At 72.8% G+C, this 55,497-nt stretch carries 54 protein-coding genes, 1 pseudogene and 1 riboswitch; of the genes and pseudogenes, 23 read left to right on the top strand and 32 right to left on the bottom strand.

Going from position 1 to position 55,497, the window contains the following annotated elements:
- Positions 1–172: 172 nt before the first annotated feature.
- From ACQKM2_RS32605 to ACQKM2_RS32580, 6 genes and pseudogenes are all read right to left on the bottom strand, one after another.
- Positions 173–1,237 carry a BMP family lipoprotein gene (locus ACQKM2_RS32605; RefSeq protein WP_427716187.1) on the bottom strand — a complete coding sequence of 355 codons (1,065 nt, stop codon included), beginning with the start codon at positions 1,235–1,237 and terminating at the stop codon, positions 173–175.
- A gap of 218 nt (positions 1,238–1,455) precedes the next feature.
- A complete protein-coding gene (locus ACQKM2_RS32600) occupies positions 1,456–2,712 on the bottom strand; it encodes an amidohydrolase (RefSeq protein ID WP_427716205.1) in 1,257 nt (418 codons plus the stop codon).
- 137 nt (positions 2,713–2,849) lie between these two features.
- Positions 2,850–3,989, bottom strand: coding sequence for a hypothetical protein (locus ACQKM2_RS32595; protein ID WP_427716185.1), 1,140 nt, complete (start codon positions 3,987–3,989; stop codon positions 2,850–2,852).
- A 41-nt stretch (positions 3,990–4,030) separates the two neighbouring features.
- The gene (locus ACQKM2_RS32590) at positions 4,031–4,951 is read right to left on the bottom strand and encodes an N-acetylneuraminate synthase family protein (RefSeq protein ID WP_427716202.1); all 921 of its coding nucleotides are present in this window, start codon (positions 4,949–4,951) and stop codon (positions 4,031–4,033) included.
- Between the two features lie 399 nt (positions 4,952–5,350).
- Positions 5,351–5,695, bottom strand: a pseudogene (locus ACQKM2_RS32585) (cytidylyltransferase domain-containing protein); the annotation flags it as partial.
- Positions 5,696–5,706: 11 nt separating this feature from the next.
- Entirely contained in the window at positions 5,707–7,161 is a 1,455-nt protein-coding gene (locus ACQKM2_RS32580) for a DUF6716 putative glycosyltransferase (RefSeq protein ID WP_427716183.1), read from the bottom strand.
- Positions 7,162–7,316: 155 nt separating this feature from the next.
- Here ACQKM2_RS32580 and ACQKM2_RS32575 point away from each other — a divergent pair, with 155 nt between their 5' ends.
- Both ACQKM2_RS32575 and ACQKM2_RS32570 read left to right on the top strand, forming a co-directional pair.
- Complete coding sequence (locus tag ACQKM2_RS32575) at positions 7,317–8,312, top strand: glycosyltransferase family 2 protein (RefSeq protein ID WP_427716182.1); 996 nt, start codon at positions 7,317–7,319, stop codon at positions 8,310–8,312.
- A complete protein-coding gene (locus ACQKM2_RS32570) occupies positions 8,309–9,643 on the top strand; it encodes a polysialyltransferase family glycosyltransferase (RefSeq protein ID WP_427716180.1) in 1,335 nt (444 codons plus the stop codon). Before ACQKM2_RS32575 ends, ACQKM2_RS32570 begins: the two co-directional genes overlap by 4 nt.
- Before the next feature lie 58 nt (positions 9,644–9,701).
- Here the strand turns inward: ACQKM2_RS32570 and leuE are convergent, their stop codons facing one another.
- Positions 9,702–10,352 (bottom strand): leucine efflux protein LeuE, encoded by a 651-nt coding sequence (gene leuE / locus ACQKM2_RS32565; protein ID WP_427716179.1) that lies wholly within the window; start codon positions 10,350–10,352, stop codon positions 9,702–9,704.
- Between the two features lie 45 nt (positions 10,353–10,397).
- On the bottom strand, positions 10,398–11,993 hold the full coding sequence (locus ACQKM2_RS32560; RefSeq protein WP_427716177.1) for an acyl-CoA mutase large subunit family protein: 1,596 nt from the start codon (positions 11,991–11,993) through the stop codon (positions 10,398–10,400).
- Between the two features lie 170 nt (positions 11,994–12,163).
- On the opposite strand from ACQKM2_RS32560, the gene ACQKM2_RS32555 reads away from it, so the two are divergent.
- Positions 12,164–13,018 carry a L,D-transpeptidase family protein gene (locus ACQKM2_RS32555; RefSeq protein WP_427716175.1) on the top strand — a complete coding sequence of 285 codons (855 nt, stop codon included), beginning with the start codon at positions 12,164–12,166 and terminating at the stop codon, positions 13,016–13,018.
- A 244-nt stretch (positions 13,019–13,262) separates the two neighbouring features.
- Here the strand turns inward: ACQKM2_RS32555 and ACQKM2_RS32550 are convergent, their stop codons facing one another.
- Positions 13,263–14,306: a hypothetical protein gene (locus tag ACQKM2_RS32550; RefSeq protein ID WP_427716173.1), complete on the bottom strand. Its 1,044-nt coding sequence runs from the start codon at positions 14,304–14,306 to the stop codon at positions 13,263–13,265.
- Entirely contained in the window at positions 14,306–15,046 is a 741-nt protein-coding gene (locus tag ACQKM2_RS32545) for an RNA polymerase sigma factor (RefSeq protein WP_427716200.1), read from the bottom strand. The genes ACQKM2_RS32550 and ACQKM2_RS32545 overlap by 1 nt, the downstream gene beginning before the upstream one ends.
- Positions 15,047–15,375: 329 nt before the next feature.
- On the opposite strand from ACQKM2_RS32545, the gene ACQKM2_RS32540 reads away from it, so the two are divergent.
- The 10 genes from ACQKM2_RS32540 (at position 15,376) to ACQKM2_RS32495 (ending at position 24,613) form a co-directional block, all read left to right on the top strand.
- Positions 15,376–15,996: a 2-oxo-4-hydroxy-4-carboxy-5-ureidoimidazoline decarboxylase gene (locus tag ACQKM2_RS32540; protein ID WP_427716171.1), complete on the top strand. Its 621-nt coding sequence runs from the start codon at positions 15,376–15,378 to the stop codon at positions 15,994–15,996.
- A 152-nt stretch (positions 15,997–16,148) separates the two neighbouring features.
- Complete coding sequence (gene sdhC / locus ACQKM2_RS32535) at positions 16,149–16,529, top strand: succinate dehydrogenase, cytochrome b556 subunit (RefSeq protein ID WP_285345622.1); 381 nt, start codon at positions 16,149–16,151, stop codon at positions 16,527–16,529.
- Between the two features lie 5 nt (positions 16,530–16,534).
- Positions 16,535–17,017 (top strand): succinate dehydrogenase hydrophobic membrane anchor subunit, encoded by a 483-nt coding sequence (locus ACQKM2_RS32530; protein WP_007266037.1) that lies wholly within the window; start codon positions 16,535–16,537, stop codon positions 17,015–17,017.
- A 23-nt stretch (positions 17,018–17,040) separates the two neighbouring features.
- A complete protein-coding gene (gene sdhA / locus ACQKM2_RS32525; RefSeq protein ID WP_427716168.1) occupies positions 17,041–18,795 on the top strand; it encodes a succinate dehydrogenase flavoprotein subunit in 1,755 nt (584 codons plus the stop codon).
- A complete protein-coding gene (locus ACQKM2_RS32520; protein ID WP_125818876.1) occupies positions 18,795–19,553 on the top strand; it encodes a succinate dehydrogenase iron-sulfur subunit in 759 nt (252 codons plus the stop codon). Before sdhA ends, ACQKM2_RS32520 begins: the two co-directional genes overlap by 1 nt.
- Before the next feature lie 139 nt (positions 19,554–19,692).
- A complete protein-coding gene (locus ACQKM2_RS32515; RefSeq protein ID WP_427716166.1) occupies positions 19,693–20,805 on the top strand; it encodes a serine hydrolase domain-containing protein in 1,113 nt (370 codons plus the stop codon).
- A gap of 111 nt (positions 20,806–20,916) precedes the next feature.
- Positions 20,917–22,914, top strand: a complete 1,998-nt coding sequence (locus ACQKM2_RS32510; protein WP_427716164.1) for a bifunctional metallophosphatase/5'-nucleotidase — start codon at positions 20,917–20,919, stop codon at positions 22,912–22,914.
- 92 nt (positions 22,915–23,006) lie between these two features.
- Positions 23,007–23,426: a hypothetical protein gene (locus ACQKM2_RS32505; protein WP_427716162.1), complete on the top strand. Its 420-nt coding sequence runs from the start codon at positions 23,007–23,009 to the stop codon at positions 23,424–23,426.
- A 3-nt stretch (positions 23,427–23,429) separates the two neighbouring features.
- Entirely contained in the window at positions 23,430–23,867 is a 438-nt protein-coding gene (locus tag ACQKM2_RS32500) for a thiol-disulfide oxidoreductase DCC family protein (RefSeq protein ID WP_427716160.1), read from the top strand.
- A gap of 11 nt (positions 23,868–23,878) precedes the next feature.
- A complete protein-coding gene (locus tag ACQKM2_RS32495) occupies positions 23,879–24,613 on the top strand; it encodes a TetR/AcrR family transcriptional regulator (protein WP_427716158.1) in 735 nt (244 codons plus the stop codon).
- Between the two features lie 28 nt (positions 24,614–24,641).
- Here ACQKM2_RS32495 and ACQKM2_RS32490 read toward each other — a convergent pair whose 3' ends face one another.
- Complete coding sequence (locus ACQKM2_RS32490) at positions 24,642–25,883, bottom strand: MFS transporter (RefSeq protein ID WP_427716156.1); 1,242 nt, start codon at positions 25,881–25,883, stop codon at positions 24,642–24,644.
- Positions 25,884–25,992: 109 nt separating this feature from the next.
- Between ACQKM2_RS32490 and ACQKM2_RS32485 the strand changes: the two genes are divergently transcribed.
- Entirely contained in the window at positions 25,993–26,535 is a 543-nt protein-coding gene (locus ACQKM2_RS32485) for a MarR family winged helix-turn-helix transcriptional regulator (protein ID WP_427716153.1), read from the top strand.
- On the opposite strand, the gene ACQKM2_RS32480 is transcribed toward ACQKM2_RS32485, so the two are convergent.
- The 3 genes from ACQKM2_RS32480 to ACQKM2_RS32470 all read right to left on the bottom strand — a co-directional run bounded on the left by ACQKM2_RS32480 (position 26,522) and on the right by ACQKM2_RS32470 (position 29,886).
- A complete protein-coding gene (locus ACQKM2_RS32480) occupies positions 26,522–28,078 on the bottom strand; it encodes an ABC transporter substrate-binding protein (protein ID WP_427716150.1) in 1,557 nt (518 codons plus the stop codon). The two genes, ACQKM2_RS32485 and ACQKM2_RS32480, sit on opposite strands and share 14 nt — an antisense overlap.
- 123 nt (positions 28,079–28,201) lie before the next feature.
- Positions 28,202–29,647, bottom strand: coding sequence for a metallophosphoesterase (locus ACQKM2_RS32475; protein WP_427716147.1), 1,446 nt, complete (start codon positions 29,645–29,647; stop codon positions 28,202–28,204).
- A complete protein-coding gene (locus ACQKM2_RS32470) occupies positions 29,644–29,886 on the bottom strand; it encodes an SCO4848 family membrane protein (RefSeq protein ID WP_007266027.1) in 243 nt (80 codons plus the stop codon). Before ACQKM2_RS32470 ends, ACQKM2_RS32475 begins: the two co-directional genes overlap by 4 nt.
- A gap of 121 nt (positions 29,887–30,007) precedes the next feature.
- Here ACQKM2_RS32470 and ACQKM2_RS32465 point away from each other — a divergent pair, with 121 nt between their 5' ends.
- Positions 30,008–31,279, top strand: a complete 1,272-nt coding sequence (locus ACQKM2_RS32465; RefSeq protein ID WP_427716142.1) for a D-alanyl-D-alanine carboxypeptidase family protein — start codon at positions 30,008–30,010, stop codon at positions 31,277–31,279.
- Here the strand turns inward: ACQKM2_RS32465 and ACQKM2_RS32460 are convergent.
- The 4 genes from ACQKM2_RS32460 to glyA all read right to left on the bottom strand — a co-directional run bounded on the left by ACQKM2_RS32460 (position 31,276) and on the right by glyA (position 35,689).
- Positions 31,276–32,172, bottom strand: a complete 897-nt coding sequence (locus ACQKM2_RS32460) for a YihY/virulence factor BrkB family protein (RefSeq protein ID WP_427716139.1) — start codon at positions 32,170–32,172, stop codon at positions 31,276–31,278. The two genes, ACQKM2_RS32465 and ACQKM2_RS32460, sit on opposite strands and share 4 nt — an antisense overlap.
- 173 nt (positions 32,173–32,345) lie before the next feature.
- Positions 32,346–32,939: a 2'-5' RNA ligase family protein gene (locus tag ACQKM2_RS32455; protein WP_427716136.1), complete on the bottom strand. Its 594-nt coding sequence runs from the start codon at positions 32,937–32,939 to the stop codon at positions 32,346–32,348.
- Positions 32,940–33,022: 83 nt separating this feature from the next.
- A complete protein-coding gene (gene trpS, locus ACQKM2_RS32450) occupies positions 33,023–34,036 on the bottom strand; it encodes a tryptophan--tRNA ligase (RefSeq protein ID WP_362474921.1) in 1,014 nt (337 codons plus the stop codon).
- A gap of 384 nt (positions 34,037–34,420) precedes the next feature.
- Positions 34,421–35,689, bottom strand: coding sequence for a serine hydroxymethyltransferase (gene glyA, locus ACQKM2_RS32445; protein WP_427716132.1), 1,269 nt, complete (start codon positions 35,687–35,689; stop codon positions 34,421–34,423).
- A 35-nt stretch (positions 35,690–35,724) separates the two neighbouring features.
- Positions 35,725–35,815, bottom strand: a riboswitch (ZMP/ZTP riboswitch).
- Between the two features lie 117 nt (positions 35,816–35,932).
- Here glyA and rocD point away from each other — a divergent pair.
- Together rocD and ACQKM2_RS32435 are read left to right on the top strand one after the other, a co-directional pair.
- Complete coding sequence (gene rocD / locus ACQKM2_RS32440) at positions 35,933–37,138, top strand: ornithine--oxo-acid transaminase (protein WP_427716129.1); 1,206 nt, start codon at positions 35,933–35,935, stop codon at positions 37,136–37,138.
- Between the two features lie 152 nt (positions 37,139–37,290).
- Complete coding sequence (locus tag ACQKM2_RS32435; protein ID WP_427716126.1) at positions 37,291–37,881, top strand: hypothetical protein; 591 nt, start codon at positions 37,291–37,293, stop codon at positions 37,879–37,881.
- On the opposite strand, the gene ACQKM2_RS32430 is transcribed toward ACQKM2_RS32435, so the two are convergent.
- Both ACQKM2_RS32430 and ACQKM2_RS32425 read right to left on the bottom strand, forming a co-directional pair.
- Complete coding sequence (locus ACQKM2_RS32430) at positions 37,871–39,067, bottom strand: glutathionylspermidine synthase family protein (protein ID WP_427716124.1); 1,197 nt, start codon at positions 39,065–39,067, stop codon at positions 37,871–37,873. The genes ACQKM2_RS32435 and ACQKM2_RS32430 overlap by 11 nt on opposite strands.
- A gap of 6 nt (positions 39,068–39,073) precedes the next feature.
- The gene (locus ACQKM2_RS32425; RefSeq protein WP_427716121.1) at positions 39,074–39,376 is read right to left on the bottom strand and encodes a hypothetical protein; all 303 of its coding nucleotides are present in this window, start codon (positions 39,374–39,376) and stop codon (positions 39,074–39,076) included.
- 98 nt (positions 39,377–39,474) lie between these two features.
- Between ACQKM2_RS32425 and ACQKM2_RS32420 the strand changes: the two genes are divergently transcribed.
- Complete coding sequence (locus tag ACQKM2_RS32420; protein WP_427716198.1) at positions 39,475–40,293, top strand: hypothetical protein; 819 nt, start codon at positions 39,475–39,477, stop codon at positions 40,291–40,293.
- On the opposite strand, the gene ACQKM2_RS32415 is transcribed toward ACQKM2_RS32420, so the two are convergent.
- Together ACQKM2_RS32415 and ACQKM2_RS32410 are read right to left on the bottom strand one after the other, a co-directional pair.
- The gene (locus ACQKM2_RS32415; protein WP_427716120.1) at positions 40,290–40,484 is read right to left on the bottom strand and encodes a DUF397 domain-containing protein; all 195 of its coding nucleotides are present in this window, start codon (positions 40,482–40,484) and stop codon (positions 40,290–40,292) included. The two genes, ACQKM2_RS32420 and ACQKM2_RS32415, sit on opposite strands and share 4 nt — an antisense overlap.
- Positions 40,481–41,308, bottom strand: a complete 828-nt coding sequence (locus ACQKM2_RS32410) for a helix-turn-helix domain-containing protein (protein ID WP_427716118.1) — start codon at positions 41,306–41,308, stop codon at positions 40,481–40,483. Before ACQKM2_RS32410 ends, ACQKM2_RS32415 begins: the two co-directional genes overlap by 4 nt.
- Positions 41,309–41,416: 108 nt before the next feature.
- On the opposite strand from ACQKM2_RS32410, the gene ACQKM2_RS32405 reads away from it, so the two are divergent.
- On the top strand, positions 41,417–41,845 hold the full coding sequence (locus ACQKM2_RS32405) for an ATP-binding protein (protein WP_427716117.1): 429 nt from the start codon (positions 41,417–41,419) through the stop codon (positions 41,843–41,845).
- Here ACQKM2_RS32405 and ACQKM2_RS32400 read toward each other — a convergent pair.
- On the bottom strand, positions 41,826–43,241 hold the full coding sequence (locus ACQKM2_RS32400; RefSeq protein ID WP_427716114.1) for a PLP-dependent aminotransferase family protein: 1,416 nt from the start codon (positions 43,239–43,241) through the stop codon (positions 41,826–41,828). The genes ACQKM2_RS32405 and ACQKM2_RS32400 overlap by 20 nt on opposite strands.
- Before the next feature lie 46 nt (positions 43,242–43,287).
- Between ACQKM2_RS32400 and ACQKM2_RS32395 the strand changes: the two genes are divergently transcribed.
- The gene (locus ACQKM2_RS32395) at positions 43,288–43,818 is read left to right on the top strand and encodes a carboxymuconolactone decarboxylase family protein (RefSeq protein WP_427716112.1); all 531 of its coding nucleotides are present in this window, start codon (positions 43,288–43,290) and stop codon (positions 43,816–43,818) included.
- Here ACQKM2_RS32395 and ACQKM2_RS32390 read toward each other — a convergent pair whose 3' ends face one another.
- From ACQKM2_RS32390 to ACQKM2_RS32370, 5 genes are all read right to left on the bottom strand, one after another.
- Positions 43,819–44,712: a hypothetical protein gene (locus ACQKM2_RS32390; protein ID WP_427716109.1), complete on the bottom strand. Its 894-nt coding sequence runs from the start codon at positions 44,710–44,712 to the stop codon at positions 43,819–43,821.
- A gap of 3 nt (positions 44,713–44,715) precedes the next feature.
- Positions 44,716–45,093 carry a hypothetical protein gene (locus ACQKM2_RS32385; protein WP_427716108.1) on the bottom strand — a complete coding sequence of 126 codons (378 nt, stop codon included), beginning with the start codon at positions 45,091–45,093 and terminating at the stop codon, positions 44,716–44,718.
- Entirely contained in the window at positions 45,083–46,831 is a 1,749-nt protein-coding gene (locus tag ACQKM2_RS32380; RefSeq protein WP_427716107.1) for a hypothetical protein, read from the bottom strand. The genes ACQKM2_RS32385 and ACQKM2_RS32380 overlap by 11 nt, the downstream gene beginning before the upstream one ends.
- Positions 46,832–46,967: 136 nt before the next feature.
- On the bottom strand, positions 46,968–47,957 hold the full coding sequence (locus ACQKM2_RS32375) for a malate dehydrogenase (RefSeq protein ID WP_427716104.1): 990 nt from the start codon (positions 47,955–47,957) through the stop codon (positions 46,968–46,970).
- Positions 47,958–48,205: 248 nt separating this feature from the next.
- Entirely contained in the window at positions 48,206–48,820 is a 615-nt protein-coding gene (locus ACQKM2_RS32370; protein WP_427716102.1) for a short chain dehydrogenase, read from the bottom strand.
- 71 nt (positions 48,821–48,891) lie between these two features.
- Between ACQKM2_RS32370 and ACQKM2_RS32365 the strand changes: the two genes are divergently transcribed.
- Positions 48,892–49,785, top strand: coding sequence for a LysR substrate-binding domain-containing protein (locus ACQKM2_RS32365; RefSeq protein WP_427716101.1), 894 nt, complete (start codon positions 48,892–48,894; stop codon positions 49,783–49,785).
- Here the strand turns inward: ACQKM2_RS32365 and ACQKM2_RS32360 are convergent.
- Together ACQKM2_RS32360 and ACQKM2_RS32355 are read right to left on the bottom strand one after the other, a co-directional pair.
- Entirely contained in the window at positions 49,772–50,323 is a 552-nt protein-coding gene (locus tag ACQKM2_RS32360; protein ID WP_427716099.1) for a DUF3017 domain-containing protein, read from the bottom strand. The genes ACQKM2_RS32365 and ACQKM2_RS32360 overlap by 14 nt on opposite strands.
- Positions 50,324–50,330: 7 nt before the next feature.
- Positions 50,331–51,191 carry a bifunctional methylenetetrahydrofolate dehydrogenase/methenyltetrahydrofolate cyclohydrolase gene (locus ACQKM2_RS32355; protein ID WP_427716096.1) on the bottom strand — a complete coding sequence of 287 codons (861 nt, stop codon included), beginning with the start codon at positions 51,189–51,191 and terminating at the stop codon, positions 50,331–50,333.
- A 252-nt stretch (positions 51,192–51,443) separates the two neighbouring features.
- Between ACQKM2_RS32355 and ACQKM2_RS32350 the strand changes: the two genes are divergently transcribed.
- The gene (locus ACQKM2_RS32350; protein ID WP_285345646.1) at positions 51,444–52,196 is read left to right on the top strand and encodes an RDD family protein; all 753 of its coding nucleotides are present in this window, start codon (positions 51,444–51,446) and stop codon (positions 52,194–52,196) included.
- A gap of 98 nt (positions 52,197–52,294) precedes the next feature.
- On the opposite strand, the gene purH is transcribed toward ACQKM2_RS32350, so the two are convergent.
- Complete coding sequence (purH, locus tag ACQKM2_RS32345) at positions 52,295–53,872, bottom strand: bifunctional phosphoribosylaminoimidazolecarboxamide formyltransferase/IMP cyclohydrolase (protein WP_427716094.1); 1,578 nt, start codon at positions 53,870–53,872, stop codon at positions 52,295–52,297.
- On the bottom strand, positions 53,869–54,492 hold the full coding sequence (purN, locus tag ACQKM2_RS32340; protein WP_427716092.1) for a phosphoribosylglycinamide formyltransferase: 624 nt from the start codon (positions 54,490–54,492) through the stop codon (positions 53,869–53,871). The genes purH and purN overlap by 4 nt, the downstream gene beginning before the upstream one ends.
- Positions 54,493–54,740: 248 nt before the next feature.
- Here purN and ACQKM2_RS32335 point away from each other — a divergent pair, with 248 nt between their 5' ends.
- Entirely contained in the window at positions 54,741–55,325 is a 585-nt protein-coding gene (locus ACQKM2_RS32335) for a hypothetical protein (protein WP_427716090.1), read from the top strand.
- Positions 55,326–55,497: the final 172 nt, after the last annotated feature.

Raw genomic sequence — 55,497 nt, 5'->3', positions numbered from 1 at the left:
AAGGTATCGCGTCCACGATGCCTCTACGCGCGTAGCACTGTCGGAAGTGAAAACTTGCGGCCAACTGGCCACAAGTGGTCACGGACTGGGGGAGGAGACGCGGTACGGGGTCCGGAGCGGTAGAGACCGCATCCGGACCCCGGAAACCGCGACTAGTCGTCAGACAGGGCCGTTACGGCGTGGTCTTGACGGTGATCTTCTTCGCGATGATGTCGGCCTTGGCCTTCTCCACCGCGGCGATCAGCTCGGCGTTGTTCTTGTACTCGGGGTTGGAGTCGGCCAGGCCGACGCCGTCCTTGTCCAGGCCGTAGCGGATCTCACCGGTCTGCGGGCTGCCGTCCTTGACCGACTTGATCAGGTTGAAGACCGCGTCGGAGACGTCCTTGGTGACCGAGGTCAGGATCTTGTCCTTGTACTTCGACAGACCGGCCTGGTTGTACTGGTCGGAGTCGACGCCGATGGCCCACTTGCCGGAGGTCGCGGCGGCCTCGATGGCGCCCGAGCCGGCGAGGCCGGCGGCGGCGTAGATCACGTCGGCGCCACCGTCGATCTGGCCCTTGGCGGCGGCCTTGCCCAGGTCGGGCTTGGCGAAGCCACCGAAGTCCGGCGGCTGGGAGAGGTACTTGCTCAGTACCTTGGCGTTCGGGTTGGTGTCCTTGACGCCCTGGGTGAAGCCCGCCTCGAACTTCTTGATCAGCGGAACCTCGACACCGCCGATGAAGCCGACCGTGCCGCTCTTCGACGCCTTGGCGGCGGCGACGCCGGCCAGGTAGGAGCCCTGCTCCTCGTTGAAGACCAGGTTGGCGATGTTCTTGTCGGTCACCGAGGTGTCGTCGATGATGCCGAAGGTGGTCTTCGGGAACTTCGCCGCGACCTTCTTGATGGCCGGCGCGTAGGCGAAGCCGACGCCGATGACCGGGTTGTTGCCCTTGCGCGCCAGCTCGGTGAGGCGCTGGACCTTGTCGGCCTCGCTCTCGCCCTCGGTCGGCTCCGCCTCGGCGGGCTTGATCTTGAGGTCCTTGGTGGCCTTCTCCAGGCCGGCGTAGGCGGCGTCGTTGAACGACTGGTCGCCACGGCCGCCGATGTCGTACGCGATGGCCGCGCCCGCGGCCGAGGACGACGCGCTGCCGTCGGAAGAGGGGCTGTCCGAGGACTTCTTTCCGCCACAGGCGGTGGCCGAGAGGGCCAGCGCCGCGGACGCGATGCCCACGGTGGCGATCCTGGTGATCCGGCGCAAGGGGAGGCTCCTTCAAAACCTGACCGAAGCGCCACGACCGGCGCTGGTTTCGCGGCGATCGTAACGCGCGTAGATGTCAGTTAAAGGCCCGTTCATGAGTCGTTATCGGATCGTCGCGAACCGGACAGTGACCGATCGGTAACGGGACAGGCGTCCAGCCCTTGTGTACCAAGGGCTGGACGCCGCTGACAGGAGACCTGCCGGTGTTGTATTGAGCTTTACCCGATCTTTGACGTGACGGGACTGTTGCGGCGTCCGTCGAGCAGCGCGGCGGCCGTGAAGAACTCGACGCCGTAGCCGATGGAGGACTCGTCGACGTCGAAATCGCCGCGGTGCAGGTCCCGCTTGGCGGTGTCGCCGGGGCGGCGGACGCCGAGGCGGGCCATGGCGCCGGGGACGTGCTCCAGGTACCAGGAGAAGTCCTCCCCGCCGAGGCTCTGCTCGGTGTCCTCCACCGACTCGGGGCCGCGCCGGGCGCCCATGGCCTCCCGGAGCAGTTCGGTGACCACGGGGTCGTTGACGACCGGCGGCACGCCGCGCACGTGGTTGATCTCGAACTTGGCCCCGTGCATCGTGGCGACCTCGTCGATCGCCGCGTGGATCATGTCGGGGGCCTCGTACCAGGCATTGAGGTCCAGGCAGCGGATCGTCCCGGAGAGCTCGGCGTGCATCGGGATCACATTGCAGGCGTGCCCGGACTCGATCCGGCCCCAGGTGACCGACATGCCCGAGCGGGCGTCCATCCGGCGGGCCAGCAGGGCGGGCACGTCCAGGGCGACCCGCGCCGCGGCCGTCACCATGTCGGTGGTCAGGTGCGGGCGGGCGGTGTGGCCGCCGGCGCCTTCGAGGGTGACCTCCAGGCGGTCGCAGGCCGAGGTGATGGGGCCGGTCCGCAGGCCGATCCTCCCCGCGTCGACCCGCGGGTCGCAGTGCACGGCGATGATCTTGCCGACGCCGTCCAGCACCCCGGACTCGATGGCCTCGGTCGCGCCGCCCGGCAGCACCTCCTCGGCCGGCTGGAACAGCAGCCGCACCGGGCGGGGCAGCAGGCCCTGCCGGTCGAGCTCGGCGAGGACCAGGCCGGCGCCGAGGACGACGGTGGTGTGGACGTCGTGGCCGCAGGCGTGGGCGCGGTCCGGGTAGGTGGAGCGGTACGAGACGTGGGTCTTGGCGTCCGGGATGGGCAGGGCGTCGATGTCCGCGCGCAGGGCCAGCATCGGCCGTCCCCCGTCCCAGGTGCCGACGTCACAGATGAGCCCGGTGCCGGACTTCAGGACGCGTGGTCGCAGGCCGGCCTTCTCCAGCCGGGCCTTGATCGCCGCGGTGGTACGGAACTCCTGGTGTCCTAGCTCGGGGTGCATGTGCAAGTCCCGGCGGAAGGCGATCAGTTCGGCACGGAGCCGGTCCGGCAGCTGGCCGGGCAGCTCGGGCCGGACAGGCTTGCCGGGCAGGGCGGTCTGGGGCTCGCGGGACATCAACTGGTTCACCCGTTGAAGGGTAGGCGCACGGATGGGTCAACTGTCCGGAGATCACCAAAAGTTCATGCCCTTAGGGGAAAGAAAACCGGCCTCTGGACGCATGACCGGTTGCGGCCGGGGGTAAACTCGCGCGCTCATCCGGCCGCGGTGCTACTCCGTGCGGGGAGTCTGCGCACATCACGGGCGGTGTCGGTGACGCCCGCGAGGAAGCCGCCGGCCCTGGGCGAGGCTCCGGGGGCGAGCCAGGCCGGGTCGATACCGCATACCGCCACCGTCACGCCAGTGCCGGTGAGCGCGTACGGCAGCGTGTGGACGACCGTGGACGGAAAGCTGACGATCATACGTCCCACCGGTCCCCGACGCGCGATCAGTTCCAGCGGCAGGTCCGGCCGTACGATCTCCAGGCCGGTCGCCGCGCGCAGCGCCCGCAGCTTCTCCGGCGTCTCGCGGCGGTGCGCGAAGTACCGGGTCACGCCGTGCTCCCGGGTCAGGGCGGCCACCGCCTCCAGGTAGCGGGCCGGGTCGACGACGCCGGTCTCCACGAGGGAGGTGCCGACGAGGTCGGTGCCCTTGGTGAGGCGGGGCGGGCCGAAGCGGGCGCGGGTCCAGGCGAAGTCGTTGACGCGCAGTCCGGTCCCGGGCAGCGGGGTGACGGGCATCGAGGTGAACAGCTCGACGCGGCGCCCCTCCCCCGGCCGCAGCCGTCGCCGGGCCGCGCCGGACACCGGTGCGTACGCGAGTTCCCGCGCCCGGGACAGGGGCCCGCCGCCGGTGCGGTGCCAGCGGCGCAGCCGCTCGCCGCGGCGGAGCTGGGCGACGAACTCCATGGTGGCGGTGCCGTCGTCGACGACGACCAGCTCGGCGGCCCTGGACGGGGCCAGCAGCAGCTGGACGAAGCGGGAGAAGGGGTCGCCGACCACGATCCGCTCGGCGCGGCGCACGGCCGGGCCGAGCGCGGACAGGGCCCGCAGGGGGGCGCCGGAGCCGCCGCGGGCCTCCTGCCACTGGACGGCGTACCCCTCGTCGCGGGCGATCCCGGCGATGCGGCGCAGCTGGCCGCGGGAGAGCGGGTCGGTGGGCGGCAGGACGACGATCCGCAGCCGGTCGGCGACGGTGCGCGGGTCGGGACGGCGCCGCCCGGCGAGCGGGCCGGGCTGGGCCGGGACGGCGGTCAGCAGGGGCTCGCGCCCGCGCCGGGTGTGGGCCCACTCCAGCACGTTGAGGAGCTGGACCGGGCTCTCCACGAGGGCCAGGGTGGGGGCGGAAGGGTTCACCACGGACTCCGCTCGGGGGAGGAGGGGCGGCGGCGGCCGGCTCAGACCGCTGCCGGGGCGGGGACGGTGCTCTGGACGCGGCGGAGCTTCTTCATGGGGGCGAGTTCGGAGGGGTAGACGCGCTTGACGCCGTCGCCGAGGGCGGTCTCGATGGTGCGGATGTCGCGGACCAGGCGGGCCAGGCCGCCCGGTTCGACGGAGGCGGCCTGGTCGGAGCCCCACATCGCGCGGTCGAGGGTGATGTGCCGTTCGACGAAGGTCGCGCCGAGGGCGACGGCGGCGAGGGTGGTCTGCAGGCCGGTCTCGTGGCCGGAGTAGCCGATCGGGACGTTGGGGTACTCCTCCTGGAGCGTGTGGATGACGCGCAGGTTGAGCTCCTCGGCCTTGGCCGGGTAGGTGGAGGTGGCGTGGCAGAGCAGGATGTTGTCGCTGCCGAGCACCTCGACGGCGTGCCGGATCTGCTTGGGGGTGGACATGCCGGTGGAGAGGACGACGGTGCGGCCGGTGGCGCGCAGGGCGCGCAGGAGTTCGTCGTCGGTGAGGCAGGCGGAGGCCACCTTGTGGGCGGGCGGGTCGAACTTCTCCAGGAAGGCGACGGCCTCGGTGTCCCAGGGGGAGGCGAACCAGGCGATGCCGCGCTTGGCGCAGTGCTCGTCGATGGCGAGGTAGTCGGCCTCGCCGAACTCGACGCGGTGGCGGTAGTCGATGTACGTCATCCGGCCCCAGGGGGTGTCGCGTTCCACGTCCCACTGGTCGCGGGGGGTGCAGATCTCGGGGGTGCGCTTCTGGAACTTGACGGCGTCGCATCCGGCTTCGACGGCGGCGTCGATCAGGGCGAAGGCGGTGCCGAGGTCGCCGTTGTGGTTGATGCCGATCTCGCCGACGACGTAGACGGGGCGGCCGGGGCCGGCGAGGCGGGGGCCGAAGGTGCGCAGGCGGGGTTCGGTGGTGGCGACCGTCATGGCGGGTGGTGTCCTTCGCTCGGTGCGTGGGGTGTCGTGCGGGGTGCTGTGCGGGGTGTTCTGCGGGGTGTTCTGCGGGGTGTCGAACAGGGGCGCGAGGAGGCGCGCCCGGGCGAGGTCGTGCGGGTCGTCGATCTCCAGGACCCGCGCCGGGTCGGCGGGGACCGGGAGGGTGCGTCCGAAGAAGCGGTGCCGGGCGGCGCGGAAGCCGGCGGCGGTCATGGCGTAGGCCGCGCCGGTCTCCAGGAGCTCCTCGGGGCGGTCCTGGCGGCGGGGGCGGTACGAGGCCTCGTGGTTGACGCCGCTGCCGGTGCCGTCGGCGGCGCGGCGCCAGAGGAAGCCGTGGAAGGGGGCGGCGGTCAGGGCGGAGTCGGCGGCGCCGCAGGCCACGGCGGCGGCGACGGACTCGACGTCCCGGGCGGTGAGGAAGGGGCTGGTGCACTGGACCAGGAGCACCACATCCACGGTGAGGGAGTGCAGCTCCTCGAAGGCGTCGAGGGCGTGCAGGACGGCGGCCTCGCTGCTCGCGGTGTCCCCGGAGAGGGCGGCGGGCCGGGAGATCACGTGGGCCCCGGCGGCGCGGGCGGCAGCGGTCACGGAGCCGGAGTCGGTGGAGACCACCACATCGGTGACGGTGGGCGCGTCCCGGCAGGCCCGCACGGCGCGGGCGACGAGCGGTGTCCCGCCGACGGGAGCGGTGTTCTTGCCGGGCACCCCCTTGGACCCGCCGCGCGCCGGGATCACGGCGAGGACCCTCACAGCTCCCCCAGCCGGCGGATGACCGGGGCCACGCGCTGGACCCCGTGCCGGTAGGCCCCCCGGGCGGCGTCGCGCAGGTGCGCCCGCAGCCAGCGGCGGGCGGCCGACCCGTCCTGCCGGACGGCGCCGGGGAGCGGGGTCCCGTCGGGGGCGAGGTGCTGGCGGGCCAGGATCCCGGGCAGGTACCCGGGGGCGGTGCGGAGCGTGTAGTACGGGTCCACGGGCGGCAGCCGGTCGGCCGCGAGCAGCCCGCCGAGGCGCTCCCGCGCGGCGGCGTACGGGTCGGCGGGTCCCCCGGCGGCCGCCCCCGACGCGGCACCCGCCGGGCCGGCGGGCGCCGGCGCGGGTTCGGTGGGGGCGGGTGCCGCGGGGTCGTGCTCGGCGGGGCGGCGGGGGGCCGGGACGCCGTGGGTGGCCGTCCAGGCGGGGGTGGCCCGCGGCAGCAGGCCGGCGTCCAGTTCGTCCCACGAGGTGAGGCAGCCCGAGCCGAGGAAGTGCTGGTTGCCCAGGGCCTCGCGGATGCCGAGGTCGGTCAGGACGGCCGTCGGGATGCCCCGGTGCATCGACTCCAGGGCGGCCGTGGAGGAGACGGTGACCAGCAGGTCGGTGGTGTCCAGCACCTCGCCCATGTGCCCGTAGACCAGCCGGCAGTTCGGCGGGAGGCCGCCGGGGAGGCGCTCGGCGAGGCGCTGGTAGGGGTGCTCCTCCAGGTGGGTGGTGTGCTCCCCCGGCCTGCTGCGCAGTTTGACCAGCACCTCCCGGTCGGGGTGCAGCCGTGCGTGGCCGGCGGCGCGGCCCAGCAGGTAGGCGCGGTCGGCGCGGCTCTCCGGCACGGAGGGCTGCACCGCGAAGACCACCCGGTGGGTGCGGTTCCCGGCGGGTGCGTACGGCGCCCCGTCCAGGAAGGGCAGGGCCGTCTCGGTGACGGCGCCCGGGTCGGCGCCGGCCCCCTCGTACACGGCGCGGAAGCGGGCGGCGTCGTGGCGGGAGTTGGCGAGGACCAGGTCGGCGCCGTGCCGCAGCAGCAGTCCGTCGGCGAGCTTCTCGTAGACGACGCCGACGTAGCCGGTGACGAACACCGGCCGGGCCGCGGGCTCCGGCCACAGGGCGCGGGCCCCGTGCAGCACGGCCTGGACGGCGCCGCCGACGAGGGCCAGCACGACCACGTCGTGGCGTTCGCGTCCGCCCGCGAGCTCCGCGAGGAACTCGGCGCAGGTCACCTCCGCCGGCGCGGCGTCCGCCGCGACGCCCGCCTCGCCGAGCTGGCGTGCGGTGGGGGTGGCCCGGCCGCGCAGCAGGTAGCCGGTGACGCGGTGGTCCCCGGGGGCGAGGCGGCGGGCGGTGAGGGCGCCCCATTTCCAGCGTGTGTCGGAGTCGGCGAGTACGGCGATGCGTGGACCGGCCGGACTGCTTCTGAATGGCACTGGCACCCGGCAGAAGTTATTCCGCATTTCCGGTGCCCGGCCCAACGAGCGCGCAACGGCGGGTTAACAACCCGTCGACGAAATGCGAAAGCGGCCGGGTTAACGCGCCCGCCCCGTTTCGTTCACATGGAATCCGTGTCCGGGCCACGGTGAATGCCGGGGTGCGTCCTATTGTCTCGCGGGTGCTCAAGCTCTCTGTCGTCGTGCCGTTCTACAACGTGCAGACATACGCGCCGGACGCCCTGAAGAGTCTCGAACTGAACGCCCGCGGGGATTTCGAGTTCCTGCTGGTCGACGACCGTTCCACGGACGGGACGCCCGAGCTGCTGGAGCGCGCGGCGGCCGGCGGGGTGCCGGGGGCGGTGCACCTCAGACGGGACCGCAACGGCGGGCTGGCCACGGCCCGCAACACGGGGCTGGACGCGGCGCGCGGGGAGTACATCGCCTTCCTGGACGGTGACGACTGGCTGGCGCCGGGCCACCTGGCCCGCACCCTGGCCGCCATCGAGGCGCTGGGCTGCGATTTCGTACGGACCGACCACGTGCAGGTGACGGGCCGGTCCCGGGTGGTGCAGCGGGTTCCGTACGGGCCGGAGAGGGTGGTGGGCGATCCGCGGGGCGGGATCCTGCCGGCCTCGCGGGCCACGGCGGTGGACTATCCGTACGCCTGGGCGGGGATGTACCACCGGCGGCTGCTGGACCGGGGGCTGCTGCACTTCACCGACGGGCTGCGGACGGCGGAGGACCGGCCGTGGATCTGGCGGCTGCACCGGGAGGCCGCCTCCTTCGCCGCGGTGGGCCTGCCGGGGGTGTTCTACCGGCGGGGAATTTCCACCTCGTTGACGCAGATCGGCGACGAACGCCAGCTCGATTTCATTCGCGCATTCGACCAGGTCCTCGCGGACGTGGCGACGGACCCGGAATATGAACTGTTGATCCCCAAGGCCGTTCGAACGTATTGCGCGATCATCGCGCACCACATCGGTTCCATCGAGAGGTTCGAACCGGCCGTGGCGAGAAAACTCCGTTTCATGAGCGTGGCCGCGCTCGGCCGCATGCCCGCGCCGGTACTGGACCGGGTCATCGCCTCGATGGACGCCGAGCGCTCGGCCCTGCTGCGGGGGCTGCGCCGCCGGCGGCGGGCCGCGGGGGCGCACGCGGCGGGGGCCGCCTCGTGAACGTCACCCAGGTCTTCCTCGCCTCCACCCTCTACGGGACGGCCACCCTCGCCGCCGCCCTCGACTCCGGCGCCTTCCCGCCCGCCGGCCGGCGCATCCTGCTGACCAGCAACCACTCGCTCACACCCGAGATCACCCCCGGGCTCGACGCGATGCCCGGGTTCGGCGCGCTGCGCACCCGCTTCGACGAGGTGCTCGACTGGAACGCGGTGATCGCCCCGCAGCACCCGAGCGGCTGGGCCCCGCGCCCGGAGGACGTGCCGATGTGGGAGCGGCAGCTGCGCGCGCTGTGGGGGCTGGGCGACGACCGGGTCGAACTGGTCGTGGAGTCCCTCCAGGTGCCGCCCGCGCAGAGCCTGTGCCGGCTGTTCCCGGGCGCGGCGGTCGACGTCTACGCCGACGGGCTGATGTCGTACGGGCCGACCCGCTTCCGGCTCGACCCGCAGATCGGCATGCGGGTGCGCCGGGTGCTGCACCCGGACCTGGTCCCGGGGCTGGAGCCGCTGCTGCTGACGGAGTTCGGGGTGCGGGGCGAGGTGGTTCCGGCGCCCGCGCTGCTGAAGGTGCTGGCGGAGCTCGCGGACCTGCCGGAGGCCTCGGACGTCGGCTACGAGCCCCGCGAGGAGGAGCCGCCGGCGCTGCTGCTGGGCCAGTACCTGTCGGCGCTGGAGCTGATGTCCCCGGACGAGGAGGAGCAGCTGCACGCCGACATGGTGCGCGGCGCCTTCGAGTGGGGCCACCGGGAGCTGGTGTTCAAGCCGCACCCGAGCGCCCCGGCGGCGTACTGGCGGCGGGCGCGGGCCGAGGCCGAGCGGCTCGGGGCGCGGCTGACGGTGCTGGACGCGCCGCTGCCGGCCGAGATCCTGTACCAGCGGCTGCGCCCGGCGCTGGTGGCGGGCTGCTTCTCGACCGGGCTGCTGACGGCGCGGGCGCTGTACGGGATCCCGGTGGCGCGTACCGGGACGGGGGCGCTGCTGGCGCGCCTGGCCCCGTACCAGAACAGCAACCGGATCCCGCTGACGCTGGTGGACGCGCTGGTCCCGGACCTGCACGGGCCGGCGCAGGACCCGCCGGCGGACCTGGCCGGGCTGGTCGCGGCGGTGGGGTTCACGATGCAGCCGAAGGTGCTGGCCGGGCGCCGGGCGGAGGCGGAGGCCCACCTCGCCCGGCACCTGACCCCGCACGCCCGGCGCTACTTCGGGCGCCGCCGGCTGACCACGCTGGGGCTGCCGGGCGGGATCCCGGCGCAGCTGTCGTTCCTGCCGCGGAGCGCGGCCGTCCGGCGGACGGTGCACCGCCTGCGCAGGAAGCTGGGCGCACGGCTGGGCTGAGGACCGGCCCTGACCGGGCCGGGCCGGACCAGACCGGCCCGGATCGGCCCGGACCGCGTCAGCTGACGGCGAGCTTCGCGGCGAAGCCGAGGAAGATCACCCCGGCCGCCGAGGTCGCCCCGGCCGACAGCCGCCTGCGGCGGCGGAAGGCGGCGGACAGGCGGGTGCCCGCGAATATCAGGGTGGACAGGTACAGGAGGCTGACCAGCTGCGAGACCGTGCCGAGCAGCAGGAACGACAGCGCCGGGTAGGCGTACCCGGGGTCGACGAACTGCACGAAGAAGGACAGCAGGAAGAGGATGGCCTTCGGGTTGAGCAGGCTGACGAGCAGCGCCCGCCGGTAGGGGTGCTCGGCCGCGCCGGCCGGTTCCTCCCCGGTGACGAGCTCCTCGTGCCGGGCCCGGCGGGTGCGCCACATGCCCCAGGCGGCCCGCATCATGCCGACGGCCAGCCAGCCGAGGTAGCCGGCGCCGAGCACCTTGACCACGGTGAACAGCACCGGGCTGGCCTGGAGCAGCGCGCCCGCGCCGACGGCCGCGAGGACCATGAGCACGGTGTCCCCGGTGAACACCCCGCAGGCGGCCTTGTAGCCCTCCTTGATCCCGCGCCGTGAGGCGACGGAGAGCACGTACAGCGAATTGGGCCCCGGCAGCAGCACGATCAGCACGACGGCGGCGAGGTACGTAGGAAGATCTGTCACACCCAGCATGAGCAGGAGTGTCGCATGAGGACACACCTGTCGCGCCAGTCCATTTCAGTGGGCGGACCGGGACGGTTCGTAACTGCCCCAGACCTCCCGCAGCACCGCGCACACCTCCCCCACCGTGGCCCGCGCCCGCAGGGCCTCCTTCATCGGCGGAAGGACGTTCTCCCGCGTCCCGGCCGCCGCCGCCCGCAGCGCCGCGAGCGCCGCCGAGACGGCGCCCGCGTCCCGCTCCGCCCGCAGCCGGGCCAGGGCCGCGCACTGGCGCGCCTCGATCGCCGGGTCGACCCGCAGCGGCTCGTACGGCTCCTCCCGCTCCAGCGCGAAGCGGTTGACCCCGACCACGATCCGCTCCCCGCTCTCCTGCTCGCGGGCGATCCGGTACGCGCTGGCCTCGATCTCCTCCTTCTGGAACCCGGCCTCGATCGCGGCGACCGCCCCGCCCATGTCCTCGATCCGCCGCATCAGCGCGAGCGCGGCCGCCTCCACCTCGTCCGTCATCCGCTCCACCGCGTAGGACCCGGCGAAGGGGTCGACGGTCAGCGGCACGTCCGTCTCGTACGCGAGCACCTGCTGGGTGCGCAGCGCGAGGCGGGCCGCCTTCTCCGTGGGCAGCGCGATGGCCTCGTCGAAGGAGTTGGTGTGCAGGGACTGGGTGCCGCCCAGGACGGCGGCCAGCGCCTGCACGCCCACGCGTACGAGGTTCAGCTCGGGCTGCTGCGCCGTCAGCTGCACCCCGGCCGTCTGGGTGTGGAAGCGCAGCATCAGCGACTTGGGGTTCCGGGCGCCGAACTCCTCGCGCATCACCCGGGCCCAGATCCGCCGGGCGGCCCGGAACTTGGCCACCTCCTCCAGCAGGGTGGTCCGGGCGACGAAGAAGAAGGAGAGCCGGGGCGCGAACTCGTCGACGGCCATCCCGGCGGCGAGCGCGGTACGCACGTACGCGATCGCGTCGGCGAGGGTGAAGGCGATCTCCTGCACGGGCGAGGCCCCGGCTTCGGCCATGTGGTAGCCGGAGACGGAGATGGTGTTCCACCGGGGGATCTGCTCGCGGCAGTAGCGGAAGGTGTCGGCGGTCAGCCGCAGGGAGGGGCCGGGCGGGAAGATGTACGTGCCGCGCGCGATGTACTCCTTCAGAACATCGTTCTGTACGGTGCCCGTCAGCTGCCCACCCGCGATGCCCTGTTCCTCGGCGACGAGCTGGTACATCAGGAGCAGCAGGGCGGCCGGTGCGTTGATGGTCATCGAGGTGGACACCCGGTCGAGGGGGATCCCGGCGAGGAGCACCCGCATGTCCTCGACGGAGTCGACGGCGACGCCGACCTTGCCGACCTCCCCGTGCGCGAGCGGGGCGTCGGAGTCGTGGCCCATCTGTGTGGGCAGGTCGAAGGCCACGGACAGGCCGGTCCCGCCGCCCGCGATGAGTGCCCGGTAGCGGGCATTGGACTCGGCGGCCGTACCGAAGCCCGCGTACTGGCGCATGGTCCAGGGCCGTCCGGTGTACATGGTGGGATAAATCCCCCTGGTGAAGGGGTAGTCACCCGGACGGCCGAGGCTGGTCCGCGGGTCCCATCCGGTCAGGTCCTCGGGGCCGTAGACCGGTTCGAGGGGGAGCCCGCTCTCGGTGCGCGCCGTGGGACGGGCCATGGGGTGGAGCCTCCGTGTCCGTGGAGCCGACGGGCCCCCCGGGGCTGGTACAACCGCACCGAGCCCGCGACGGCCTGGTCACAAGGAGGCAACATCGCGCGTTCGTCCGCAACTGTCCACGCCCTTGAAGCATCACCTAGATACACGACATTGAACTCGGGGGAACCGCCATGCACCGACAGAAAGCATTCATCCGTACGCTCGGCCTCGCCGCCGCCGTCGCGTTCGCCGCGACCGCCTGCGGTCCGCAGGGTGCCGGCGCCGGTCCGGCGGCCCCCTCCGCGCCGGCCGGCGGCTCCCCCTCGGCCTCCCCGTCCAAGCAGGACGACAAGGCCGGCTCGCCCTCGGCGTCCGCGCAGCCGTCCTCGTCCGCGCCGTCGGCCGCTCCCGGTGCCAAGGCGCTCATGGCCAACGGCGACGAGAGCGAGCAGGTCCGCGAACTCCAGGCGCGGCTGCGCCAGCTCAAGCTGGTGTCGACGGCGCCCACCGCGTTCTACGGCTCGAAGACGACCGCCGCGGTCAAGACCTTCCAGTCGCAGCACGGGCTGTCCGCGACCGGGTCGGTGGACGAGGCCACCTGGCAGAAGGTGCAGGGCCTGACGAAGAAGCCGACCGACGACGAGCTGCGCCCGCCGACCACCAACGAGGTCGACGCCCCGGACCCGCGCTGCATGCAGGGCCGGGTGATGTGCATCAGCAAGGAGAGCCGCACCCTGGCCTGGATGATCGACGGCAAGGTCGTCTCCACGATGGACGTGCGCTTCGGCTCGGAGAACACGCCGACCCGCGAGGGTCTGTTCCAGGTGGGGTGGAAGGCGAAGGAGTGGACGTCGACGATCTACCACACGTCGATGCCCTACTCGATGTTCTTCAGCGAGGGCCAGGCGGTGCACTACTCGTCCGACTTCGCGGCCCGCGGCTACGACGGCGCCTCGCACGGCTGCGTGAACGTCCGGGACAAGAAGAAGCTGTCGGAGCTGTTCGACCAGGTGAAGGTGGGCGACAAGGTCGTCGTCTACTGGTGATCCCGGTGATCCCGGTCCACGGGTGGTCCTGCGCTCCGGTGGTCCCGGAGAAGAGAGGGGGCGCGGGCAGGGCCGGGGGAACGTGCCCCGCCCGCGCCGGGTGCGCCGAGCCCAGGGGTACGGGGGGAACCCCGGCTCGTGCGCGGCCGATGACCAGTCGGCTCGATACGTACTGCGTCAGCGGTTCGAAAAGTGTTACAGCCCCCGCACGCGAAGCCTGAAAAAAGGTTTCAGCGGGTCTGTTTCAGCGGGTGCGGAAACCCAGCCCGCCGCTGGTCAGCGGGGTCATGGACGGCAGCGGCAGCGGGGCGCTGCCCTGGTCGGCGCCGCCGCGCGGGACCGTGCCCTTCGTGGCCCCGTCCAGCAGGGTCGCGCAGAAGCGCTGGACCTTCGCGGCCCCGCCGGCGAGCTTGGAGAGGTACTCGCGCCGGTCGTCGGCGAGCTTCTTCGCCTTGTTGTCCCGGCACAGGTCCTCGGGGCGCGGCTTCTCCGCCTCGATGCCCTGGTTCTTCCCTCTGTCGGCGGTGGCGCCGCCGCCGGCGAACGAGTCGCGGGTGCCGTCGGTACCCGCCGCTCCGCCCCCGCCACCGCCGGCGCCGCCGCCCGAGGCGGCCGTGCCGGGCGGTACCGAAAGGCTCGGCGCGACGTCGGGGAGCGTACGCATCCCCGTGCCCGGCGTCGGCGAGGCGTCCGGGCCGCGCGAGAAGCCGTCGACGCCCAGGGACGGGGTCGGCCGCAGCTGCGGTACGAGGGTGGCGCCGGCGGTGTCCCCGGCGGGCGCCGGGTCCGAGTCGGCACTGACCGAGACCGCCGGGGCGGGGCCGGCCGTCAGGTGCGCGGCGCGGTCCAGCAGGCCGGTGCCGGCGACGGCGGCGATGCCGCCGACGGCGACCGAGGCCAGCGCGGCCGCCAGCCCGAAGCGCGCGGCCGTGACGGGACGCCGCTGCGCGGGTATCCGTACGGGGGGTATCGGCGCCAGGTCGACCACGGGTTCGCGGTCCGCCCCGGGCACGCCGGACGCGGCCGGGGCGGCAGCCGCCGCGGAGGCGGCCGCCGCCGTCGCGGGAGCCCCGGCGCGGGCCGCGCGGAACGCGGCCAGGGCGGCTTCCTCACCGGGCAGTTCTCCCCCCGCCGAGCGGGGGGTCAGGGCGTCGAGGGCGGCGCGCATCCGGGCCGCCTCCGCCCGGGCGCGCGGGTCGGCGCCGGATCCGACCGGGCCGGGTGTTCCTCCGCGCAGCAGCTCGTCCGCCGTGGCCTTGTCCAGCCACGCGTTGTGCTCGTCGGCCATCACATGTCCTTCTGCGTCCGCCAACGTGAATGCGTCACACCGGTTCGCTCCACCAGGTCCCCCGCCCGCGCGCGCTGCGCGGGCACCGCGTCGAGATCACGCTCCCGTGCCTGGTCCCCGGCATTATGGCCGACCCGGGCGCGGGGTTCCGCTTCGTTTTCCGTCCCGCCGGCCGCGCCGGCGGGGCCGAACTCCGCGCTGAGGAGTTCGGCGAGCTTCTTCAGTCCCCGGTGCGCGGCCGTGCGGACCGCGCCGGGGCGCTTGCCGAGGGTCTCGGCGGCGCTCTTGGCGTCGAGGCCGACGACCACGCGCAGGACGACGGCCTCGGCCTGGTCCTGGGGCAGCTGGGCTATCAGCTTCATGGTGCGCCCGGTGGACAGGGCCTCCATGGCCTCGCCGTACGTGTCCGAGTCCGCGGCCCGGCCGGTCAGCTCGGTCTCGTCGCCGCCGATGGCGGGACGGCGGCCGCGCATGCGGATGTGGTCGAGGGCCCGGTTGCGGGCGATGCGGGCGGCCCAGCCGCGGAAGCGGTCGGCGTCGCCCGTGAAGGAGGCCAGGTCGCGGGCGATCTGCAGCCAGGCCTCGGAGGTCACGTCCTCCGCGTCGGCGTCGCCGACGAGCGTGCGTACGTATCCGAGCAGGCGCGGGTGCACGGCGCGGTACACAGTCCGGAACGCGCTCTCGTCGCCGTCCTGTGCCGCGAGCACCGCGGCGGTCAGCTCCGCGTCGTCCCCCAGCAAAGTCCCCAACCCGTTCAACGTCCTGTACGTGTGGCGCAAATCCGCACGTTACGGCTTTCATGTACCTCTCGTCCACGAGTTGTACAACCAGCAACCAACCCTGCGCGGAGCGGGGTGTGACAGAAAACGCACTCCATACGCTGACATGAATACGGGCTTGTCGCACGAGTCCGTGACGGATGGCGACCGGGGCCTCTCCTGTGGGGGGTGGCGGCCTCGGTCGTCCTCCCCTCTCCAGTCGGGTCAAACCTCCCCGGCCTCATCCTTTCGGCTCACTTCCGGGTGAAATCCCCGTTCGGGCAGGGCACGGCCACTCCGAGATCGCTAGCGTGGCGGTACACCCGCGCCCCGCCCCGAGGAGTACTCCGCTGTCCAGCCACCTTCCGGCACAGGTCCGCGGTCCGGCCTCCGCCCCCGGCGCCGGACTGGCGCGATTCAACTCCCTGCCGCCCGAGACCGCCCGCGCGGTCCTGCTGCGCTGCTGCGGCAGCGGGCGCTGGGCCCACCGGGTGGCCGCCCACCGCCCCTACCCGGACGCCGCCTCCCTGCTCGCCGCCTGCGACGAGGCCTCGTACGACCTCTCCCAGGGCGACCTCACCGAGGCGCTGGCCCGGGAGTCCTCGGCGGAGCTGGGCCAGGGCGCCCCGTACGCCGCGCTCCTCGCCCTCGACGCGGCACGGGCGGAGTACGAGCGGACCTTCGGGCACGCCTTCGTGATCTGCCTGGACGGACACCCGCCCGAGGAGCAGGTGGACCAGCTGCTGGCAGCGATCCGCCGCAGGATGGCTCACGAGATCGACGAGGAACGCTCGATCTCCGCCGAGGAACTGCGCCTGGTCGCCCGCTCCCGGACCCTCCGGCTGCTGGACCGACTCGCCGGTGCGCAGCCCTGGGACCCGGACGACGGTCTGCCTGCTGCCGATTTCGGGCTATTTGCCCCTGTGGGATAGCCCGTCCGTGCCTGTTTGATCACACCGGCGGACCCCGGGCGAGGGAACCGACAAAGCGTCGCTACGATGTCCGGGGCCGGTGGACCGTACCCGGCCGGGCCCGACCGACAAAGAAGCCGGCTGGCCCCCGCCCCGCTTCCGGAGGGTTTTCCGTGCCGGCTGGAACGTTGTACCGCGGCCGGGAAGGAATGTGGTCCTGGGTGGCTCATCGAGTCACCGGCGTCCTCATTTTCTTCTTCCTGTTCGTACACGTCCTCGACACCGCTCTCGTCCGCGTCTCCCCCGAGGCGTACGACGATGTCGTGGCTACCTATAAGACTCCGATCGTCGCGCTGCTGGAGTACGGCCTCGTCGCCGCAATCCTGTTCCACGCGCTCAACGGTCTCCGTGTCATCGCCGTGGACTTCTGGTCCAAGGGCCCCCGTCACCAGAAGACGATGCTCTGGTGGGTCGTGGGCATCTGGGTCGTGCTGATGGGCTGCGCCCTGTACCCCGTCCTCGGCCACGCCTACCTCGAACTGTTCGGGAAGTGACACGCATGTCCTCTGACACTTCTTCCGCCAAGGCGATCGGCGACGTGGAGGGCGTTTCCCTCTACGACACCGACAACCCGGCGCCGTACATCGAGGCCCCGCGCAAGCGCACGGGCAAGACCCCGCGCTCGACCCGCGGCAACTTCGAGATGGCCGCGTGGCTCTTCATGCGCCTCTCGGGCATCGTGCTCGTCGTCCTCGTCATCGGCCACCTCGTCATCCAGCTGGTGCTGGACGGCGGCGTCTCCAAGATCGGCTTCGCCTTCGTGGCCGGCCGCTGGGCGTCCCCGTTCTGGCAGGTCTGGGACCTGCTGATGCTGTGGCTGGCCATGCTGCACGGCTCCAACGGCCTGCGTACCGTCATCAACGACTACGCGGAGCGCGCCAACACGCGGCTGTGGCTGAAGGGCCTGCTCTACACCGCCACGGTGTTCACCATCCTTCTGGGCACGCTGGTGATCTTCACCTTCGACCCGAACATCCGCTAGGCAACGGGGCTGAGGCGAAACAGATGAAGATCCACAAGTACGACACCGTCATCGTCGGCGCCGGTGGCGCGGGCATGCGCGCGGCCATCGAGTCGACGAAGCGCAGCCGCACCGCCGTGCTGACGAAGCTCTACCCCACCCGCTCCCACACGGGCGCCGCGCAGGGCGGCATGGCCGCCGCGCTGGCCAACGTGGAGGACGACAACTGGGAGTGGCACACCTTCGACACGGTCAAGGGCGGTGACTACCTGGTCGACCAGGACGCCGCCGAGATCCTGGCGAAGGAGGCCATCGACGCGGTCCTCGACCTGGAGAAGATGGGCCTGCCGTTCAACCGCACCCCGGACGGCACCATCGACCAGCGCCGCTTCGGCGGCCACTCCCGCAACCACGGCGAGGCGCCGGTCCGCCGGTCCTGCTACGCCGCGGACCGCACGGGCCACATGATCCTCCAGACGCTGTACCAGAACTGCGTCAAGGAGGGCGTGGAGTTCTTCAACGAGTTCTACGTCCTGGACCAGCTCCTGGTCGAGGAGGACGGCGTCAAGAAGTCGGCCGGTGTGGTCGCGTACGAGCTCGCCACCGGCGAGATCCACGTGTTCCAGGCCAAGGCCGTCATCTACGCCTCCGGCGGCACCGGCAAGTTCTTCAAGGTGACCTCCAACGCGCACACCCTCACGGGTGACGGCCAGGCGGCCTGCTACCGCCGCGGCCTGCCGCTGGAGGACATGGAGTTCTTCCAGTTCCACCCGACGGGCATCTGGCGCATGGGCATCCTGCTGACGGAGGGCGCCCGCGGTGAGGGCGGCATCCTCCGCAACAAGGACGGCGAGCGCTTCATGGAGAAGTACGCGCCGGTCATGAAGGACCTCGCGTCCCGTGACGTCGTCTCGCGCTCCATCTACACGGAGATCCGCGAGGGCCGCGGCTGCGGCCCCGCCGGCGACCACGTGTACCTGGACCTGACGCACCTCCCGCCGGAGCAGCTCGACGCGAAGCTCCCGGACATCACGGAGTTCGCGCGCACCTACCTCGGCATCGAGCCCTACACGGACCCGATCCCGATCCAGCCCACCGCGCACTACGCCATGGGCGGCATCCCGACCAACGTCGAGGGTGAGGTCCTGTCGGACAACACCACCGTCGTCCCGGGCCTGTACGCGGCCGGCGAGGTCGCGTGCGTGTCGGTGCACGGCGCCAACCGCCTGGGCACCAACTCGCTGCTGGACATCAACGTCTTCGGCAAGCGCTCCGGCATCGCCGCGGCCAAGTACTCGCAGGAGAACGACTTCGTCGAGCTCCCCGAGAACCCGGCGCAGCAGGTCGTCGACCTGGTCGAGCACCTGCGCAACTCCACGGGCAAGGAGCGGGTCGCCGACCTGCGCCTGGAGCTCCAGGAGACGATGGACGCGTGCGTGATGGTGTTCCGTACGGAGCAGACCATCAAGACCGCGGTCGAGAAGATCGCGGAGCTGCGCGAGCGCTACAAGAACGTGTCCGTCCAGGACAAGGGCAAGCGCTTCAACACGGACCTGCTGGAGGCCATCGAGCTGGGCAACCTGCTCGACCTGGCCGAGGTCATGGCCGTGTCCGCGCTGGCGCGCAAGGAGTCCCGCGGCGGTCACTACCGCGAGGACTACCCGAACCGCGACGACGTCAACTTCATGCGCCACACCATGGCGTACCGCGAGGTCGACGCCGACGGCAAGGACTCCGTCCGCCTGGACTACAAGCCCGTCGTCGTCACCCGCTACCAGCCGATGGAGCGTAAGTACTGATGGCCACCCCCACCCTGGACAAGGTCGAGGCCGAGGCCGCGGCCTCGCACAACATCACGGTCACCTTCCGGATCCGCCGCTTCAACCCCGAGGTCTCGGCCGAGGCGGAGTGGCAGGACTTCCAGATCGAGATCGACCCGAAGGAGCGCGTGCTCGACGGTCTCCACAAGATCAAGTGGGACCTCGACGGCACGCTGACCTTCCGCCGCTCGTGCGCGCACGGCATCTGCGGCTCCGACGCGATGCGGATCAACGGCAAGAACAGGCTCGCCTGCAAGACGCTGATCAAGGACATCAACCCGGAGAAGCCGATCACCGTCGAGGCCATCAAGGGCCTCACGGTGATGAAGGACCTCGTGGTCGACATGGAGCCCTTCTTCCAGGCGTACCGCGACGTCATGCCGTTCCTGGTCACCAAGGGCAACGAGCCGACGCGCGAGCGCCTGCAGTCCGCCGAGGACCGCGAGCGCTTCGACGACACCACCAAGTGCATCCTGTGCGCCGCGTGCACGTCCTCGTGCCCGGTGTTCTGGAACGACGGCCAGTACTTCGGCCCGGCGGCGATCGTCAACGCCCACCGCTTCATCTTCGACTCGCGCGACGAGGCCGGCGAGCAGCGGCTGGAGATCCTGAACGACAAGGACGGCGTGTGGCGCTGCCGCACGACGTTCAACTGCACCGACGCGTGCCCGCGCGGCATCGAGGTCACGAAGGCGATCCAGGAAGTCAAGCGTGCGCTGATCACGCGCCGTTTCTGATCCCTTCCGGCTGAGCCCGAGCCCGAGGCCCGTACCCCGTTCCGGGGTGCGGGCCTCGGGTGCGCTCGGGGGTGGGTCAGGGTCGGGTCAGGGGTGACACCGATGGTCCGGGGATCTTGCCCACGGCAGGCTTGCGGTCATGACGAACCCCGTGAACTCCGCCCGCCGCAGCACCCGTTGGATCTCCCTCGCCGTCGCCACCGCGGCCGTCGCCTCCCTCTCCGCAGCCGCGGTGCCCGCCTCGGCGGCCGAGCGGCAGCCCGGCCCGCGGCCCGGCGTCGGCGCCCTCCGCGACGTCCGTCCCGTCGACGAGGCCGCGCTGGCGAAGGCGATGACCCCGGACGCGGTCTCGGACGGCACGATGGTCCGGGTGACCGGGCCGGGCGTCCGCCTCAGAACGGCGGCCGGGGCCGTCTCCCAGGACCCCGCCGCCTCCTTCCGGATCGGCAGCATGACCAAGATGTTCACCTCGACGGTGGTCCTCCAGCTGATCGCCGAGGGCCGGTTCGCCATGGACACCCCGATCCGCGAGATCCTCCCCGACACGGTCCCGGCCGACTGGGCGCCGATCACCGTCGGCCAGCTGCTGAGCCACACCAGCGGCCTGGGCAAGCCCTGCGAACCCCTCCTGGACGACGCCGGCCTGACGCCGCAGCGCGTCGTGCACGCCTGGACGAGCTGCGCGGCGAAGCCCGAGTCCCCGGTCACCGGCCAGCAGTACAACGGGGGCAACTACTTCTTCCTCGGCCTCGCGATCGAGAAGGTGACGGGCCGCTCCTACGCGGACGAGGTCCAGCGGCGCATCGCCCGCCCGCTCGGCCTGCGGCACACCTACGTCCCCCGCGCCGGGGACCGCTCCATGCCGACCCCGTCGCTGGCCGCGCCCGCCCCGCAGGACCCCTGGGCCTGGGCGGAGGGCGGCATGATCTCCAACGCCCCGGACCTGGAGCGGTTCACGAAGGCCCTGCTGGGCGGCCGCCTGCTGCCGCCGGCCCAGCAGGCACAGCTGTTCGCGAAGTCGCCGCTGCCGAAGCGGCAGGCACTGCCGTACAGCATGGGCGGCCTGGCCTACGCCACGGTCAACGGCGTCGAGATCTGGGGCAAGACCGGCAGCATGGCCGCGTACACGGGCGGCACCTTCGCCACCGCCGACGGCGGCAGGGTCGTCACGTACGCCTTCCTCCCGAAGCCGGGCGTGGAACCGGACACCACCGTCGGCCGGGTCCTCCAGATCCTCGGCGCGACGGTCTGAGCGCCCACCCGGTCCGGTGCCGCGCCCGCCACGCAGGAGCCCGCCACGCAGGAGTGAAGCCGCGGCCCGGCGCATCGACACGGGCGGCGGGGCGCGGGAGCATGGGCCGATGTGACGAGGCTCGCCAAGACCACATGTCCGGACCGGAGTTCGCACCACCTCGGGCGGCGGACGTTCCTCACCGCACTGGGGACCGTCGCCGCCACGTTCGCCACCGGGGTCCCCGCCCACGCCACCGCGCACGCGCGGGACGCCGCCACCGCCGCCGAGTACGTGGACGTGCAGCTCCTCAACATCACCGACCTGCACGGCTACCTCCAGGCCGCCCCCGGCGGCAACGCCGTGATCAGCGGCAACGGCGGCCGTACGTACACCGTCGGCGGGGTCGCGTACATGGCGGCCCACCTGGCCCGGCTGCGGGACGGCCGGTCCAACTCCTTCTTCTTCACCCCCGGGGACGCCTTCGCCGGCTGGGAGTTCGACGCCGCCGCGTTCGCCGACGAGCCCACCGTCGAGGCCCTCAACCGGATGGGGCTCGATTTCGCGACCGCCGGGAACCACGAGCTCGACAAGTCCCCCGCCATGCTGCGGCGGCACATGGAGCAGGGCGTGCCGTTCCCCGTCGAGGGCCGGGACGCCTCCTTCGCCGACTCCTCCGGGGCCCGCTTCCACGGCGCCGACTTCCGCTACCACAGCGCCAACCTGGTCTGGGGCTCCGACGGGCGCACGGTGCTGCCCGCGTACAACATCGAGACGGTCCGCACCGCCGCCGGCCAGGAGCTGCGGATCGGCTTCATCCATCTGACCGCCCTCGGCACTGAGCTGATGCCCGGCTCCTACCAGCCGGGGCTGGCCACCCTCGACGAGGTCGCCACCGCCGACCGGTACGCGGCCCTGCTCAAGGCCCAGGGCGTCGGCGCCATCGTGCTCAGCGTCCACGACGGGGCGGTGGCCGGGGCCGACTTCAACAGCGGCGCCGACCCCTCCGGCCCGGCCCTGGACCTGGCGCTGCGGGTCTCCCCCGACATCGACGCCATCGTCACCGGGCACTGGCACACCCGGTTCAACATGATGGTCCCCGATCCCGCCGGCGTCCCCCGCCCCTTCGTCGAGGCGGGCTGCCACGGCCAGCTGATCAACGAGATCAGCCTCCGCCTCGACCCGGCGACCGGGAAGGTGGTGCGCGAGCTGACCGTGTCCACGAACCATCCCAACACCCGCGACGTCGCCCCCGATCCGGCCCTCAAGGAGGTCGTCGACTACTGGGCCGGGCAGGGCTCCGCGCGGAACGCCGCCCGGATCGGCCGGCAGACCGGCTCGTTCTCGCGTACGCGCAACACGGCGGGCGAGTCCACCATGGGCGACCTGGTCGCCGACTGGGCGCTGTGGGCGGGCCGCAGGCCGGCCGACCCGGAGAACGACGCCAACGTCCACCCCAACGTGCCGGCCCAGCTGGCACTGATCGCCGCCGCGCCCCGGGTGGGACAGGCCGTCATCGCGGGCGACCTGCCGCGCGACGCGGCCTCCGGCGGGGCCGTCACCTTCGGCCGGGCGTGGCGGGCCGTGGGCTTCGGCGACCCGATCGTCAGCGCGACGGTGACCGGGCAGCAGATCCACGACGCCCTGGAGCAGCAGTGGACGACGGCGGCGAGCGGCGAGCTGCTGTTCGCGCCGCTCGCCGTCTCCGGGAACGTCCGCTACACGTTCGACGCCCGGGGCGCGGTCGGCGACCGGGTCAGCCCGGCGGACGTGTTCGTCGACGGCGTCCCGCTCGACCCGGCCCGGAGCTACCGGCTCGCGGCACCCTCGTACACGTTCCTGGCGTACGACGGGTACGGCGCGCTGCGCGGCTTCCAGGCCCCGTACCGCCACCAGCGGGACTTCGAGAGCTTCGTCGCGTACGTCCGGGAGCGGCAGACGCTCACGCCCGCGCCCCTGAACCGGGTGACGGCCGCGAACGCGACCCGGCGCGGCGCCGATGTCGGCACCGTCCTGGAGCCGGGCCCCTACCTGCTGGCGGACGGCTCGCCGATGCCCCGGCCGGAGGCGGCACTCGTCTCGGCGGACCGTCCGCCCGCCACTCCCGGGGGCTTCCGGCCGCCCTGCTGAGCGGGCCGGGAAAGAAGGCTTGAACCTGTTCAAAAACAGGTCTACAGTCAATCCTGCCAAGGAGTTGAACACGTTCAAGGGGAGCTGGGGCAATGGACCTCACCGTGGTCGCGTACGTCATCTACCTGCTCATCAGCATCGGGCTGACCGTCTGGGTCGCCCGTACGCTCAGCCGCAACGGCCGCGTCTTCATCGCCGACGTCCTCCAGGGGAACGAGAAGCTCGCGGACGCCGTCAACCACCTCCTGGTGGTCGGCTTCTACCTCGTGAACATCGGCTTCGTGACCCTCTACCTGCGCTCGGGCCGAACGGTCCACGAAGCCCGCGGCCTCTTCGAGACGCTGTCGGTCAAGCTCGGCGTCGTCCTGCTGGTCCTCGGCGTCATGCACCTCGGCAACGTGTGGGTGCTGAGCCGGATGCGCCGCCGCGGGATCATGGAGCGGCAGGCCGCGCAGCTGCCGCCCGTGCCGCCGGTCGCCCCCCAGGGGTGGACCGCGCCGGCCGGGGCCTGACCCGTGGCGCGGGCCGAGCGGGGTACCGGGCCCGGCGTCCGGTACCTGACCGTCCTGTACGACGCCGCCTGCCCCGTGTGCACCGCCATCCGGAACTGGCTGATCAGGCAGCGGCAGCTGGTCCCGCTGCGGCTGGTGCCGGCGGCCTCCGCCGAGGCCTGGCGGACGTTCCCGAGGCTGGCGCACGCCGAGACCCTGCGCGAGATCACCGTCGTCGGGGACGGCGGGCAGGTGTGGCGGGGCACGGACGCCTTCATCGTCTGCCTCTGGGCGCTCGCCGAGCACCGTTCGAAGGCCGAATGGCTCGCCACCCCGGCGGGCCGCCCCTTCGCCGGGGCGGCCATGAACACGGCCGCCGCCGTCCGGCACGCGGTACGTACCAATTCCGAAGCGGAGCCCGGAGAACCGGCCTGTGACGACCGCTGCTCCGCGCCCCGATAAAGTCGGACACCGTGACAGATCAGAAGGCGCCCAAGAGCGAGCAGACCCGCACGCTCATCCTCGAAACCGCGCTCCGGCTCTTCCAGGAGCGCGGGTTCGACAAGACGACCATGCGGGGCATCGCCAAGGAGGCGGGGGTCTCGGTCGGCAACGCGTACTACTACTTCGAGTCGAAGGAGCACCTGGTCCAGGGCTTCTACGACCGGATCGGGGCGGCCCACCAGGCGGCGGTGCGGCCGATCCTGGACCAGGAGACGGATCTCCAGAAGCGGCTCGCCGGAGTGCTGACGAGCTGGCTGGACATCGCGGAGCCGTACCACGAGTTCGCCTCGCAGTTCTTCAAGAACGCGGCGGATCCGGAGAGTCCGCTCAGCCCCTTCTCGGGGGAGTCCGAGCCGGCGCGCAAGGCGGCCATCGACATCCACCGCGAGGTGCTGGCCGGGGCGAAGACGAAGGTGCCGGCCGAACTGGCCGACGTACTGCCGGAGCTGATGTGGCTCTCGCAGATGGGCCTGGTCCTGTACTGGGTCTTCGACCGCTCGCCCGGCAGCGAGAAGACGCGGCGGCTCGCCGAGCGCGGTGCGCAGCTGACCACGCGGGGCATCGTGCTGGCCCGGTTCCGGGTGCTGCGGCCGCTGGTGCGCGAGGTGCACGAGCTGTTCGCGGACTTCCTGCCGGGCATGGCCCAGACGGCGGCCGCCCGGGGCGGGAAGCGCGCCTCGGACCCCCACCCCGGCGAGGAGTGAGGGCCCGGGGAACGGGGCCGGGGGCTGCTCAGCCCAGGACCAGCAGGGTGGCCAAGGCCGGGCCGAAGGCCCCGCCGAGCTGGTAGCAGAGGGTGAACAGGCCGATGGCGCTGGGCCGGTGGGCCTCGCCGGGGGCGGCGGACACGGCGTGGGTCGACAGGACCGCGTTCGCGGCGCTGGCGGTGAACACGCCCACACCGGTGGCGACGACCAGCAGCGCGCCGGAGTCGGCGAAGACCCCGAGGAGCGCGGCGGCGGCGCCGGCCGTGACGAGGACCGTACGGACGGCCCCGCGGCCCATCCGGGCCGAGGCGGCGGCGAGCAGCCAGGACAGGGCCGCCCCGGCGAGCAGCGCGAAGAGCTGCCCGGTCCCGGCGGAGGCGGCGTCCCAGCCGGCCCGGTCGGCGAGCAGCCGGGGCACCGAGAAGAGCAGGGTGAAGTAGGAGGTCGACAGCACCAGCGCGAGCAGTGCCGAGACCACGAACACGGGCCGGCGCAGCAGCACGGCGGGCACGAACCCGTCGGGGCGGCGGCGTACGTGCAGGACGAGCAGCACGGCGGCGACGAGGGCACCGGCGACGGCGGCCAGGGGCTGGGTCGGGAGCAGCACCAGGGCGGTGGCGAGGGCGGTCAGCAGGGCGGCGCCGCGCCCGTCGAAGCGGCCCGCGGGGACCGGAGCCGCCCCGCGCCCGGCGTGCCGCAGCACCGCGGGCACCGCCAGCAGGGCGACGGCCTGGACGCCGAGGGCGAGCCGCCAGGAGGCGCCGTCCGCGAGGGTCCGGCCGAGCAGCGGTCCGGCCGCGCCGAGCATGCCGAAGCCGGCGCTGATGACGCCCATCCGGCGGGCGGTCCCGGCGAGGCTCATCGCGGCCGCCACCAGCCCGGCGCCGCCGGCGGCCTGGGCGCAGCGGCCGAGGAGGGTGAGCGGGAGCCAGGGGGAGGCGGCGACCAGCAGGGTGCCGCCCATGACGAGGGCGGCGGCCAGGCGGAGCACCACGGCCAGGCCCCGGCGGCGCAGGAGGCCGGCCATGAGGGGGGTGCCGGTGGCCATGGCCCAGCCGAAGGCGGTGAGCAGCCAGGCGGCGGTGCCGCCCGCGACGCCGAGCGAGCGGGCCATGTCGGGAAGGATCAGCACGGGCGCGTTGGCCCCGGCGGCGATGGGGGTGGCCAGCAGGGCGAGCCAGAAGACCGGGACGGGCGCCCGGGTGGCGGCGGCCGCCGGTGCCACGGTCCTGCTGCTGTTGTTGCTGGTGGTGGCGTTGACCGTCATGGACGACCCACTCCCCTTCATGTCTCAACCTTGACAATCTCAACGTTGAGATAAAAACAGAGAGACTCCCTCAACGTCAAGTGTCTTAACGTTGAGGTATTCTCGGGCCATGGAGAAGGAGTACGACAGCAACGAGCAGGACGTCGTGGCCGCGATCGTCGGCGAGTGGGAGAAGGAGCGCCCCGACCTCGCGGAGGCGCTGTGGCCCGTCGAGGTCCTGGCCCGGATCTCGCGCATGAACCGGATCATCGACAAGTACCTCAAGGGCTTCACCGCCGAGCACGGCCTGGAGGTGGGCGAGTTCGACGTCCTGGTCAGCCTGCGCCGGTCAGGCCCCCCGTACGCGCTGACCGCCGGCGCGCTGATCCCGGCCGCCATGGTGACCTCGGGCGCGATCACCAACCGGATCGACCGGCTGGAGGCCAAGGGGCTGGTCGAGCGGGTCCGCGACGAGGCCGACCGCCGCTCGGTGCGCATCCGCCTGACCGAGGCGGGCGCCACCCTGGCCGACACGGTGATGGAGGAGCACCTGAGCCACTACGCGCGCCTGCTGGCCCCGCTGGACCGCGCGACCTGCGAGGCGCTGGCCGGCCCCCTGCGCACCCTGCTGCTCGCGCACGGGGACACCCTCGAACCGCCTACAGCCAGTTGAGCTCCCACAGGCGCCAGACGCCCGTGCCGTCGGAGAGCGACTGGGAGCCGGTGACGGCCTCGCGCGAGAGCACGTAGTCCTTCTTCTGCCAGATCGGCAGCACCGGCACCTGCTGGGCCACCACCCGCTGGAGCTCGCGGAAGTCGCCGGCGGCCTCGGCGCGCTCGGAGTGGGCCTGGGTGCGGGTGATCAGCTCGTCGACGTACTTGTCGGAGAAGCCGTTGTTCATGCTGGAGTCCCGGCCGACCAGCGGCGCGAGGAAGTTGTCCGCGTCCGGGAAGTCGGCGATCCAGCCGATCGTGTAGACGTCGAACTGCCCGGCCGCGTAGGCCTTCTGGAAGTCCTCCCACGCCTCGACGGACTTGATCCTCACCTGGAACAGGTTCGTCGACTCCAGCTGCCGCTTGATCTCCTCGGCCTCGGCGAGGTTCGCGCCGCGCGTGTTGACGCCGAGCGTGACGGGGACCGGCGCGGTGATCCCGGCGTCGCGCAGGAGCTTGCGGGCGGCCGCGCCGTTGGGCGCCGGGTAGGCGTCGAAGAAGGGCGTGCTGTGCGCCGGGACGCCCGCCGGGACCAGGGAGTACAGCGGGGTGACCGTGCCCTTGTGGATCTCACCCGCGATCCTGGAGCGGTCCAGTACGGCCGCCACCGCCTGGCGCACGGCCGGCTTCTCCACCGCGGAGCCCGGGCGGACGTTGAAGACGAGGTTACGGGTCTCCGTGCCGCCGGAGGCCTGGTAGCGGGTGTCCTTCAGGCCCGGGTTGAGGCCCGCGAGCACCGCCGGGGGCATGTCCCGGTGCGCGACCTCGACCTCGTGGTCCCGCCAGGCCTTGTCCAGCTGCGCGGAGTCCTTGAAGTAGCGGACGGTGACCAGCGCCCGGGCGGCGCCGCCACTCCCCTTGTACGCCGGGTTGGGACGCAGTTCGGCGCTGCCGCCGCGGCGGTACTCGGCCAGGGTGTACGGGCCCGAGCCGTCCGCCTTGCCGTCCTCGCGCAGCGCCTTGGCCGGGTAGCGGTCCTTGTCGACGATCGAGCCGGCGCCGGTGGCGATCTTGAAGGGGAAGGTGGCGTCGCGGGAGGAGAGGTTGAAGGTGACCGTGCGGCCCTCGGCCTTGACCGACTGGAGGTTGGTGAAGAGCGGGGCCGGCCCCTGGTCGGAGTTGATCTGCTTGATGCGGTCGAAGGAGAACTTCACGTCCTCGGCGGTGACGGCGCGGCCGTTGGAGAAGGTCAGGTCGGGGCGCAGCTCGCACTGGTACGTGGTCAGCTTCTGCCCGATGAACTTGCAGGAGGACGCCGCGTCCGGGACCGGGGTGGCCGAGCCGGGCTTGAAGGTCAGCAGCGACTGGTAGACGTTGCCGTACAGGGCCCAGGAGCCGGCGTCGTAGGCCCCGGCCGGGTCGAGGGCGGAGACCACGTCGGTCGTGCCGACGCGGATGGCGCCGCGGCCCTCCTCGTCGGAGGGCAGCAGCTGCCAGGCACCGACACCGGCCGCGCCGAGGACCAGCCCGGCCGCGATCACCTTCGAGCGGACCGACCGCATCCCCGACCCCCGCACATCCCCGTCCGGCCCGTTATCCGATATCCGAACCGACTCTCCGACTATCGGTCACTGAATCACGGAAAATCGGCCGCGGGAAGGCCCGCGATGCCCGGTCGGACCAGGTCAGGCCTGGTATGAGGCGAGTTCGACGACGGTGATGTCGGACGGCGCCCCGACCCGCACGGGCGGCCCCCAGGCACCCGCGCCGCGGGACACGTACAGCTGGGTGTCGCCGTAGCGCTCCAGGCCGGCGACGGTCGGGTTCGCCAGCTCGGCCAGGTACTCGCCGGGCCACAGCTGGCCGCCGTGGGTGTGCCCGGAGAGCTGGAGGTCCACGCCGTGGCGGACGGCCTCGTCGATCACGATCGGCTGGTGGGCGAGGAGCACGGAGGCCCGGGCCCGGTCGCGGTCGCCGAGGGCCGCCTGGAAGTCGGGGCCCTTGCCCTCCTTCTCCCCCTGGACGTCGTTGACCCCGGCGAGGTCGAAGTGGGGCAGCTCGCGGCGGGCGTTCTCCAGCGGGGTGAGGCCGAGTTCGCGGACGTGGTCCACCCACTGCTGGGCGCCGGAGAAGTACTCGTGGTTGCCGGTGACGAAGAAGCTGCCGAGGCGGGCGCGGAGTTCGCGCAGCGGCTCTGCGGCGGGGCCGAGGTCGCGGACGTCGCCGTCGACGAGGTCGCCGACGATGGCGATGAGGTCGGGCTGGGTGCGGTTGACGGTGTCGACGATGCGGCGGGTGTGGGCGCGGCCGAGCACCGGGCCGAGGTGGACGTCGCTGACCACGGCGATCCGGAACCCGTGCGCGGCGCGGGGCAGCCGGGCGAGGGGCACCTGCACGCGCTTCACGCGGGGGCCGCGGAGCACCCCGTAGGTGCCGTTCCCGACGACCCCGGCAGCGGCCACGGCAGCCGCCCCGCCGACCACGCGCGCCACGAACACCCGCCGGGTGGTGGCATCGGCCCGGGCCGGCGCGCCGGGGGCGGGGGCGGGGCCCTGCGGGGCCGCTCCCCCACCCGCCCCTTCCCGCAACTGGGGCTCCGCCCCAGACGCCCCGTCCGACTCCGCCGAGGTCCGGGGCTCCGCCCCGGACGCCGGATCAAGCCCCTCCGGCGATTGAGGAGCGGGGCCCGCGGCCGCACCGCCCGGCACCGCCGGCTCCACACCGGCCCCCACCTGCGGCTCCGCCCCGGACGCCCCACCGGGAACGGCGGGGACCAGATCAAGCCCCTCCGGCGATTGAGGAGCCGGTGGCGCGGGCAGCCGGCGGAGCCACAGGCGGCGGACGGGCTCCGCCACCGCCATCGCCATCGTGAGGTACAGCAGCACCGCCAGCCACATGTACCCCGGCCACGCCACCAGCCGCTCCAGCCAGAACGGCGCGCCCGCCCGGCCCGCCGTCAGCGCGGCCAGCGCGAGCAGCGGCAGCGCGAAGGCCAGGACCGTGCCCGCCCTCCGCGCCGCCCCGCCCGGGCGCGTCGTGTCGCGGACCAGCCGGACCCACAGCCACCGGTGGACCAACGCAAGCAGCGCGAGTACCCCGACCACCGCCACAATCACCACAAACACGGTCATCGTGATTCCCGTCGCAGAACCAGGACGCTGCGCAACCCGATCACACCAACGGCGGTCCCCAGGAGAAAGGACGTGACCGCCAGGAGAAGGTGGACCCAGAAGTAGGCCGTGGGCTGACCGTCATCGAATGCCAGACCGCTGGCGTCATTGAAGAGGTTCTTGACGAACGTGGACCAGATCACCCAGGACCAAGCTCCGAACGCTGCGAGGAACCAGGACGCGGTGCGGCTGAGTTTCATGTCCCCAGTATCGGATTCGTCCCCAGGACGGACGCGCCGGGGTGGGCCGTACCGGGGGTGGTTGGGCCCCGTTGGCCGGTCCCGGACGCCGGGCAGTCCATCGGGATGTACGTTCACCTGCGTGTCTGCCAAGAAGACCGCGCTGACGGTCCTTTCCGCCGCGCTGCTGGCTCCAGCCGTGCTCATGGCATCCGCGAGCGCGCCTGTACACGCCGCGCCCACGCCGCCCCCGGCGGCCGACGGGAAGGGGCAGCCGCCCAAGGCACCGAACGCCCCCGCACCGCCCCCCTCGATGTCCACCGTCGGCGGCGCCCGCCTCGGGCAGCCCGGAACGCAGGTCAACCCGCTGCCCGGCGCGCCCGCCCTGCCCGCCAACCTCAGCGGACGGTCCTGGATCGTGGCGGACGCCGAGACCGGCGAGGTGCTCGCCGCGCACAACGCCCACTGGCGGCTGCCCCCGGCCTCCACCATGAAGATGCTCTTCGCCGACACCGTCCTGCCCGGCCTCCCCAAGGACCAGGTGCACCACGTCACCGACCAGGACATGGACGGCGTCGGCCCCGGCAGCAGCCTGGTGGGGGTCAAGGAGGACCACGACTACAGCGTCCACGACCTGTGGCTCGGCGTGTTCCTGCGCTCCGGGAACGACGCGGTGCACGTGCTCTCGGCCATGAACGGCGGCATCGACAAGACCGTCAAGGACATGCAGGCCCACGCCGAGGAGCTCCAGGCCCTCGACACCCACGTGGTGTCCCCGGACGGCTACGACGCCCCCGAGCAGGTGTCGAGCGCGTACGACCTCACCCTCATCGCCCGCTCGGGGCTGCAGAAGCAGGACTTCCGCGAGTACTGCGGCACGGCGGAGGCGAAGTTCCCCGGCAGGCAGGAGGCGGGCAGGCCGCGCGAGTACTTCGAGATCCAGAACACCAACCGGCTGATGACCGGCGCCGGCGGCATCACCCCGTACAAGGGCATCGCCGGGGTGAAGAACGGCAACACCACCATGGCCGGCTCGACCTTCACCGGCGCCGCCCAGCGCGGCGACAAGAAGCTGCTGGTGACCGTGATGAACCCGGACAACGGCGGGCTCAACGGGGTCTACGAGGAGACGGCCGAGCTCTTCGACTGGGGCTTCGCGGCGGCCGGGAAGGTCAAGCCGGTGGGCGAGCTGGTACCGCCGAAGAGCGCGGACGCCACCCCGCTCGGCTCCCCCGCCACCTCGCACGAGAAGGGCAGGCCGGCGGCGGGCGCCGAAGCCTCCGGCGGCGGCGGGCTCGGCACCGCCCTCGGCATCGCGGGCGGCGCGCTGGTGCTCCTGGCCGGCGGGGCCTTCGTGGTCAACCGCCGCTGGCCGCACGGCCGCCGCGGCCCGGGAGGCGGCACCGACGCCTAGGCGGCCTCCGCCTGTTCCTGCTCCTCTTCCTGCTCCTGCTCCTCGTCGTCGCGGGTCGCCGTCCAGGCCGCGCAGAAGAGCAGCAGTTTCGCCGTGAAGTTGATCCACAGCAGCAGGGCGATCGGCACGCCGAAGGCCCCGTACATGCTCTTGCCCGCGACCTCCCGCATGTAGCCGCTGAGCAGCAGCTTCAGCAGTTCGAAGCCCGCCGCGCCGATGAGCGCCGCCTGGACCAGGCGGCGGCGCGGCGGCTCGACCCCGGGCAGCAGGGTCAGCAGGTAGAGCAGCAGCAGGAAGGCCGCCGCCACGCCGACGCCGAAGGCCGCGCCGCGCAGCAGCGCGCCGCCCGCGCCCTGGCGCGGGATGCCCAGGAGCTCGGCGGACTTGCCGACCGCGCTGGCCCCGATGACCGAGGCGGCGGCCGAGGCCAGGGCCGCCCCGCCGAGGCCGAGGAGGACCAGGCCGTCCTTGCCCTTGCGCAGGAGGGGATTGCCCTCGTCCTCGTCGTCCTTCTCCCAGACGGCGCGCAGGCAGTCGCGCATCGATCCGATCCAGCCGATTCCGGTGAGGAGGAGGACGGCGCCGGCGACGAGGCCGACGGTGCCGGCGTTGGCGACGAGCCCTTCCAGGTCGAGCTGGTCGGAGATGCCGGGGACCTGTTCGGCGAGGCTCTTCTGGAGCTTGTCCAGCTGTTCCTGGCTGAGCAGGGCGGCGCCGACGGCGGCGGCGACGGTGATCAGCGGGAAGAGCGCGAGGAAGCTGATGAAGGTGATCGCGGCGGCCAGGCGGGTCCAGTGCACGCGGTCGAGGCGCTCGTACGAGCGCCAGGCGTGGGTCCGCATGACGGCGGAGAGCGCCGGTCCGACCACCGGGAGTTTCTTCAGCCAGTCCATGGGGGCCACCGTAAATGAGCCGTGCGAAATAGCGGGGATTGCCGGTTTCGGGCGCTACGGTCGTCGATTGTGACTTTTCGCCCTACGGATCGTCCCCAGGCCCACCCGTTCCATGCGCTGCTCCTGCGCAGTTTCCGCTTCCACGCGCACCGGGCCGCCCAGCGGCTCCTGCGTCAGGGGCGCGGCACGGCCGCGCCGGCCGGCGGCGCGGGCTGTGCGGGGACGCCGGGGACGCCGGGGGCGCCCGTCCCGAAGGGGTACTCGCGCAGCTTGCGCCAGACCCCGTCCGAGCCCTGCTCGTAGAGCGCGAAGCCCTCGCACAGCCAGCCGGCGGCGTAGTCGGCGAGCTCGGCGTAGGCCCGGTCCATCGCCTCCTCGGAGATCCCGTGGGCGACCGTGACGTGCGGGTGGTACGGGAAGGCCAGCTCGCGGGCGAGCGGCCCCTCGGGGTCGCGCACCTCCCCCTGGAGGCGGGTGCAGCCCGGGGCGCCCTCGGCGAGCCGGACGAAGACGACCGGCGAGAGGGGGCGGAAGGTACCCGTCCCCTCCAGCCGCATCGGGAAGGCCGGGAAGGCCCGAGCGACCTCGGCCAGGTGGGCGCGGATCGCGGGCAGCCGGTCCGTCTCCACCTCGGTGGGCGGTACGAGGGTGACGTGCGTGGGGATGCAGCGCGCGGCGGCGTCCCCGAAGCCGGCGCGCAGCTCCTGGAGCTGGCTGCCGTACGGCTCCGGGACCGCGATCGAAACGCCGAGCGTTACGGTCCCCACGTGTGTCTCCTTGGTGTGTGTACGAGGTGCTGCCGCTCAGTGTGGCGGCAGCACCCCCTCGGCCGCCAGGGGCCCGAGGTCCGTCAGTGCTTGGCGGGCAGGAAACCGAGGTGGTCGTAGGCCTGTGCCAGGGTCTCGGCGGCGACCGCCCGGGCCTTCTCCGCGCCCTTGGCCAGCAGGGAGTCCAGGGTCTCCGGGTCGTCCAGGAACTCCTGGGTGCGCTGCCGGAAGGGTGTGACGAAATCGACCATAACGCCGGCGAGGTCGGTCTTGAGCGCACCGTAGCCCTTGCCCTCGTACGAGGCCTCCAGCGCGGTGATCGACTCGCCCGTGAGGGTGGACAGGATGGTGAGCAGGTTGCTGACGCCGGGCTTGTTCTCGGTGTCGAAGCGGATCACGGTGTCCGTGTCGGTGACCGCGCTCTTGATCTTCTTCTCGGTGACCTTGGGCTCGTCGAGGAGGTTGATCAGCCCCTTGGGGGACGACGCGGACTTCGACATCTTGATCGCCGGGTCCTGGAGGTCGTAGATCTTCGCGACCTCCTTGACGATGTGCGCGGCGGGGAGGGTGAAGGTCTGGCCGAAGCGCTGGTTGAAGCGCTCGGCCAGGTCGCGGGTCAGCTCGATGTGCTGGCGCTGGTCCTCGCCGACCGGGACGGCGTTCGCCTGGTAGAGGAGGATGTCGGCGACCTGGAGGATCGGGTACGTGAACAGGCCGACGCTGGCGCTGTTGACCCCGCCCTTGGCGGACTTGTCCTTGAACTGGGTCATCCGGCTGGCCTCGCCGAAGCCGGTGATGCAGTTCATGACCCAGCCGAGCTGCGCGTGCTCCGGGACGTGGCTCTGGATGAAGAGCGTGCACCGCTCGGGGTCCAGGCCGGCCGCGAGGAGCTGCGCGGCGGACAGGCGGGTGTTCGCGCGGAGGTCCTTCGGATCCTGCGGCATGGTGATCGCGTGGAGGTCGACGACCATGTAGAAGGCGTCGTGCGTCTCCTGGAGGGCGACGTACTGGCGGATCGCTCCGAGGTAGTTCCCGAGGTGGAACGAGCCGGAGGTGGGCTGGATGCCGGAGAGCGCGCGAGGACGGTCAGAAGCCATGCCCCCCATTCTTCCACCTGCCCGGCCCGCGTCCGTGCGGCGGGCCGGTGCGCTCCGCGGGGCGCGGTGCCGCTGCGCGGGCCGACCCCTCCCCGCCCTTCGCCCGTTCCTCCCCCAGCTACCGCTGGGAGGTGCCCCCAGGGGGCTCCGCCCCCAGACCCCCGCGCCTCAAACGCCGGCGAGGCTGGATTTCGCGCAGCGAAATTCCAGCCCGCGCTGGGGGCCCCTCCCAGCGGTAGCTGGGGGAGTTTGAGCGCAACGGGGTCCGGGGCGCAGCCCCGGGGAACGGGCGAAGGGCGGGTAGGGGACCTCGCCCCGCGCAGCGGCCCACCCACCCGCACCCGGCTCACCGGCACCGGCCCCGGCCCCGGCCCCGGCCGGGAGTCAGGCCAGCGGGAGCCCAGGGGCGGGGAAGGCCGCCATGAGGTCGCAGACCTCGGAGCGGATCGCGGCGAGGGCCGCCTCGTCGGCCTTGGCGGCGGCGTCCACCGCACGGGAGATCCAGTCCGCCACCACCGGCATGTGCGCGGCGGTCAGCCCCCGCGACGTCAGCGACGGCGTACCGATCCGGATCCCCGACGGGTCGAACGGCTTGCGCGGGTCGAACGGCACCGTGTTGTAGTTCACGACGATGCCCGCCCGGTCCAGCGCCTTCGCCGCGATCTTGCCGGAGACGTCCTTGCCGGTGAGGTCGATCAGGATCAGGTGGTTGTCGGTGCCGCCCGAGACCAGGTCGAAGCCCCGCTCCAGCAGCGCCGCGGCCAGCGCCTTCGCGTTGGCCACGACCGCGTGCGCGTACGAGACGAAGGACGGCTGCGCGGCCTCGTGCAGGGCCACCGCGATGCCCGCCGTCGTCTGGTTGTGCGGGCCGCCCTGGAGGCCCGGGAAGACCGCCTTGTCGATGGCCTTCGCGTGCTCCTCCTTGCACATCAGCATCGCGCCGCGCGGGCCGCGCAGGGTCTTGTGGGTGGTCGTGGAGATCACGTCCACGTGGCCCGCCGGGGAGGGGTGGGCCCCGCCCGCGATCAGGCCGGCGATGTGGGCCACGTCCGCGACGAGGACCGAGCCGGCCTCCTCGGCGATGGAGGCGAAGGCCTCGAAGTCGATGGTGCGGGGCAGGGCCGTACCGCCGCAGAAGATGATCTTCGGGCGTTCGGCCAGGGCCAGCGCCCGCACCGCGTCGTAGTCGATGAGGCCGGTGTCGGCCTGGACGCCGTACTGGACGCCGCGGAACCAGGAGCCGGTGGCCGAGACGCCCCAGCCGTGGGTCAGGTGCCCGCCCATCGGCAGGGCCATGCCCATCACCGTGTCGCCGGGCTTCGCGAAGGCCAGGTAGACGGCCAGGTTGGCCGGGGAGCCGGAGTACGGCTGGACGTTCGCGTGGTCCACGCCGAACAGGCCCTTGGCCCGCTCGACCGCGAGCGCCTCGACGCGGTCGATGTTCTGCTGGCCCTCGTAGTAGCGGCGGCCCGGGTAGCCCTCGCTGTACTTGTTCTGCAGGACGGTGCCGGAGGCCTCCAGCACGGCCGCGGAGACGTAGTTCTCGCTGGGGATCAGCCGCAGGGTCTCCGCCTGGAGGGTCTCCTCGGCGGACACGAGCGCGGCGAGCTCGGGGTCGGTGGCGTACAGGGCGGGCTGGCGGTGCGCGGTCATCGCGGCTCCTCCGGGGTCGATGTCGAATCTCGTCCCCGCGAGGCCCAGGCGAGCGGCCCTGTATGCGGTCGTGCGCGCACGACTCCCCCGGAGTTGGTTCTCCGTACGCCAGTCGCCGTGCGTACCGAACACCATAGCGGGCGCGGCACCGAGGAGGTTTCCGGTTCCACGATCCGAGCGACGATACAAAGGACGTCACCCACGTCACCCGGGCCACCAGCCAGACGGACGATCGGAGACCCCGTGTCGAGAACTGCTGATGCCATCCGCTCCGCCGACGAACACAGCGCGCACAACTACCACCCCCTGCCGGTCGTCGTCGCGTCGGCGGAGGGGGCGTGGATGACCGACGTGGAGGGCCGCCGGTACCTCGACATGCTCGCCGGGTACTCGGCGCTCAACTTCGGCCACGGCAACCGCAGGCTGATCGACGCCGCCCGCGCGCAGCTGGAGCGGGTCACCCTCACCTCCCGCGCCTTCCACCACGACCGCTTCGCCGACTTCTGCGCCGAACTCGCCGCACTGTGCGGCAAGGAGATGGTGCTGCCCATGAACACGGGCGCGGAGGCGGTGGAGACGGCGGTCAAGACGGCCCGCAAGTGGGGGTACGAGGTCAAGGGCGTCCCGGACGGCCAGGCAAAGATCGTCGTCGCCGCGAACAACTTCCACGGCCGGACGACGACCATCGTGTCCTTCTCCACCGACCACGAGGCCCGCGACCACTACGGCCCCTACACGCCCGGCTTCGAGATCGTCCCGTACGGGGACCTGACCGCCCTCGAAGCCGCCGTCACCGCCAACACCGTGGCCGTGCTGCTGGAGCCGGTCCAGGGCGAGGCCGGGGTGCTCGTCCCGCCGGCCGGATACCTGGCGGGCGTACGGGAGCTGACGCGCCGGCGGAACGTGCTGTTCATGGCGGACGAGATCCAGTCGGGCCTGGGCCGCACCGGCCGGACCTTCGCGTGCGAGCACGAGGGCGTCGTGCCCGACGTGTACGTCCTCGGCAAGGCGCTCGGCGGCGGGGTCGTGCCCGTGTCGGCCGTGGTCGCCGACCGGGACGTGCTCGGCGTGTTCCGCCCCGGCGAGCACGGCTCCACCTTCGGCGGGAACCCGCTCGCCTGCGCCGTCGCCCTGGAGGTGATCGCGATGCTGCGCACCGGCGAGTACCAGCAGCGGGCCGCGGAACTCGGCGACCACCTGCACCGGGAGCTGAACCTGCTGGTCGGCGGCGGCGCGGTGACCGCCGTGCGCGGCCGCGGCCTGTGGGCGGGCGTGGACCTCGCCCCGGCGGTGGGGACGGGCCGCGAGGTCTCCGAGAAGCTGATGGAGCTCGGCGTCCTGGTGAAGGACACCCACGGGTCGACGATCCGGATCGCGCCGCCGCTGGTGATCTCCAAGGAGGACCTGGACTGGGGGCTCGACCGGCTGCGGTCGGTCCTCTCCGCGTGACGGCCCCGCCGGGGCGGGACCGGTCGGTCCCGCCCCGGCGGGGGTCCCGGTGCTGCGGTGGACACGGGGAGGGGGCCGCCGGACGATGGGAGGACCCCGTACGGGTGCGCGCCCGGGTCCTTCCGGGCCGGCCCTCCGATGGGAGCTGCCCCATGCACCGACGCAACCGAAACACCCTGCTCAGCGGCGTCCTGGCGGCCTCGGTCGCCCTCGGCGGCGCCGCCCTGGCCGTACCGGCCGCCGCGGCCGCGCCGACGGCGGTGCCCGCCGCCAGCTGCACCGTCACCCCGAACCCGCAGGGCGAGGGGGTCGTCATCACCGGCGAGGGGTTCACCGCCCCGCGCAAGCTGAACGACGGCCAGACCACCGACCCCCTGACCATCAACGCCGACGGCACGTTCAGGGTGGAACGGCCCAAGAACGCCGACTACACCGTCCTCGCGGTCGAGGAGACCCAGAACTTCGTCTTCGTGAACTGCAAGGACGCGAGCGGCCAGAAGCCCGGGACCGGTGTCAACAAGAAGGACTACAACAAGGGCTACCGGGACGGCCTGTGGGCCGGCCGCAAGGCGGCCCGCACGGACTGCGACGAACCGGCCCAGCCGGACAAGAGCAAGATGCGCTCCGAGTCCTACTGGAACGGCTGGACGGCGGGCGCCCAGGCCGCCTTCGACAAGTGGTGCCACACCGGCTCCGACGGCGGACCCGTCGGTTCCGGCGGACCGGTCGGCTCTACAGGATGACGTGCGGCAGGAAGCGGGCGTACTCGTCCGTGACCGGCCCCGCCGACTCCCGGATGCCCAGCCCCGCTGCCTCCTCCTCGACGACCCACGCCCCGAGCACCACGCGGTTGCCGTCGAAGTCGGGCAGCGGGGCCAGCGCCTGGAAGACGTACGTCTCCCCCTCGGCCGGTACGAAGGTCTCGCCCTCCCCGCCCGGCTCGTGCAGCGTGACCCCGGCGCCCTCCCGGCCCAGCAGCGGCTTGGCGGCGTACCCGCAGGTGTCGGCCAGCTCGCGGGGGCCGTCGAGGTAGGCGGGCAGCAGGTTGGGGTGCTCGGGGAAGAGCTCCCACAGGATCGCCAGCAGCGCCTTGTTGGCGAGGAGCATCTTCCACAGCGGCTCGATCCAGGCGGTGGTGCCCGAGCCGCCGCCGTGGTCGTAGGTGCCCAGCACCTGCGGGCCGAACTCGTCGGTGGCCAGCCACTCCCACGGGTAGAGCTTGAAGCAGCTGCGGATGAAGCGGAGCTTCTCGTCCACGAACCGGCCCGAGAGGCTGTCCCAGCCGATCGTCTCCACCGACAGCGCGTGCGTCTCCAGTCCGGCCTGCTCGGCGGTCTCCTGGAGGTAGGCGACCGTCATCAGGTCCTCGCCGAGCTCGTCGGTCTCGGAGTGCGCGAAGTGCACCGGGCCCGGCGGCAGCAGCTCGGCCTGGCGGCGCCAGGCCTCGACGAGCCGCTCGTGGAGGGAGTTCCACTGGTCGGCGCCCGGGAAGCGCTCCTCCATCCAGAACCACTGCGGGCTCGCCGCCTCCACCAGGGAGGTGGGCGTGTCGGCGTTGTACTCCAGCAGCTTGGCGGGCTCGCCGGCGCCGTCGTAGCGCAGGTCGAACCGGCCGTAGAGGGAGGGCTGTTCGGCGCGCCGGCGCCAGGACTCGGCGATCCGCGCGGCCAGCTTCGCATCGGTGATGCCGAGGTCCGCGAAGCGGTCGTTGTCGACGATGTGCGCGGCCGCGGCCAGGCACATGGCGTGCAGCTCCTCGACGACCTCCTCCAGCGCCTCGACCTCGGGGAGCGAGAAGGAGTAGTACGCGCTCTCGTCCCAGTAGGGGCGCAGGGAGTCGTCGGGGTAGCGGGTGAGGGGGTAGATCAGCCCCTGCTCCTCGACGGTCTTCTGCCAGTCGGGGCGCGGTTCGATGGTGTGCCGCTGCATGTGCGCTCAGCCGCCGGAGGAGCCGGAGCTGCTGTGGCCGCCGATGCCGCCCCGGGTGACGGCCGACTTGTCGAAGCTGCCGCCGGTCACCTTGCCGTTGCTGACCCTGCCGCCGTAGTAGTACGAGCCGGTGCCGCCGCTCTTGCACTCCTTGGCGTTCAGGTGGTCCAGCGTCGAGCGGGAGGCGCAGCGCTTGTCGGGCTCGTCGCTGCTCCCGCAGGCCACGAGGGTGGCTGCGAGCAGGCCCATGCCGCCGAGGGCGACCGCGCCGGAGCGCATGCGTCGTCTGGTCGTGTTGCCGGTATCCATGGCCTGCACCCTAGAGCGGGGGTGCGGGGGGATGGAATCCGGCCGTCGTCACACCCTTGTCACGACGGGTGACTTAAAGTCGGTTCGTGCTGATTGGGATGGTATGCGCGCTGGGTGCGGCGGTCTGTTTCGGTACGGCGTCGGTGCTCCAGGCGATGGCGGCGAGGGCGGCGGCCCGGCCCGGGGGCGGCTCGGGGGTGGACGCGGCACTGTTCCTGCGGGCGGTGCGGCAGTGGCGGTACCTGGCGGGGCTCGGGCTGGACGCGGTCGGCTTCGTGCTCCAGATCATCGCCCTGCGGCACGTCCCGATCTACGCGGTGGGGGCCGCGCTGGCCGCGAGCCTGGCGGTGACGGCGGTGGTCGCGGCCCGGCTGCTGGGGATGCGGCTGTCGCGGCTGGAGTGGGGCGCGGTGGGGGTGGTGTGCGCGGGGCTGCTGATGCTCGGGCTGGCCTCCGGCGAGGAGGGCTCGGGGACGGGCACGCCCGCGCTGGAGCTGGGCCTGCTGGTCGTGGCCGCCCTCGTCCTGGTGGTCGGCGCGGTGGCGGGGCGGCTGCCGGACGGCTCGCGCGCGCTGGTGCTGGGTCTGGCGGCGGGGACGGGCTTCGGGGTGGTGGAGGTGGCCGTCCGCCTCATCGACTCCGTCACGCTGCGGGAACTGCGCAACCCGGCGCTGTACGCGCTGCTGCTGGGCGGGGCGGCGGCGTTCCTGCTGCTCACCTCCGCCCTGCAGCGCGGCTCGGTGACGGCGGCGACGGCGGGCCTGGTCCTGGGCGAGACGATCGGCCCGGCGCTGGTGGGCGTGGCCTGGCTCGGCGACCGCCCCCGCGAGGGCCTGGCCTGGCTGGCGGTGACCGGCTTCGCGGTAGCGGTGGCGGGCTCCCTGGCCCTGTCCCGCTTCGGCGAGCCGGAGCCCTAGCCGGCCGCTCTGACTCCGTCCAGGAACGCCGCGAATGCCGCCGCGTTGAACGCCAGTACCGGGCCGCCAGGGGTCTTGGAGTCCCGGACGGGGACGATGCCGGGGAGGTTGACGGCGACTTCCACGCACTGGCCGCCGTTGTTGCTGTAGGAGGACGTGAACCAACGAGGGGATTCGGTCGAGGTCGTCACGGGGTGCCCTTTCGCAACGTGCTGATCATGGCCACGGAAGCCGCCTGGGACAGCGCCTCTGCCTGGAGCTGATGATAGGCCGTCAAGATCGGCAGCACCGCAGTGCTTTCCCGCTCAAGATAGCCCCGCTGGGCGGACTCGGCATACGACATAAGCGTGCGGTCCGGCTGGGTGAGGACGGTCACCGGCAGGTCAAACGGCCGGCGCTCCCCCATGTCGAACGGGGCGACCTGGAGCACAGTGTTAGGCAGGTCCGCAAACTCGATCAGCCTCTCCAACTGCGCGTCCATGACGGCGGATCCGCCGATCGGCCTGCGCAGGCAGCTCTCGTCCAGCACCACGAAGACCAGGGGCAGCAGGCGCCGCACGAGGGAGGACTGCCGCTCCGCCACCAGCGCGACCCGCTCCGCCGCCTGGTCAGGCGTGATCGCACCACGCCTGACGGCCGATTCGGCGAGGACCGTCGCGTACTCCGGCGTCTGCAACAGACCCGGGATGACGCCCACCTCGTACAGCCGGATCTCCGCCGCACGCCCCTCGTACCCCACGAACTCCGGGAACCCCTCCAGCAGGCTCCCCTGCCGCATCTCCCGCCACTCCCGCTCGAACACGTCTCCAGTGCCGAGCGCCCTGTCCGCGTTACGCGCGAACGGCAAGGTCGGCACTTTGCGACCAGTTTCCACACCCGAGACATGGGTGCTCGAATACCCCATCCGCTCACCCAGCTCGTCCTGCCGCCAGCCGCGCGTGACCCGCAAGCTGCGCAAGCGCGCACCAAACGCGGCCTGCGGCGAACTCTCCGGGTTCAGCTCCTTGATGTTCACGGGGCTACCACCAACTTCCTGTCCTCCCCTGGCACGTTGAATGCTTCCCTGACAGCAGCCACCCTGAACCTCCCCAGTAGCGGAACGGTTACGGAGCGGAGCGGTGCCATGTCCAACGCGGGAAACGAATGGCGGCAGCGGTTCAGCAGCACCCGACGAGGCGCACGCCTCGCCCGGCATCTGGCCGAGCTCGAACTGTGCCGGTGGGACTTCCCGCTCGGCGGGGAGGAGTCCGGGCGGGTCGCGCAGGTCGTCGCCGAGCTGGCGGCCAACGCCGTGACCCACGGCTGGGTGCCGGGGCGGGACTTCGAGCTACGGCTCCGGGAGCTGGACGGGGTGCTGCGGGTGGAGGTGTCCGACGCGCACGCCGGAAAGCGGCCCGACCTCCGGCCCCCCGCGGACGGGCACGGCTACGGGCTGCGGATCGTCGAGGAACTCTCCGACGCCTGGGGCGTCACCGGCCGGGTGGTCGGCAAGACCGTCTGGGCCGAGGTCGCCAAGCGGCGGCGGCCGGCCGCTACGGCAGCGCGGCCGTGAGCGCCGCCAGGGTCGGGGCCCAGGCGCTCGTCGCAGGGGTGCCGTAGCCGACGACCAGGGCCTCGCGCGGGGGCATCTGCGAGTCGGGGTGGCGGAAGCGGGCGAGGCCCTCCAGGGCGAGGTCCTGCCAGGCGGCGGCCTGGACGATGGACCGCTCCGTGCCCGGCGGGAGGTCCAGCACGGCGTGCAGCCCCGCCGCGATGCCCGACACCGGGACCCGCCCCGCCACCGCGGCGACGAGGTCGTCCCGGCGGCGCCGGTACCGCAGGCGCATGCCGCGCACGTGGCGGTCGTACGCCCCGGAGGTGATGAACTCCGCCAGGGTCAGCTGGTCCAGCGCGCTGGACGTCCAGTCGACCGCGCCCTTCGCCGCCAGCACCTCCTCCAGCAGGTCCGGCGGGAGCACCATCCAGCCCATCCGCAGCCCCGGGGCCAGGGACTTGCTGGCGGTGCCCAGGTACACCACCCGGTCCGGGTCCAGCCCCTGCAGCGCGCCGACGGGCTGGCGGTCGTAGCGGAACTCCCCGTCGTAGTCGTCCTCCAGGATCAGCCCGCCCGTGCTCCGCGCCCAGTCCACGGCCGCCGCCCGCCGCGCGGGGGTGAGGGCCGCGCCCGTCGGGAACTGGTGCGCCGGGGTCAGCAGCACCGCCCCTACGCGGGGGCCGAGCCCGGCCAGGTCCGGGGTGCGGGCCCCGGCCTCGTCCACCCACAGCGGGCGGGTCGTCAGCCCGGCGCCGGCCAGCAGGTCCCGGTGCACGTCGAGGCTGTACCCCTCCACCGCCACCTCCCGCACCCGCCGCCCCCGCAGCACCCGGCCCAGGAGCTGCAGCGCGTGCGCGAAGCCGGCGCACAGCACGATCCGGTCCGGGTCCGCGTACACCCCCCGGGCCCGCGCCAGGTACCCGGCGAGCGCCTCCCGCAGCTCCGGCCGGCCGCGCGCGTCCGCCGCGTACCCGAAGGCCTCGTTGGGGGCGGCGGTCAGGGCCCGCCGGGCCGCCGCCAGCCACGCCCCGCGCGGGAAGCCGCCCAGGTCCGGGGAGCCGGGGACCAGGCTGTACGCGGGCCCCCGCCGCGCGGGGCCGCGTACGGCCTGCCGCCCGCCGGCGGCCCGGCGCACCGCGGCCCGCTCCGCGACCCGGGTGCCCGAGCCCTGGCGGGCCGTCAGCCAGCCCTCGGCGACGAGCTCCGCGTACGCCTCCGCGACGGTGTTGCGGGCGATCCCCAGGTCGGCGGCGAAGGAACGGGAGGACGGCAGCCGGGTCCCGGGCGCGAGCCGCCCGCTGCGCGCGGCCTCCCGCAGCGCCTCCGTCAGCGCGGCCCGCAGGCCCCGGACGCCCGCCGCCGCGGCGAGGTCCACGTGCAGGTCGGCTCCGAAAGTGGCCCACGATCCGGTCATGGAGTTGGACCATACCGGCGGGCCGCCCCGGCCCTACGTTGGACACATGAGCAACCAGACCGGCACCCACGCCCACACCCGGACCCAGACCGCCGAGCTCGCCGCCGAGCACGCCCCCCGCATGCAGTACGCGAAGGTCGCCCCCGAGGTCTACAAGGCCGTCATCGGCCTGGAGATCGCGGCGAAGAAGGGCCTGGACCCGAGCCTCGTCGAACTCGTCAAGCTCCGCGCCTCGCAGATCAACCACTGCGCCTTCTGCCTGGACATGCACAGCAAGGACGCGCTCGCCGCCGGCGAGAGCGTCGAGCGCGTCATGCTGCTCGCCGCCTGGGAGGAGTCGCGGCACTTCTACACCAAGAAGGAGCTCGCCGCGATCGAGCTGACCGAGGCCGTCACCGTCCTCACGGACGGTTTCGTGCCGGACGAGGTGTACGAGCGGGCCGCGAAGCACTTCGAGGAGGCCGAGCTGGCCCAGCTGATCGCCGTCATCGCGACGATCAACGTCTGGAACCGGATCGGCGTCACCACCCGCATGGTCCCGGGCCACTACACCCCGCCGGCGGCCAGGAAGGCCTGATCAGTCCGGCCGGAACGACTCCAGGGCCGCCGTCAGGTTCGCGCGCGTCGTGGTGCTGTCGGCGGCCGGGCCTGCCGCGAGCAGCGCCCACCGGCCGCCACCCGGGACGGTGACGATCCGTTCCATGCCCCGACGGCGGCCGCCAGACTCCGAGCTGTCGTACTCGTAGACCAGCTCGCAGCCGGTCCCCGCGGTCGGCTCGATGGAGACCTGCCGGTAGCCGGGGTTCGCCTTCAGCTGGTCCGAGGAGATCTGGAGCAGCGTGCACGAGCCCATGGCGCTGCTCTCCGTGACCCGGAAGACCTGGAGGAGGGCGCTGCGGTCCCCGGGCCGGCGGTAGAAGGAGCCGCTGCCCGTCTCGTCGGTGCTGGGCTCCCAGCCCTTGGGGATCGCGACCGAGAAGCCGTTCTCGTTGTGGACCACGGTGTGGCCGCCGCCGGTGCTCGGCGACGGGCTCGGCGACGACGGCGACGACGGCGACGGGTTCGTGGGCCCGGGCGTGGAGGGGCCGGGCTCCGGGGCCGTCTGCTGCCCCGACGGGGAGGCGGGCGGCCGCGCGTCCCCGCCGGCGCCGTCCTCGGCTCCGAGCAGCATCCACGCCGCGACGGCGGCGCCGCCCACGACGGCCGCCGCGAGCCCGACCAGCACCGGGGTACGCCACTGCTGCCCGCCGCCCGACGGGGGTGGCGGCGGAGGCGGGGGCAGGGGCGCGGACGGCATCGGGGCCCACGGCTCGTGGTACCCGGAGGCGGTCGGCGGGGGCGTCGCGGGCAGCGGGGAGGCCGGGGGCGCCGCGGGCGGCGTGGCCGGCTGCCCCGCCCCCCGCGCCGGAGCCGGCCCCCACTCCCAGCGCTGCGACTGCGGGTCCCAGCGGGCGCCGTCGGACGAGGACACCGGTCAGCCTCCCAGCGAGGCGAGCAGCCCGCCCAGCGCGGTGGCCGCGCTCAGCGTCTCCACCAGCGGGGCCCACCGCTCCAGTGCCCCGCGCAGCCGCGCGGGCAGGCCGGGCCGGATCTCCTCGGTCCCCTCCAGTTCCCTGGCCGCCGCGTTGAGTTCGGCGTCGAGGCCCGAGCACTCGTCGCTGCTGGGCAGTCTTACGAGGGCGGCGCGCAGGTCGCGTACGGCCTCCAGCAGTTCCTCGGCAGTGGGCGTCCGGTCCTGCGCACCGCCGTCGTGGTGGTGGACGGTGTTGGTGTTGTTGCTGCCGCCGATGCTGAAGGCGCTGCCGTGGACGTCTCCGATACTGATCCCGCGCGCGTCGTCGTTATTTGCCACCGCTGCTCCCCTTGCCGCTCGTACCGCTGGTGTTGGTGTTGTTGCTGCCGCCGAAGCTGGCCGCGCTGTTGTTCATCGACTGGATGTAGACCCCGCCCTCGGCGACGGTGACCGCGCGCCGCGCGAACTCCTCGGTGTGCCAGCCGGCTTCGTGCAGGGCGACGGTAACCCCGCCGACCACCCGGTCCTGAATCGTTTTCAGATACCGGTCGAGGTCCATGAGGTGGAAGAGGGAGCCGTCGTCCGTCGCGGCGAGCTCCCGCACCGACAGCCCCGGCCCCTCGGGGCGGGCTCCGCCGTGGCCGCCGGTGGCGATCCGCCCCGTGCTGCCGCTCCCCCGGGCCAGGGTGGCGACGGAGGCGGCGAACGAGCGGGGGGTCGCGGAGAGCGCGTCGAAGGCCTTGCCGAGCCAGTTGTTGTTCAGGAGCCGCTGCGCGTCAGCGTCGGCGTTCTGGAAGTCGGCCCGTACGGGGAGCAGCACGTGCGGGGCCACTTCCAGCATCAGCATGCCGCCCTGGGTGTGGACCCGTACGAAGACGGTGACGACGAGGTTCTCGTCCCAGCCGCCGACCCGGATGCGCAGGAAGTGCCGGCGCCGCTCCCCGCCCTCCTCCACGGCTCCGCGGAGGTGCTCGCCGAACTGCTCGGGGGACAGCGGGGCCGCGTCGCGGTGCGGGAGGCCGACGGCCGGCAGGAACACGCACTCGTCGACGGCCAGCTCGCGCAGGCGGTCCAGTACGGCGTCCTGTGCCTGCCGGGAGCCGTGCGGGGAGGGCACGCGCAGGGCCTGGAGCAGTGGGGTGATGCGTCCGACGATGTGCGCGTTGGTGAGGGCCTGCGGCTTGCGGCCGGGGCCGAGGTCGTCGCGGGGGCGCAGTTCCACGGACAGCTGCCAGGGCCGGAAGGCCTCACCCGCCCCGGTGAACGGGGCGTTGATGTCGTACATGACCAGCGGGGCGTGCTGTTCCTCCCGGATCCGGGCGCGGGCCCGGGCGAAGCGGGGGCTCTGCGAGGCCTCGGCGGGGTCGTGCGCCAGGTCGGCGTACCGGGCCGGGGAGAGTTCCCGCAGGACGATCCGGGCGGCGTGGCCTCGCTGGAGCCCGACGACGGTGACGAGGGCCGCGAAGACGAGGGGGGTCAGCCACGCCCTCAGGGAGCCGCTCGCTCCGGGACGGGGATGGGGCATGTTCGTGACGGCGAGGACCACGTCGTCGGAGAGGAAGGAGAAGAAGTCGAGGAACGCGCCGACTGCCGCATAACTGCCGGTCATGGCCGTCCAGATCGCCAGGACGACGAAGAGCAGCCACACCCAGGTGTAGACGCGCAGGATCTCACCGAGGAAGCGGACCCTGCGGTTGCGGCGGGCGCGCAGCCAGTCGGCGAGGCTCAGCAGGAGGAAGGGGACGAGCAGCAGGGCGAGCTGCCAGCCGGTCAGCAGGGACCCGACGAACCAGGCGCCGACGACGCCGGCGGCCCAGCCGAGTTCGACGCGGCGGGCGCGCAGCGCGTGGGCGAGTACGCGGGCGGCGTCGAAGCCGTACGAGGGGGCGGCGATCCGCTCCTCGTGCACGTACAGCTCTTCGATCACCCGATCGCGGTACGCCGCGTCGAGGTACGTCCCCGCGCACAGGAGGCGGCCGGCCTCGCTGGCCGAGGGGTGAACGGGCGGGCGGCCGCCCCGCGGGTCCGTTCCGGCGTCACCGCCGCCGGACTGAGGGGGAATCAGGTGGTCGGTCACCGGGCGACCTTATTTTCCGCCTACATGGTTGGACAGCCGCTTTCACGCCAAAGCGCCCCGGCCGGGTTTGGACGGGGCGCTTCGGGATTCGTACCGGTCAGGCCCTCAGGTGAAGGGCCTGGTCAGGACGGGTGGATCAGATCAGGCCGAGCTCGCGGACCGCGTCGCGCTCCTCGACGAGCTCCGCCACGGACGCGTCGATGCGCGCACGGGAGAACTCGTTGATGTCCAGGCCCTGGACGATCTCGTACTTGCCGTCCTTGGTGGTGACGGGGAAGGAGGAGATGATGCCCTCCGGGACGCCGTAGGAGCCGTCCGACGGGATGCCCATCGAGGTCCAGTCGCCCGCGGCGGTGCCGTTGACCCAGGTGTGCACGTGGTCGATGGCGGCGTTGGCGGCCGAGGCGGCCGAGGAGGCGCCACGGGCGTCGATGATCGCGGCGCCGCGCTTGGCGACGGTCGGGATGAAGGTGTCGGCCAGCCACTGCTGGTCGTTCACGACCTCGGCGGCGTTCTTGCCGGCGATCTCCGCGTGGAAGATGTCCGGGTACTGGGTCGCCGAGTGGTTGCCCCAGATGGTGAGGCGCTTGATGTCGGTGACGTCCGAGCCGGTCTTCTGGGCCAGCTGCGTGATCGCGCGGTTGTGGTCCAGGCGGGTCATCGCGGTGAAGCGCTCGGCCGGTACGTCCGGGGCGGCGGCCTGCGCGATGAGGGCGTTGGTGTTGGCCGGGTTGCCCACGACCAGGACCTTGATGTCGTCCGCGGCGTGCGCGTTGATCGCGGCGCCCTGCGGCTTGAAGATGCCGCCGTTGGCGGCGAGCAGGTCACCGCGCTCCATGCCGGCGGTGCGCGGGCGGGCGCCCACCAGCAGCGCGACGTTGGCGCCGTCGAAGCCCTGGTTCGGGTCGTCGAAGATGTCGATGCCCTTGAGCAGCGGGAAGGCGCAGTCGTCGAGCTCCATGGCGGTGCCCTGGGCGGCCTTCATGCCCTGGGGGATCTCCAGGAGGCGGAGCTTGACCGGCACGTCCGCGCCGAGCAGGTGGCCGGACGCGATGCGGAAGAGCAGCGCGTAGCCGATCTGGCCGGCGGCGCCGGTGACAGTGACATTCACGGGAGTGCGGGTCATGGCCTTCTCCGTTAGACAGCTGGCGGTGGGGCGTCCCCGCCCCATGTGCTGGACCCCAATGACTGGGGAGGACGCCGCTTCCCTGTCCTGTGAATCTTGACGTGAAGAGACATCCGCGGTCAGGCTATCCGACCCGCGGGGCCCCCAATCCCCCGGACCCTGTGGTCCACGGCACACGGGTGTCCGGGTGCGGAGGTTTCGAAGGTCCGGACGGGTGTACGCCCCTGTTCCCGGCCGTCACTCGGCCGTCACTCCACCCGGAAGACCTCTCCCGTCCGGTGCCCTTCGACCGACTTGACGTAGGCGTTCGCGGCGCGGGCGACCGGTACCGGGTCGAAGCCGGCGAAGGCGTCCCCGTACGCGTCGAGGGACTCGGTGAAGACGGTCGGGCTGACGGCGTTGATCCGCTGGCGGCCCGGGAGTTCGATGGCGGCGGCCCGCACGAAGGCCTCGACGGCGCCGTTGGCGAGGGAGGCGACCGAGCCGGTGAGCAGCGGTTCGCGCGCGAGGATCCCGGTGACCAGGGTGAAGGAGGCGTGCGCGGGGAGCCGGGGGGCGCCCTGGCGGACCAGCTCGACCTGGCTGACGGCCTTGCCCTCCAGGCCCTCGCGGACGTCGGCGGTGGTCAGCTCCGACAGCGGGCGCCACGGGACGCTGCCGGCGGCGCTCGCCACCGCGTCGACGGGGCCGGCCGCGTCGTACATCGCCCGGATGGACTCGGGGTCGGTGATGTCGACGTACACGTCCGCGTCCTTGCGGGAGGCGGTGACCACCTCGTGGCCGCGCTCGCGCAGGGCCGTGCGGACCGCGCTGCCGAGGGTTCCGTTGGCTCCGACCAGGAGCACCTTCAGGGGAGCGTTCATATGACGAGCATCCGCCCCGCCCCATCGTGAAGTCCAGCTACTTCGGCTACACCCATCGTTAAGCTGAACTCATGCTTGATGTGAAGCGGATGGTCATCCTGCGGGACCTCGCCGAGCACGGGAAGGTCACCGTGGTCGCCGAGCTGCACCGGGTGACCCCCTCCGCGGTCTCCCAGCAGCTGCGCGCGCTGGAGGCCGAGGCCGGGGCCGCCCTCGTCGAACGGGAGGGGCGCGGCCTGCGGCTCACCCCGGCCGGCGCGGCCCTGGCGGCCGCCTGCGAACCGGTGCTGGCCGCGCTGGAGCGGGCCGAGGGGGCGGTACGGGCCCTGGACACCGGCCCGGCCGGCGAGCTGTACGTCGGCTGCGCCCCGAGCGCCCTGGCGACGGTGGCCGCGCCGCTCGTCGCCCTGCTGGCCCGGCGCCATCCCGGGCTGCGGCCGCGCGTGGTCCAGGCCGACCCCGAGGAGGCCGTGCCGCGGCTGCGCGGGCGCCGCCTGGACCTCGCGGTGACGTACGCGTACCCGCTGCTCGGCGCCGCGCCCGCGAGCGGGACCACCGCCGTCCCGCTGTTCGACGACCCGCTGTGCCTGGCCCTGCCCGAGGCGCTGCTGCCGGCCTACGAGCGGGAGGGGCCGGCGGCGCTGCGCGACGCCGACTGGGTCTCGGCGCCCGCCCCGAGCAGCTGCCGGGAGATGCTCGTGCACACCTGCCGCAACGCCGGGTTCACCCCGCGCATCGCGCACGAGTGCTCCGACCTGCGGGCGGGGCTGTGGCTGGTCGCCGCCGGGCGGGCCGCGTCGGTGCTGCCGAGGCTGCTGTGCGACGCGCCGCCGCCCGGCACGGCGGTGGTCGAGCTGCCGGGCCGGGGGCGGACCCTCCAGGCGCTGGTCCGGGCCGGTACGGAGACCCGCCCGGCGGTCGCCGCGGCCCTGGGCGCCCTGAGGGAGGTCGTCAGCGGACGGTGAAGCGGACCGCGCTCTCCAGGAAGGGGAGGTGCAGCCACGGCCCGGGTTCCATGACCAGCGCGAGCAGCGTGATGGCCACGCCCAGCACCCCGTACGTGATCATGTCCGTGAAGCGGGAGCGCACCGCGAGCATGCCCACCGAGGGCAGGACGCGCCGCATCACCGCCGCCGCGATCAGCGCGACGCCGATCACCAGGCAGCCGACCCGCGCCTGCCCCACCGCCGTGGTCAGCAGCCCCACCGCGGTGGCGGCGAGGACGCTGAGCATCGGCCACTGACGGGCCGGCGTGGACACCGCCCCCGGGATCGCGCGGCCGCCGCCCTCGGGGCGGGCCGTGTCCTGGGTGACGGTCGGAAAGCGCCGCGACCGCGCGACCGCCGGCACGGCCCGCTCCGCCGCCTTGCCCTGGCCGGGCGCCCCGCCCGCGTCGGGCGTGGGCTCGGGCTCCGGGGCCTTCGCGGGGTCCGGGCCGGTGGCCGGGCGGTCGTCGGCCTTCGGGCGGGGCGCCTCGCCGGGCGCCCCGTCCGTACCGCTCACGTCGTGCTCAGCCCGCACTGGTGGTCCGCTCCGCCGCCTCGACGACGTTCACCAGCAGCTGCGCCCGCGTCATCGGGCCGACACCGCCCGGGTTCGGGGAGAGCCAGCCCGCCACCTCGGCGACGCCCGGGTGGACGTCCCCGACGATCTTGCCGTTCTCGTCGCGGCTGACGCCGACGTCCAGCACCGCCGCGCCCGGCTTCACGTCCTCCGGCTTCACCAGGTGCGGGACGCCCGCCGCCGCGACGACGACGTCCGCCTGGCGCAGCAGCCCGGCCAGGTCGCGCGTACCGGTGTGGCACAGCGTCACGGTGGCGTTCTCGGACTTGCGGGTGAGCAGCAGCCCGATGGAGCGGCCGACGGTGATGCCCCGTCCGAGTACGACGACGTGCGCGCCGTTGATCTCGACGCCGTGGTGGCGCAGCAGCTCGACGATCCCGTACGGGGTGCAGGGCAGCGGGCCCTGCTCGTTCAGGACCAGCCGGCCCAGCGACATCGGGTGCAGGCCGTCGGCGTCCTTGGCCGGATCCATCAGCTCCAGGACGCGGTTGGTGTCGATTCCCTTGGGGAGCGGGAGTTGGACGATGTAGCCCGTGCAGTCCGGATTGGCGTTCAGCTCGCGCACGACCGCCTCGATGTCCTCCTGGGAGGCCGTCGCGGGCAGTTCGCGCTGGATGGAGGCGATGCCGACCTCGGCGCAGTCCTTGTGCTTGCCGTTGACGTACCAGCGGCTGCCCGGGTCGTCACCGACCAGGAGGGTGCCGAGGCCGGGGGTGACGCCCCGTGCCTTCAGCTGCTCCACACGGGCCTTCAGTTCGGATTTGATCGCGGCCGCGGTGGCCTTGCCATCGAGAATCTGGGCGGTCATGGGGGCATCCTCCCGGATGGGGCGGCCCGGCTTCCACTCGGGCGTCGGCCGGATCGCGCTCTTGATTGCACTTGCACAACAAGTCTGGCCCGGCTCGGCAACTGGCTGGACAAGCCCGGTGCGGGCCCACCACGATGACGGGCAGCAAGACGATCGGAAAGAGTGCCGCGGGCAGTGCCGGGGGGCGTACCGCAGAAGCAAGTGTCCTCCAGCGTGCCGTGCGTCCCCGCACTTCACGGAGGAAAGACCCAGATGAGCTTCGGCGACCCGAACAACCCCTACGGGCAGCAGCCTCAGCAGCCGCCGCAGGGCCAGCCCGGCTACGGCTACCCGCAGCAGGCCCCGCAGGGCGTCCCGCCGCAGGGCCAGCCCGGCTACGGCTACCCGCAGCAGGGCCAGCAGCCCTACGGCGTCCCGCCCCAGGCGCCGGGTACCCTCCAGGCCAACAACGGCTACATCAACGTCGCGGGCCTCGGCACCGTCCAGGTCGCCACGATGGGCCGCCGCTTCGGCGCCCGCGTGATCGACGGTCTGATCATCGGTGTCCTGTACTTCATCCTGAGCTCCGTCGTGTTCGCGGGCGCCTTCGGTGCGGCCAGCGACATCAAGGACTGCTCGGGCATCGACCCGCTGTCCCCCGACTACAGCACCTGCCTCAACGAGGCGTCGGCCCAGGCCGGCGAGGCCGCGGGCGGCATCTTCGCGGCCTTCTTCGGCGGTCTGCTCATCCTCGGTCTCGCCACCCTGCTCTACGAATGGCTGATGATCGCCTTCGTCGGCGCCACCGTCGGCAAGATGGCCCTCGGCCTGAAGGTCGTCAAGGAGAACACGGGCCAGGTCCCCGGCATCGGCGGCGGCTTCATCCGCTGGATCATCCCGATGGTCGGCTCCGTCCTCTGCGGCATCGGCCAGCTCCTGGTCTACCTCTCCCCCTTCTTCGACAACTCGGGCAAGCTCCAGGGCTGGCACGACCGTGCCGCCGGCACGATCGTCGTCAAGAAGTAAGCAGCAGGCAGTACAGGCAGTACACACCGCTCACGGCGAAGGCCGCGTCCCGCACTGCGGGACGCGGCCTTCGCCGTCTACCGGGTCTACCGGGCTGCTCAGTGGAAGAAGTGGCGGGTGCCGGTGAAGTACATCGTCACGCCTGCCTTCTTCGCCGCCTCGACGACCTGCTCGTCACGGACCGAACCGCCCGGCTGGACCACGGCCTTGACACCCGCGGCGGTCAGGATCTCCAGCCCGTCCGGGAAGGGGAAGAAGGCGTCCGAGGCCGCGTACGAGCCCTGCGCGCGCTCGGCGCCCGCCCGCTCGACGGCGAGCTTCGCCGAGTCGACGCGGTTGACCTGGCCCATGCCGACGCCGACCGAGGCGCCGTCCTTCGCGAGCAGGATCGCGTTGGACTTGACGGCGCGGCAGGCCTTCCACGCGAAGGCGAGCTCGGCGAGCTCCTCGGCGGACAGCGCGTCACCGGTGGCCAGCGTCCAGTTCGCCGGGTCGTCGCCCTCGGCCTGGAGGCGGTCGGTGACCTGGAGCAGCGCACCGCCGTCGATCGGCTTGACCTCGACCGGGTTGGCCGGGGCGCCCTCGGCGCGCAGCACGCGGATGTTCTTCTTGCGGGCCAGCACCTCGACGGCGCCGTCCTCGTACGCCGGGGCCACGATGACCTCGGTGAAGATCTCCGCGACCTGCTCGGCCAGCTCCACCGTCACCGGGCGGTTGACGGCGATGACGCCGCCGAACGCGGAGAGCGGGTCGCAGGCGTGCGCCTTGCGGTGCGCCTCGGCGACGTCGGCACCGGTCGCGATGCCGCACGGGTTGGCGTGCTTGATGATCGCGACGCAGGGGTCGGCGTGGTCGTACGCGGCCCGGCGCGCGGCGTCGGTGTCCGTGTAGTTGTTGTACGACATCTCCTTGCCGTGCAGCTGCTCCGCCTCGGCCAGGCCGCCGGTGCCGTCGACGTAGAGCGCGGCGCCCTGGTGCGGGTTCTCGCCGTAGCGCAGCACGTTGTTACGCGCGTACGTGGCGCCCAGGAAGTCGGGGAAGCCGGAGTCGTCCGCGGCGGCGTAGTCGTCCGCGAACCAGGAGGCCACGGCCACGTCGTAGGCGGCGGTGTGCTGGAAGGCCTCGGCCGCGAGCCGCTTGCGGGCGGCCAGGTCGAAGCCGCCGCCCTGGGCGGCCGCGAGGACGTCGGCGTAGCGGGCGGGGCTGGTGACGACCGCGACGGAGGGGTGGTTCTTGGCGGCGGCGCGGACCATCGAGGGGCCGCCGATGTCGATCTGCTCGACGCACTCGTCGGGGGTGGCGCCGGAGGCGACCGTCTCCCGGAAGGGGTACAGGTTGACGATCACCAGGTCGAAGGGCTCCACGCCCAGCTCGGCGAGCTGGTTGCGGTGGTCCTCCAGGCGCAGGTCGGCGAGGATGCCGGCGTGCACGCGCGGGTGGAGGGTCTTGACGCGGCCGTCGAGGCACTCGGGGAAGCCGGTGAGCTCCTCGACCTTGGTGACGGGCACCCCGGCGGCGGCGATCTTCGACGCGGTGGAACCCGTGGAGACGAGCGCGACGCCCGCCTCGTGCAGGCCGCGGGCCAGCTCTTCCAGTCCCGTCTTGTCGTAGACACTCACGAGCGCGCGGCGGATCGGCCGCTGGGTCGTAGCCGTCGTCGTTTCGTTGGCGGTCACTGGATTGTTACCTTTCGTCCCTCAATGCGGTAGCCGTGCCGGGCCAGGCGCCCCACGACGTCGACGAGCAGCTGGCGCTCGACTTCCTTGATGCGCTCATGGAGCGCGGCTTCGCCCTCCCCGTCCCGGATCTCCACGACACCCTGGGCGATGATCGGACCGGTGTCCACGCCGCTGTCCACGAAGTGGACCGTGCAGCCGGTGACCTTCGCCCCGTACGCGAGGGCGTCGCGCACCCCGTGCGCTCCGGGGAAGGCCGGGAGGAGGGCGGGGTGGGTGTTGACGAACCGGCCGCCGAAGCGGTCGATGAAGCTCTTCCCGACGATCTTCATGAAGCCGACGGAGACGACCAGGTCGGGCGCGTGGGCGTCGGTCGCCTCGGTGAGCGCGGCGTCCCACTCCTCACGACTGGCGTAGGCCTTCACCGGACACACGAAGGTGGGGATCCCCGCCTTCTCGGCCCGCTCCAGGCCGGCGATGCCGTCGCGGTCGGCGCCGACGGCGACGACTTCGGCCCCGAAACCCTCGGCTCCGCCGGGGTGGGCCTCGATGGCGTCGAGCAGGGCCTGGAGGTTGGTGCCGGAGCCGGAAACCAGCACGACCAGGCGGGAGGCGGCCATGTGAGGCCCTTTCTCACAGGATTTGCGACATTCGTCTTGTGCGGTCATACGAAACTTCGGGGTACCGATATACGGGGAACCATACGAAGCCACCGACCGCCTGCAACGATACCGGCACACCGGACCGCCCCCGAGGGACGGGGGGACGGCCGGGCGGTAGCGTCTGGCGTACAAGCCGCGAACGACGCGGAACGCGCCCTCGTACGCGGGGCGCGCCCGCGCACGACACAGGGGAAGTCACACACTCGATGCCGGACCGCCGCCAGCCCGACCCCTCGACCGACGACAACCCCTTCGCGGCACCCCCGGAGGGCCGGCCCGACCAGCCGTGGCAGCCCCGGCAGCCGCAGCGGCCGCAGGACGGCGGCGGTTCCGGCGGTCCCGGCGGCGGCCCGGGCGACCCCGGCGAGGGCGGCCCGGCCCGGTGGGACCCCATGGACCCGGTCCAGCGGCGCGCCCGCTACGCGCTCCTCTCGGGCATGTGGGGCTTCTTCTTCGGCATCTTCGGCATCCCGTCGGTCGGGCTGCTGCTGGGCGCGCTGGCCATGTACTGGGGCATCAGCGCCCTCCGCGGCCGCCCCGCGACCGACGCGGAGCCCGGCGGCCTGTCCGCCCTCGGCCCGGCGGCCCGCCCGCAGCGCGCGGCGGCGGTGAGCGGCCTGGTCGCGGCCACGCTGGCGCTGATGCTGGCGGCGGGCTCGTACGCGCTGCAGCTGGCGTACAAGGACTTCTACGTCTGCCGCGACGACGCGCTGACCCGCACGGCGGAACTGAAGTGCAACACCCTCCTCCCGGACAACACCCTCGGCAAGATCCTCCGAGTCCAGCGCTGACCCCGCCGGGGGCCCTGGCGGCACCCGCTGCGCGGGGCCGTCCCCTCTCGCCTCCAACGCCGGCGGGGCTATGGATAGCCCCGCCGGCGTTTGAGGCGCGGGGGTCCGGGGGCGTCGGGCAGCAGTGGCAGCGGCTCGGCGTCGACGCCTGGCCCGGCGCGACGGCCGCCTA

It is taken from the genome of Streptomyces sp. NPDC004126, assembly GCF_050275515.1.
In the GTDB taxonomy this organism is placed as follows: domain Bacteria; phylum Actinomycetota; class Actinomycetes; order Streptomycetales; family Streptomycetaceae; genus Streptomyces.
This window is presented reverse-complemented; position numbering and strand designations above follow the sequence as displayed.

Coding starts and splice junctions, on each gene's coding strand:
- ACQKM2_RS32600 (WP_427716205.1), bottom strand. CDS start 2,712: ATGTCCCGCGAGCCCCAGACCGCCCTGCCCGGCAAGCCTGTCCGGCCC.
- ACQKM2_RS32590 (WP_427716202.1), bottom strand. CDS start 4,951: ATGACGGTCGCCACCACCGAACCCCGCCTGCGCACCTTCGGCCCCCGC.
- ACQKM2_RS32580 (WP_427716183.1), bottom strand. CDS start 7,161: ATGCGGAATAACTTCTGCCGGGTGCCAGTGCCATTCAGAAGCAGTCCG.
- leuE (WP_427716179.1), bottom strand. CDS start 10,352: ATGCTGGGTGTGACAGATCTTCCTACGTACCTCGCCGCCGTCGTGCTG.
- ACQKM2_RS32560 (WP_427716177.1), bottom strand. CDS start 11,993: ATGGCCCGTCCCACGGCGCGCACCGAGAGCGGGCTCCCCCTCGAACCG.
- ACQKM2_RS32555 (WP_427716175.1), top strand. CDS start 12,164: ATGCACCGACAGAAAGCATTCATCCGTACGCTCGGCCTCGCCGCCGCC.
- ACQKM2_RS32550 (WP_427716173.1), bottom strand. CDS start 14,306: ATGGCCGACGAGCACAACGCGTGGCTGGACAAGGCCACGGCGGACGAG.
- ACQKM2_RS32530 (WP_007266037.1), top strand. CDS start 16,535: ATGTCCTCTGACACTTCTTCCGCCAAGGCGATCGGCGACGTGGAGGGC.
- sdhA (WP_427716168.1), top strand. CDS start 17,041: ATGAAGATCCACAAGTACGACACCGTCATCGTCGGCGCCGGTGGCGCG.
- ACQKM2_RS32520 (WP_125818876.1), top strand. CDS start 18,795: ATGGCCACCCCCACCCTGGACAAGGTCGAGGCCGAGGCCGCGGCCTCG.
- ACQKM2_RS32515 (WP_427716166.1), top strand. CDS start 19,693: ATGACGAACCCCGTGAACTCCGCCCGCCGCAGCACCCGTTGGATCTCC.
- ACQKM2_RS32505 (WP_427716162.1), top strand. CDS start 23,007: ATGGACCTCACCGTGGTCGCGTACGTCATCTACCTGCTCATCAGCATC.
- ACQKM2_RS32490 (WP_427716156.1), bottom strand. CDS start 25,883: ATGACGGTCAACGCCACCACCAGCAACAACAGCAGCAGGACCGTGGCA.
- ACQKM2_RS32485 (WP_427716153.1), top strand. CDS start 25,993: ATGGAGAAGGAGTACGACAGCAACGAGCAGGACGTCGTGGCCGCGATC.
- ACQKM2_RS32480 (WP_427716150.1), bottom strand. CDS start 28,078: ATGCGGTCGGTCCGCTCGAAGGTGATCGCGGCCGGGCTGGTCCTCGGC.
- ACQKM2_RS32475 (WP_427716147.1), bottom strand. CDS start 29,647: ATGACCGTGTTTGTGGTGATTGTGGCGGTGGTCGGGGTACTCGCGCTG.
- ACQKM2_RS32470 (WP_007266027.1), bottom strand. CDS start 29,886: ATGAAACTCAGCCGCACCGCGTCCTGGTTCCTCGCAGCGTTCGGAGCT.
- ACQKM2_RS32460 (WP_427716139.1), bottom strand. CDS start 32,172: ATGGACTGGCTGAAGAAACTCCCGGTGGTCGGACCGGCGCTCTCCGCC.
- trpS (WP_362474921.1), bottom strand. CDS start 34,036: ATGGCTTCTGACCGTCCTCGCGCGCTCTCCGGCATCCAGCCCACCTCC.
- glyA (WP_427716132.1), bottom strand. CDS start 35,689: ATGACCGCGCACCGCCAGCCCGCCCTGTACGCCACCGACCCCGAGCTC.
- ACQKM2_RS32435 (WP_427716126.1), top strand. CDS start 37,291: ATGCACCGACGCAACCGAAACACCCTGCTCAGCGGCGTCCTGGCGGCC.
- ACQKM2_RS32430 (WP_427716124.1), bottom strand. CDS start 39,067: ATGCAGCGGCACACCATCGAACCGCGCCCCGACTGGCAGAAGACCGTC.
- ACQKM2_RS32425 (WP_427716121.1), bottom strand. CDS start 39,376: ATGGATACCGGCAACACGACCAGACGACGCATGCGCTCCGGCGCGGTC.
- ACQKM2_RS32420 (WP_427716198.1), top strand. CDS start 39,475: ATGGTATGCGCGCTGGGTGCGGCGGTCTGTTTCGGTACGGCGTCGGTG.
- ACQKM2_RS32405 (WP_427716117.1), top strand. CDS start 41,417: ATGTCCAACGCGGGAAACGAATGGCGGCAGCGGTTCAGCAGCACCCGA.
- ACQKM2_RS32400 (WP_427716114.1), bottom strand. CDS start 43,241: ATGACCGGATCGTGGGCCACTTTCGGAGCCGACCTGCACGTGGACCTC.
- ACQKM2_RS32395 (WP_427716112.1), top strand. CDS start 43,288: ATGAGCAACCAGACCGGCACCCACGCCCACACCCGGACCCAGACCGCC.
- ACQKM2_RS32375 (WP_427716104.1), bottom strand. CDS start 47,957: ATGACCCGCACTCCCGTGAATGTCACTGTCACCGGCGCCGCCGGCCAG.
- ACQKM2_RS32370 (WP_427716102.1), bottom strand. CDS start 48,820: ATGAACGCTCCCCTGAAGGTGCTCCTGGTCGGAGCCAACGGAACCCTC.
- ACQKM2_RS32365 (WP_427716101.1), top strand. CDS start 48,892: ATGCTTGATGTGAAGCGGATGGTCATCCTGCGGGACCTCGCCGAGCAC.
- ACQKM2_RS32355 (WP_427716096.1), bottom strand. CDS start 51,191: ATGACCGCCCAGATTCTCGATGGCAAGGCCACCGCGGCCGCGATCAAA.
- ACQKM2_RS32350 (WP_285345646.1), top strand. CDS start 51,444: ATGAGCTTCGGCGACCCGAACAACCCCTACGGGCAGCAGCCTCAGCAG.
- purN (WP_427716092.1), bottom strand. CDS start 54,492: ATGGCCGCCTCCCGCCTGGTCGTGCTGGTTTCCGGCTCCGGCACCAAC.
- ACQKM2_RS32335 (WP_427716090.1), top strand. CDS start 54,741: ATGCCGGACCGCCGCCAGCCCGACCCCTCGACCGACGACAACCCCTTC.